This is a genomic window from Candidatus Dadabacteria bacterium, assembly GCA_026705445.1.
Classification (GTDB): domain Bacteria; phylum Desulfobacterota_D; class UBA1144; order Nemesobacterales; family Nemesobacteraceae; genus Nemesobacter.
The window spans coordinates 1-57,671 of sequence record JAPPAR010000025.1 but is presented as its reverse complement, the minus strand read 5'-3'; the positions used below and the strand labels follow the sequence as shown (position 1 = coordinate 57,671).

Sequence of the window (57,671 nt, the reverse complement as noted above, 5' to 3'; positions counted from 1 at the left end):
AGATTTTTTCAGAACTCAGGGTTTCTGAGAGTTCGGTGCTGCTTATAGAGAGGAATCAAACCACCAGGGAGTGTTTCGATGAATTTTTCTCTTTTCTGAAGGAGCTTTCCTTTTCTTACGGAGAGTTTGATTTCCGGGTTTCAGACCCCGGAGAATATCTTCTTTTTCTGGATGAGTTCATGGGAGAGAGAACGGTTCCCTATAAAACTCCCTGCGATGGCGATTCGGAAAGGGTGAGCGTTACTGATTTCTCCGTAGCCCGCGGAATAAACCCAAAGTTTCTTTTTCTGGTCGGTCTTTCGGATACTTGTTTTCCTTCGCCTCTTCCTGCGGATCCCGTGCTCAAGCCCAGGGAAAAGGCGGAAATAAACCGGGCGCTAAAAAAAAGGGTGTTTGATGAGGAAGGTCTTCATTATGAAAAGGAAAAACATCTTTTCTCCACCCTTAACACTGCCTCTTCTGAGAAGGTCTTTCTTTCCTGCTTCCGCTACGACCAGAAATCAAGGGATGTAATCCGCTCTGACTTTCTTGAGGAAATGGGGATATCTCCTCCGGCGCGGCGCTCTGAAAACTTCTCGGAACCTGGAGAGATATTCTCTAGGGAAGATGTCTTGTTTTACTGTTTTTCACCTTCGAGGATACCGGATGTCGACCCTAAGATCGCCGAGGTCATAAAAGAGCATTACGGTTCGGATCTGGTTGGTTATCTCTCGGGTGGTATTTCCGCCGAGAGAAAAAGACTTGAGCTTGAGGGGAATTATACGAATTTCGAAGGGGTCCTCCGCAACGCCCCTCCACACCCGGACACTTTTTCACCCACAAAGCTCGAAACCTACGGGACATGTCCCTTCATGTATTTTTCGAAGGAAACGCTGAAACTGGATGTGGTCGGGGATCCCGACGAACAGAAGGCCTCGCAGCTTGACCTTGGCTCACTTGCCCACGAAATCCTCAAGGAGTTCATGGAGACAGTTTTCGCCGATGGCTCCGACTGGCCAGAAGCGAGCCGTATTGCGGAGGTCTATGAGAAACTCAGAAGGAAGTACGAAACGAAGCCCGGGGTTTTCTCCCATCTCCCAAAGAATGTAGAGGAGATTGGAAAGAAAAGGTTTTTTGACTGCATTTTGCCGAACTTCATCACCGATGAGATTCAAAGAATCGGAAAGGATGAATTCATCCCCCGGGTTTTCGAACAAAAAGTGAATTTTCGCATCGGTAATGCAGAAATCAGTGGAAAAGTGGACAGGGTAGATGTCCACAGAGACGATGAGAAGAAAACCGCGGTTATCGATTACAAGATCGGAAGCGTAAAAGGGAGAAAATATTTTGATTTTGAGAATCTGCAGCTTCCCCTTTACCTAAAGGCGCTGTTTGATGAAGGGGCTGCTCCCTCCAGGGGATCTTATCTTTCAATCGGAAGACCGGGAGAAAGCGTTTCTTCCAAAGACCCTTATCTTGATGAAGCGGCTTCGCTTGCGGAGTACTACGTGGAGAACATAAAGAAAGGGTTTTTTCCTCCCTATGTGGGGAAAAAAGAGAAGAACCAGGAAGCCCACTACCTCGAGATGTCCAAGGGTCGTCCCTGTTCTTACTGTGATTACGCTGACCTTTGCAGGGTAAAAGACGGGGTGGTAAGGAGAACCGGGCATTCGCGGGGATAAGCCATGGAGAAAGTTTCCAACTTCTTAGATCTTAACGAAGAGCAGTCCCTGATACTTCGCCCGGCAAGAAAAGTGGCGGTCAGGGCGGGGGCGGGTTCGGGAAAGACAAGAGCCATAATAGCTAGGTATCTGGGGATTCTGGAGGGAGAAGAAGCGGATATTCCTCAAATTGTGGCCGTTACCTTTACGGAAAACGCCGCTGCAGAACTGAAATCCAGAATAAGTTCCGAGATTACGAAGTATATTGAGGATTACGGCCACAGAGGAAATATAGCCGAGGGGTGGCGCAGGAAGTTTTTCTCCGCTCCCATAGGAACTATCCACAGTTTCTGTTCAGGGATACTGAGAGAAAACGTCTTTGATTCGGGGCTCCCGCTTAATTTCTCCGTGATTGAAGGTTCCGAGGAGAATGCTTTTTACGAACAAAATATCGGCAAGTTTCTTCTCATGAAGATCGAGGAGGGTGACCCTGGGCTCCAGAGACTTCTCGAGATGGAATCTTATGATTATGCCCAGATTATGAAGATCATGGCGATGATACTGAAAGAAGCGGCAAGGCTCCATCTGATTCCTCCTTTTTCCTATTACGGAGAGAACCCCGGCCCCAAAAACCCCGATTCAGAAGCGCTTGAATCCATGGATGAAAATCTTCACATGAGGATTGGGGACTATATTTCCGTTCTTTCGTCCCAGTCCAAAAGGAGAAAGCAGATCCTGCAGGATTTAAGCGGGAAAATAGATATGACTCTGGGCCTTGACCGGAATATTCGCTATCTGAGGGCCGTTTATGAAGAGGCAAGAAAGGAGATGACGAAGTCCGAGGTTGAGCAGTCGAGGCTTGCGCTTGTTGACACGGTCTTTTCAGTAATGGGACATTACGATTCGGAAATCAATTCTATCTATCTTGATTTATCCGGCGACGCGCATCGTTTTCTAAGAGAGAGGAAGATCCTTGAGGAGAAAATAGAGTATGAGGACATGATACGTCTCACAATTGAACTCTTCGAGAAAAATCCTGAAATATTAGGCTATTACAGAAATTTCCTAAAGTTTATTATAGTTGACGAATTCCAGGATACTGATTCCCTTCAGCTCAGATTGATGAATCTTCTCACGGACGGTGACTCCGGAGGCAGTCTTATTGTAGTCGGTGACGTGAACCAGTCCGTTTACGGTTTCAGGGGAGCCGAGCCGGAGACGTTCGGGAAGATACTTCAGACTGGGGATTTCGAGAAAATATCCTTTGCGGCCAACTACCGCTCCAGCGGTAGTCTCATAGATTTTTTCAATGTTTTTTTCGCCGGCACCTTCCCCGAAGGATATTACGAAAAGATGACAGTTCCCGTTTCGCGGCCCGGCCCCGGTATTTCGGTGGAAATAATCGCTTGCGAAGGCGCGAAGGCCGACGAGTCGATCGAACTTGAAGCCCGCGCCGTGGCGTCAAGGATAAAAGAGATACGGAAGGAATCCTCAGAAGAAATTGCTCTTCTGTTCAGAAGGTCTTCAAACGTCTCTGTATACGAAAAAGCGCTTGCGAAGGAAGGGATAAGGTTTCAGTCCCGCATTGGGCGCGGTTTCTACGACCTTCCCGAGGTAAGGGACGTTATATGCATGCTCACATACTTTCTTGACCCTCAGGATCTATTGGCTCGGGCCTCGGTGCTCAGATCTCCTTACTTCGGAGCGTCGGATGACGAGCTTTTCTCCCATTTCCGGGTAGAGGGAAGAGAAAACGGCTCCCGAGTCGGGCAATACATTCGTTTTCTTGATGAAAAGAGAAGGGAATACGTTAACGGAGATGCCTTCAGGGCGGTCGATTTCGCTGTAAACGGGCTTGGCTATTCCTCCGCGGTCCTGGCGCTTCCGGATGGAAAGGCCAAGTATCTGAACCTGAAGAAGGTTCTCCTGATGACAGAAAACCTGGTCTCGCACAAGGGGTACGGGCTTCGCCAAGTAGTTGAGCACTTTGATTCCATGCGTCGAACTTACGAAGAAGAGCAGGTTTTTGAGGAAACAAACGACAGCGGGGTAGTGAAACTTTTGACGGTTCACGGGGCGAAAGGGCTTGAATTTCATACCGTTTTTCTCTGCAACACTAACTACAGAAGGGTGACGCCGTCTGAAAGGGTGATGGCGGATATCAAAAAAGGTTTTGTAGTCAGATACCCGGCTTCCTCTTCGGATAATTGGGAGGATCTTAAATCCCGCGTTGAGAAAAAAGAGGCCTGGGAAGAGAGAAGGGCGCTCTATGTGGCCATGACCCGGGCCGAGGAAAGACTTTTCATATGTTTCAGCGGCCGCCGTCTGGCCAAAGAGGAGCGGATGCAGGTGGAAAAAGGAAGCTTCGCCGAGCTTATTGATTCGAGGCTTTCCCTCTCTTCCCGGTGTCTTGAAATGCCGAAAGGGTTTACAGACGACACTTGGGGAATTTCTTTTCCGGGCTTCTACGAGGGGGGAACTTCAAAAGGACCCGACTCCCCGGATACTTCCTCCTTGGAAACGGAAGTTCCTCTGCAGCTTAAATACATGGAACCCACATACGGCAGGGAGGATAAGCCAAAGCGGGCGGAGATCTCCCCGCTTCCAGACCTGTTTTCTCCTACTGACCGCTTAAAGGATCCGGAGAGAGCGGGAAGCATAATGCACAGGTTCCTTGAGGTCTGGGATTTCAGGGAGGAAACGGCCGAGAAAGAGATTGAGTTCGTTCTGGGGGAATTTCTTGTTTCAAACCCGAATATGAAGGAACTGCTGCTGGAACTTTCCTCGAATTTTCTAGAGTCCGAGCTCTTTTCCTTTATAGGCGAGGCTCGGGAAATCAGAAGAGAGCTTAAATTTGTCTTTGATCCCGGTGAGGGTGCTTCGAGAAGGGGCAGAATAGACCTTCTGACGGAAGAGGATGGGGGAATGCGTCTTTTTGATTATAAGTACAGAAAATCGATGAATGAAGACGCCCGTGAGGCTTACGAAGAGCAGATGGACGGTTACTGCGAAGCCATACGCTCAAGATTCGAAAAACCACTGCTTTCGCGCCACATAGTTCTTATCCCGCAGGTTGAGCTTGTCTCCATATAAAAGTCCCATGGAAAAGACGGTTGTTATAATCCCTGCCTTAAACGAAGAGCGCTCCATAGGGCAGGTGATCGGGGATATTCCCCGGGACCTCGTTACGGAGATAGTGGTCGTTAACAATGGTTCGACCGACTCCACGGCAAGCGTTGCCTCGGGCTGCGGAGCTACGGTCATAGACGAAGAGAGAAGAGGGTACGGGCAGGCTTGCCTTGTGGGGATAGATTACATTAAGAACTCTCCGTATCCTCCTGATATTGTAGCGTTTCTGGATGGAGACTATTCTGATTATCCGGGAGAAATGAAAACCCTCATCTCACCGATAACCGAGGGCGGATATGATCTCGTCATAGGGTCAAGAACCATCGGTGAAAGACAGAGGGGGGCGCTTCTGCCTCAGGCCCTTGTGGGCAACTATGTGGCGACCAGGCTTATAAAGCTGTTTTACGGAGTGAGCTTTACCGACCTTGGTCCCTTCAGGGCCATAAGATACGACAAGCTCCTTTCTCTTGGCATGAGAGACAGGACTTTCGGATGGACGGTTGAGATGCAGGTGAAGGCCGCCAAAAAAGGGCTTCGCTGCACAGAGGTTCCGGTGAGTTACAGGAAGAGAATAGGAACTTCAAAGGTAACCGGAACAATCACGGGAAGCTTTATGGCCGGGGTGAAGATCATCTGGGTGATATTCAGGCAATTTTTTTCGTAGGGTTTTTGCTGGCGCGTCCCCGGCAGGATTCGAACCTGCGGCCTCAGGATTAGGAATCCTGCGCTCTATCCAACTGAGCTACGGGGACACAGAAGGGGAAATGAGTCTACCCGCTTGGGTTTCCGGTTCAAGGGAAAGGGGAACCGAATCTTATCTCGAAAATCTCAGACCAGTTCTTTCCGGTGATAAGAAAAGTGCGGGAGGAGGGTTTCCAGGCGATTCCGTTCAGCACTCCCGCTTTGTCCGGAAAGCTCAGCCTTTCCCTTAGTTCCCCCAAGTTTATCCGTCTCTCCACCATGCCGCTGTAGGAATCTACGACCACTATATCGTCCGACTGCCATATATTGCAGTAGATTTTTCCCTCCACGTATTCAAGCTCGTTAAGCATGGTGACTGCCGATCCATTCTCCTTTACGCTTAAGACTTTCGTTATCCCGAAGTTCCTAGGGGAAAGAAAATACAGTTTTTCGGTCCCGTCGCTCATTATGAGTTGAGTTCCGTCGTCGGTAAGTCCCCAGCCTTCGGTGAGATAGGTAAACGATTCTTTCTGCTGCAGGCTCCCTTTGTCGTATATGAAACCCTGTCTGGACCTCCAGGTGAGCTGGTATATGCTGTTGCCTATTATGGTAAGACCTTCGCCGAAAAATTCCCGGGGGAGATCTGTCTTGGCGAGCACTTTCCCCGTGGCAGGATCCGTTTTCCTAAGAGATGACTTTCCGTATAGTCCGGTACTTTCATAAAGGAAACCGTCTCTGTAGGCAAGACCCTGAGTGAAGGCGGTTGGGTCGTGCGGAAAAGAGTTAAGCACCTTGAAGGTAGTCCGGCTCGGAGGATTTTCCTTGTTTTCTGTTGTGGAACCTGCGGAGAGGGTAAGGAGGAAGAAGCAGACAAGACCTGCCACGCCCGCAAGGGGTTTTATTCTTTTATGCTGCTGCTTCCGCATGGGGCTTATTCTAAGGCATAAATACCTCTTTTTAAAACTTCGAATTTTGGAATTATATAGAATTCTACCAAGCTCTTAGGTTTTGATTTTCCTTCCTGCATTCCATAGAGTGCGTACTTGATGTTCTTTGACCTTTCCCCATGTATTTATTGCATTTCAACTTCAGCCTTGATTTAATAAGATGGCTGTTGGCCGTCATTGTTATTTAAGTTCGGTAAAAAAAATTATTGGAGAGGTAATTAGCGTGAAGATTAAAATGCACGGGATTTTGTTAAGTCTGTTTTTTGCACTTGGTGTTAGTTTCTTATTCGGCACCGAAGCGTCCGCTCATGAATACAGGGGTTATTCCCATAGTCCAGACCTCGATATAGATGTGGAAAACATCGGTGTTGGAGACGAGGCTTCCATAGAGAAAATGGCCCGTCACTTGGCAGAGCACATTGCACTGATCCAGGAGGACTCAAACCTTAGTCGCCCGGAGCAAGCCAGAGAATTAGTGATATTGGGACAACGGGCGAGGGATCTGGGAGTCTTCAATAATGGTGAAGTCTACTCCATCCTTGTAAACCCCGAGGGATATATAGTAAACCATGGATTGTATCCCGACCTGCATTTCAAAAAATATTTTCCTTCCTTTGAGTTTAGAAATGGGGACGGCATGACGACCATAACCATGGAGGCTCTGCTCGACAGCGAGGAACCGGCATGCGTAGATTACCACTATGACGGACAAGATAGAATGGTATGTGCAATGAGCGTGGACATCTTCTCCGCCGGTGGCCGTACAATCAATGTAGTGGGTTTTCATCACGCAAGGGATGACTACAATCTAATCGAGAGGGACAATCCTAACTGTAATGATCCCCTGTTCAGCCTTCCTGTTACCGCAAAGCAGGTTAACGATGAACAAGATCCGCAAGAGAAGGAAGAATCGCTTGTACAGTATGTGAAAGCAGTTGCCGAGGGATTGAAGGCACGCCAGGACAGGATAGCACTGCAGCTACTCAGAGATGAACCCGGACTCGTCTCCATTGCCACAGGGCTTGTTCCGGGCAGCACACCGGAACAGATACAGTCTGCGGAGGAAGAACTCGGAGAAAAATCTGTCCGGATAGCTCTCAGTACAACAGGCTGTCTTGCCAGAGGAGATTACAGGGAGGGTTCTATATATCCCTTCATGCTGTCTCCCGAGGACGGCACCGCAGTCATAAACGGGCTCGATTTCCATCTCTATGGACTAAGCGTCTCATTAACCGACCCTGACCCGATTCAGTGCGACGGAGCAAATATCCTGGAAGCTTTTCGCAATGCAGTGACAGATGGAAGCGGGGACCTGGCAGATTTGGCAGTGGGGAATCACGGCTTCGTCACATATCATTGGGACCATCCCGAGACTCTTGAGGACAACAACGAGGGCTATCTTGAAAAAAACGAAGTCCCGGGCTTCTCTATAAAGAAAGGCTATATTGAGGTGATAGACGTAACACCACCTTTTGCTCCTTCGGATACTCCCCCGTCTTGGCGTATCGTCGGTTCAGGAATTTATCTCGACAACGCAGAATATTGCAAAGAAGATGACGAAGGGTGCGCAATCGCCGCAACCACCCATACGCCTCAAAGTAATTTGCTTAACCTGTTTTTGATAGCATTTGTCTTGTTCTCGGCCGTTTTTCTGAGAAAGCATATTTAGATAGAGCGAGCGAAACAAAGGAACCGGGAATTTTCTCCCGGCTGAATATAACCTCTGAACTTTCCCTTGACAGCACACAGGTTTTTGCTAGAATTAAAAACAAATTTAGACAAGACTAAAATAATTTTTTGCCTGTCTGAATCTTAAGCGGCTTTTGCTTGGATAAAGAGAAAAAAGATGCTTTCGCAATCAATAGAGGATTACCTGAAGACCATTTACGAGGTTGAGACTTCCGAGGGGAAGGTTTCGACCAGTGCGCTTTCTGAAAAACTGGGCGTGTCTCCGGCTTCGGTGACGAGCATGGTGAAGAAGCTCTCGGAGAAAAAGCTCATAACCCACAAGCGCTACCAGGGAGTGAAGCTTACTCCCGCTGGCAGGAAAATAGCTCTTGAGATAATCAGACATCACCGGCTTATCGAGCTTTACCTCAAGGAGGCGCTAGGTGTTCCCTGGGACCAGGTGCACCAGGAAGCCGAGAAATGGGAACACGTGCTCTCAGAGGATCTTGAAGACAGGATCGACAAGTTTCTTGGTTATCCGGTGACCGACCCGCATGGTTCGCCGATTCCGCGCCGAGACGGCACCATGATCGTGAGGGAGTGCGATGCTCTTGTGGATGTGGAGCCTGACACCTTGGTGAGAGTGGTTGAAGTGAGCGATCATGACCCGGAACTGCTTCGTTACCTGGGCGGGATAGGTCTTTATCCCGAGACCGAGATGACAGTTGTTTCGAAGCAGCCTTTTAAGGGCCCCATAATCGTCGAACTGACCGGGAAGGAATATCCCATAGGGCGAAACGCTGCCAAGTACATACTGGTTGAGAAAGCGAACAACTGAGAGAGGAAAAAATGAGAATGATAACGGGCATAAGGTTCTTTCTGCTTTCTGGATTGCTGGTGCTCTGCGGAGCCTGCGCTGAAAGTAGCGGAAGCGTAAAAAGAGAAGGCACGATAAAAGTGGTTACTACCACCGCTATGATCGGAGACCTGGTCAAGAACATCGCCGGGGAAAAAGCGGAGGTCGTCTCGCTCATGGGAACCGGGGTTGACCCGCATCTTTACAAGGCGAGCGCCGGGGACGTGGAAAAGCTTGCCGGAGCCGACATGATTTTTTATAACGGTCTTCACCTCGAGGGAAAGATTACGGATGTTCTTGCGCAGATGAAAAAAAGCGGGATATTCACCGTGGGCGTCGCGGAGGGAATCGACAAGTCCTTGCTTCTTTCTCCCGAGGAATACGAAGGATACTACGATCCGCATATCTGGTTTGATGTCACTCTGTGGAAAAAAGCGGCCAAGGTGGTCATGGAGGCTTTCTCACTCTACGACCCGCAAAACGCCGGTATCTACAAGCAGAACGCCGAATCCTATCTCAAAGAACTGAGCCTTTTACAGTCTTACATACAGAAGAAGATAGCCTTGTTGCATCACGAAAGAAGGGTGCTTATAACGGCCCACGACGCTTTTAATTATTTCGGAAGAGGTTACGGATTTGAGGTAATGGGGCTTCAGGGAATAAGTACCGATTCTGAAGCGAGCGTTGCGGATATACAGAATCTCTCAAGGGTAGTTGCCGAGCGAAAAATTCCGGCAGTTTTCGTTGAAACTTCCATCTCTCCCAGATACATGCGTGCCCTTCGGGCCTCGGTGAAGGCAAGAGGTTTTGATGTCCGGATAGGCGGCAGTCTTTACTCGGACTCGATGGGGAGCCCGGGAACAGAAGAGGGCAGCTACATAGGGATGTTCAGAAGCAACGTGGATACTATCGTGGAATCCCTCAGCCGCAGTATCGAGGTTGCCGATTCCAAAGCCGAAGCCGCCGGAGATGGGTAATGAGCAGCGGAGAGCAGAATCCGGCCGTTCCGGCAGTCCGTGTGACGGACCTTACTGTCGCTTACGGCGACAAGACCGTTCTCTGGGATATAGACCTTGAGATTCCAGGCGGGTCGATGGTCGCCGTCGTGGGACCAAACGGCGCCGGCAAGACAACCCTGATAAAATCCATCCAGGGACTTGTTCCGCGCGTCGCGGGAGTCGTCTCCATCCACGGCAAACCTTACGAGAAACAGAGGAAGGAAGTGAGTTACGTTCCCCAGAGAGGTTCTGTGGACTGGGATTTTCCCACCTCCGTAGTGGATACGGTGAAAATGGGGAGTTACGGAGACCTGGGATGGATAAGGCGTCCCGGAAAAAAGGAGCATGAGAAGGCACTCAGCGCCCTTGAAAAAGTCGATATGCTTGAGTTTGCCCAGAGGCAGATAAGCCAGCTCTCCGGAGGGCAGCAGCAGAGAGTTTTTCTCGCAAGAGCCCTTGTTCAGAGCGCGTCGGTTTACCTTCTGGATGAACCTTTCCAGGGAGTTGACGCTACGACCGAAAAAGCGATAGTCAGGATACTGAAAGAGCTTACCGCCGGGGGAAAGACTGTGCTTGCGGTTCATCACGATCTTAACACCGTTTCCGAGTACTACGAGCGGATCGCCATTCTGAATGTGGGGCTTGTGGCCTCGGGGAGGGTGGATGAGGTCTTTAATTCCGAGAACCTCATAAAGGCTTACGGAGGCAAGACCTCCTTTTTCCCCGAAAGAAAATCGGCCAAAAGGGCAGTGTGATGCTTGAATTTGCAGTTGAGCTTTTCTCTGACTATACGGCCAGGACCATTCTCTTGGGAGCGACTTCCCTGGGCATTGTAAGCGGCGTGGTCGGCTCTTACGCGGTGCTTAGAAAGCAAAGCCTCGTAGGCGACGTCATGTCGCACGCGGCCCTTCCCGGAATAGTGCTTGCCTTCCTCATAATGGGAGTAAAGGAACAACTGCCGATCTTTATCGGGGCTGCGCTCTCAGCCGTCCTGGCGGTTTTTCTGATCAACCTGATTACCAGCAACTCGAGGATAAAAACCGACAGCGCGATGGGGATGGCGCTTTCTGTCTTTTTCGGGCTTGGCCTTGTTCTTCTTACCTACGCGCAGAAGATGCCGGATGCCAACCAGGCGGGGCTTGATAAGTTTCTTTTCGGCCAGGCGGAGGCGCTTGTCGGAAAAGACGTTCTTGTTATAGGTGTCACGGGGCTTTTCGCCCTTTTGGTTGTGGGACTTTTCTGGAAAGAGTTCAAACTTCTTTGCTTCGATCCGGATTTCGGAGGCACTATGGGTTTTTCCATGAAGTCTCTGGACCTGCTTGTTACGGCCGTCATAGTTACGGCGATAGTGATCGGGCTGCAGACAGTAGGGGTCGTGCTTATGAGCTCAATGCTCATTGCCCCCGCGGTTGCGGCCAGACAGTGGACCGGCGGTATGGGCTTGATGGTGATTCTTGCGGCCTCAATAGCGGCCGTCTCCGGCGTAACGGGTGTTGCGCTGAGTGCCGGGCTTGAGAACGTGCCGACGGGACCCGCGGTTATAGTCTGCGTGAGCGTTATCGCTTTTTTTTCGGTTCTTTTCTCGCCGAACGGGTTTTTCACCCTGAGATTCAAAGACGCCAGGAGCAGAAGGGAGATAAAGAAGGACTACGTCTTAAAAGCCCTGCACGATCTGGCTCTTGAGCATAACGACCCCGGCTACGCACATTCCGAGAAGCTGCTTGCGCTTGGAAGCGAGAAGGGGTTTAACGTGCGAAAAAGTCTTTTGCAGCTGCAGGAGGCGGGGCACGTGGAGAGAGCGGGGGAAGAGAACTGGCGGCTCACCCCAAGCGGTATTCGCGAGATCAGAAAGCTTTCACCGGTGGGGAGTAACGGATGAGCCCGCATCAGTTTGATATACAGCTGGTAGCCGTCATAGTTGCGGCTTCGTGCGCCATACCGGGGGCGTTCCTTGTTCTAAGAAGAATGTCCATGATGACCGATGCGATCAGCCATTCCATTCTACTCGGCATAATTCTCGCTTTTTTTCTCGTGAAGGACCTTTCATCGCCGATTCTCATAATAGGAGCCGCCGCAAGCGGGGTGCTTGCGATTTCGCTCATAGAGGCGGTTAACCGCGCAAGGCTGGTCAAAAAGGACGCGTCGATAGGGATAGTCTTCCCGTTTCTTTTCAGCGTGGCGGTCATACTGCTTTCCAAGTATGCGCGAAACGTGCATATTGACACCCACTCCGTGCTTCTCGGAGAGATAGCGTTCGCTCCTTTTAACCGCCTGATTCTCTCGGGTATGGACCTGGGACCCAAGTCGGTTTACGTAATGGGTTCGATTCTTCTTCTGAACCTGCTTTTCATTTCCTTTTTCTACAAGGAGCTTAAGGTGTCGACTTTTGACGAGAGCTTTGCGTCGTCAATAGGATTCCGTCCCCGACTCATCCACTACCTGCTTATGGCTGTTGTGTCGCTTACATGCGTCGGGGCGTTTGACGCCGTAGGCTCGATACTTGTTATAGCGCTTATAGTGATTCCGCCTTGCTGCGCCTACCTTCTTACGGATTCGCTTTTCAGGATGATTCTCCTGAGCGTGCTCTTTGGAATCTCGGCAGCCGTTTCGGGGTTCTGGGTCGCCAACTGGCTTGACGTTAACATAGCGGGTTCAATGGCTTTTGTGTGCGGGGTGTTTTTTCTCGTGGTTTTTCTCCTTGCTCCCCAAAGGGGATTCTTCGGCATAATGAGGGAAAAAAGAAAACAGAGGATGGACTTTGCCGAGGCTTCGCTACTTGTGAGTCTTTACAACCAGGAAAGAGGGGAGACGGTAAAGAACCACCCCGACAGCAGAGGTATGTTCCGATCGGCTGATTTCGCCTCAAAAGTGGTCGAATTTCTGAAGCGGAAAGGAGAAATAGCTGTTGCGGGCGGAAAGCTTTTTCTTACGGAGAAAGGAAGAGAGAGGGCGCGGATGACTGTGGAGGGGAGGTAGTTTGTTGCGGAATGGGCTCAAAGTATTTCAACTAAGTCTGCTTCTACGGTCTCGCCTATGCCCAGTTTCCCGTCTACCTTAACTTTGCGTCCCTCGACTATTTCTTCGCAAGGGAGATCCTCTTCGTCCCCTCTTTCAATATCAGTTCTTGATGTCAGATTGACTGTTACTTCCGTTTCGTTACCTTCAGATAATATTACTACCCTCATGGTTCCACTTGGTGTGGTGTCGTTGACACAGTTCTTCGAATCTACCTGCCCCTCGAAGCTTATATTAATGTAATCATACCTTGGGACTCTATCCTCAATTATAATATCCGCGATATCGATCGTAGCTCCCGGAAAAACGGGAATTCTTATTGTGCCAAGAGAGGAGTTTCCGTTCTCAAGAAATTCAAGTTCTGCTTTTGGATCGAGATTGTTTTCTATGCGGAAATCATCTCTTACAGATGTCGTATCTTCACAGCAAAATACTGTCTCATCTTTTACTACGCTTGCCTTTACAACAACGGTTGAATCCGTACCTATATCAGGAATTATCTCCTCGATAAATCCCGTGATTATCTCATTTTCTTCCACGTCCTCATTTTCGTTTCCGCCAAACTCGACATCCAGACCGCATCCCGAAACTGCGAATAAGGAAATAAAGAGGAAAAACAGGTAGATTTTCACGGCGCTTGCGCAGGTTTTTGTGTGCATTAAGATTCCTCGATTTCTAATTTGCCTGACATAAAAGATAACATGAAATTCATATTAGTTTATTTTTCTTCTCCGCTTTGACACTCCGGGGGATTTTACCGCAATATCAGCCGATATGAAAAAAACAAACGTGCTTTTCATCAACCACTCGGTAAGGGACGGAGGACCGGGAAGAAGCCTTCTCTACATACTGAAGTACATCGACCGGGATAAGATAAACCCTTTTGTGCTCGTGCCGAAACACGACATATTCTCTGAGAGCCTGAAATCCGAGGGCATCTTTGAAAACGTCATAGTCGACCCCAGGTTTCCCGAGAACATACAGAAATCAACAATGGTGGCGGACACCACACGGGCCCCGGGTCTTATGAGAGTTTTCTCAATAATCATAAACATAGTGAATATGCTCCGTCTGCTTTGCGGTTCCCCTAAGATAATCAGGGAAAACGGAATCGACATTGTCTACTGCAACGGAACCCTTGCAAAAATCGTGGGAACTCTGATCGGGAGGAAAAACAAAAAACCCGTTATCTGGCACGTAAGGAACATACAGCAGACGCGGTTTATGAAATCTTTAATGGAAACGCTCTCGGGGTTTCAGTGCGTGAAGAAGATAATATGCGTTTCCCGCGCCACGGCCAAGCCGTTTGAGAGGGCAAAAAACAAGGTTCACGTCGTCTATAACGGCATTGACCCCGCGGATTTCGACAGGGATTCCGTTCGGGGTTCTCTAAGAGAGGAGTTCTCCATCCCCCAAGATACAGTGCTTGTCGGAAACACCGGGAGGGTGGTTCCGAGAAAGGGCTACGTGGAATTCATCGACACTGTAAGCCGACTTGTCTCGGACGGCAATATCAGGGAGAAAACAAAGTTCGTTATAGTCGGAGATACTCCGTGGTTCTTTCCGAAAAACCATCTGCGGGAGCTTGAGGATCATGCGGAGAGGCTGGGGGTGCGGAATAGCTTTATCTTCACCGGGTACAGAAAGGACGTAAGGCCGTATCTTAAGGACTTTGACCTCTTCGTCATTCCGTCCAATTACCCGGATCCTTTCCCGAGGTCAGTGATAGAGGCGATGGCGTTCAGTCTCCCCGTCGTGGGTTTTTCAATAGGGGGAATAGCGGAGGCCATTGAGGACGGAAAGACCGGTTTTCTCTGCGCACCGGGGGATTTTCAGAAGATAGGGGAGAGCGTCTCGATTCTTGCACGGGACGCGGAGGCCCGGGGTGAGATGGGCCGAAACTCGAGGCGCAGGGTAATGGAAATGTGTTCCGCCGCCGAGCGAACCGCGGACGTACAGAAAATAATACTCGAGGCCCGGTGATCTAGACTTCCTTCCCTTCCCTGTCCCGAAACAGAAGCCTGAGGGGAGATCCCTCGAAGTCCGCGTACTCCCTTAACTTGTTCTCAAGGAACCTTCTGTAGTTCTCGGGGATACCCTTTGCCGAATTCGTGAAGATCGTGAATGTCGGCGGTGCGGTGAAAGGCTGCGAGATGTAGAAAAGCTTGATCTCCTTTCTTCTGTAGACCGGGGGAGGATGGCGTCTTGTAAGGTCTTCAAGGAACCTGTTTAGCTTTCCCGTGGAGATCTTTCTTCTGAAATTTTCCTCCACCCGCTCGACAGCGTCGAAAATTCTCCCGACTTTCTTGCCGGTAAGAGCGGAGATGGTCAGCACGGGGGCGTAGTCAAACCCGGTCAGTTTCTCCTTTGTAACCTCTTCAACTTCTTTGGGGTCCGCTATGTCCTCGGGAGCGAGGTCCCATTTGTTAAGCAGTATTATAAGGGCCCTGTTTCTGCCTTTAATCAGTTCCGCGAGGCGCGAGTCGTGGTGGGTCGGGCCTTCTTGACCGTCTATCATCAGCAGCACGATGTGGGCTCTTTCGATGGACCTTATTGCCCGGAAGACGCTGTGTTTCTCAACCGGGGCGTCTATTCTTGACTTTCTTCTTATGCCAGCGGTATCAATAAAGACGTATCTCTTCCCGTCTTTTTCATAGATGGAGTCAATGGAGTCACGTGTCGTGCCGGGTGTGGAGCTTGTTATGAGTCTCTGTTCTCCGAGTATTCTGTTCACCAGAGTGGATTTTCCCACGTTGGGTTTGCCGATAACGGCGATTCTCGTCTCTTCTGACTCTTCCGGTTCTTCCGGTTGCCCGGAGGTTTCTATGCAGGAAGCGATCTGCTCCACGAGTTCGTAGATATTTTTGTTGTGAAGCGCGGAAATCGCCATGAAGTCATCCGTGCCTGTTCCGTAGAATTCGTATGTCTTCAGCACCTGCTTTATGTTTCCATGGTCGATTTTGTTTACGGCGTAGATGACTTTTTTCTCGGTCTTTCGAAGATACCGTACTATCTCGGAATCCTGAGGCAGGACCCCGTCCCTGCCGTCAAAAAGCATCACCACGAGATCCGCTTCCGAGATAGCCACGTCTATCTGCTCTTTTATGAGTGAGTAGTCCTGGTCGTCTTCGCCGAGTGAAAGTCCTCCGGTGTCAACCAGGGTGAACTCCTTTTCCTTCCATCGGGTGTCTTCATAGACCCTGTCTCTCGTGACGCCGGGGATATCCTCTACTATCGTCTTGTTCCACCCTATTATTCTGTTAAAAAGGGTGGACTTGCCGACATTTGGTCTTCCGACTATGGCTACGACCGGCTTTTGCCCGTTCATTGCGTTTCTCCGTTATCGCTTCTGGCAAGAGTATGACCGAAGCCCTGTCTTTTAAAAATTGAAATTGTAGAAAAAATCGACTCCGGGGTTTTCTCCGCCCATCTGGCTTTCAATCGAGAATCTTCTGTTCAGTCTCCATTCGAGGTTGAGCTTGTTGTGCATCTCCGCCGTGTGGTCAAGCGAGGTCTTGGAGGGCGACCTCTCGTAGCCGACGAAGATGTCCCTTGTGACGTAGGAGCCGACTTTCAGCGTGCTGTCCTCAAACCCTCGGTCTCCTTCCTGTATGCTCAGCAGGTCAAGGCCGATCTCAGAGCTTAAAAGCTCAGAGATTCCGCCTGCGGCAACCGCGGTCGCGAATTTCCCCATAAATGCCCTTTGCTGGCTCTGGAGCCTGTTGCTCGAAGCTCCGAAGACTATATAGGAGATTATGTCGATTTCTTCGAGATCAGGAGTGCTTGAGAGAGACAGGTCCGGTTCCCTCAGGTCTCCCGTGACGTTTACGTACACGTCTACATCGCCGGCGTCGTAATAGGCCTTGACGTTGAGATCCGGGTTATTCGATGCCCCCGTAAAATTAAGCGTGGCGTCCTCTATGTCGAAAAGCTTTCCGAAGACCGCGTAATACCCCTCGGATGACACTATGTTTCCCTGCATGTTAAGGTCGCCGCCCGGTTCTTTACTAAGCCTCAGTTTTCCTCTTGTGTTAAAGTTGGCCTCCTTGGTTTTAATCCACGTGCCCGAGGAGATGTCGACTGAGATATCCATCGCGGTTTTTTCTCTGTAAAAACCGGTTTCATTCTGTGCCTCAAGTGAAAACTCGTCGGCCAAGCTTTCGGTCTTCTCTATGAAGCTGATGTCTTTTATGGTTTTTATCCTGCCCGGGTACAGGCGAATTCTTCCCGCGGTGACCTTGGTCTTTCCCGTTACTTTAAGAAATTCGCCTTTTTTCTCTATCTTGAGATCGCCGGAGAGATCCGTTTTTATCGAATGAGGATTAAAACGGACTTTCTCCATCTCAAGATCCGCGCGGTAGGTGAAATCGGAGATGTCCATTTTGCCTTTCAGGTAGGCTTTCCCCTGTTTTGAACGGATTTCGGTCCTTGGCAGGGAGAGTTTTGTCCCGCTGAACAAGAGCTTTGCGTGCTCGGTGAACAGGCTGTTTCTGAGCTGGGTAAGAGACAGTCTTACGTCATTTAGTTCAAGGTTCCCTTTTACACGCGGTCTTGAGAGGGTGCCGTTTAGAGAAAGACTGCCGGATGAAAAGTCGCCATCGATTTTCTCTATCGAACTTGAAAAAATTTTCACGAAACCAAGACCGTACCCGTCCGACTTCAATTCAAGGTCCATCGAAGTTCCCATTACCGCTTCCAGCGGGCTCTGCGCATTTCGCGGAACCAGCAGATCTCCCCGTAAGCTCAGGCTTTCCTTCTGTCCCAGTGAGGATAGCAGGTCCAGAGAAAGTCTTCCTTCTTTGCCACCGAGTCTGATTTTCATATCTCCCGATGCCGGGAATCCGTAAGAGAAGCCTTCCGATCTTATTTCGGCCTGAACTGAAGGAGCGGCAAAAGAACCGCTGGCTCGGACTTTTCCGTTGAGAGTCCCTCCTAGGTCGTGTCTGAGATTAAGAACCTTCGATATGATCAGCGGATTGAAGCTTGTTATGTCGGCCCGCAGGTCGATCGTTTTTTCTTTCCTGTCGATTTCTCCCAGAAAGTCGGAGATTTTCCCTTCTCCGTAGGTAAGTTCATCTCCCCGAATCCTTGTTCTGTCAGAAGATATGTCAAGGAGGATATCTCCTTTGTTTTTAAACAGCTTTTCGTCCAGAAGACCTTCAAGATACGTGATCCTTAATCTTTTCTCGTGTTCCATGAGATCGCTGACGCTGAATTCTGAAGAGGCGTAGGAACCGTCTTTCTTGCTCAAAAGAACTCCTGCGTCAAAGCGAGTTTCCGTTCCCCGAAGCTTTGCCTCGATCGTGTCCGAGTAATTGCCGAGAACGCGGGCCCGTTCTCCCAGCAGATATATATCAAGCGATACCTTGGGGGTGTTTTTTAAATCAATCCGGGTGCTTGACCTAACGGACATGTCCTGGGCTATGAAATCTTCTTCATAGGCGAAGTTCTCTACGCGCGAGTTCGCCTCGATAAGCGGGGTGGAAATGTCTCCGCTTATCTTTCCGCTTGAGTCTATTTTTCCTAAAACCAGAGGGATCCTTTCGTCAATCTCGGAGAGAAAGCTCAGGTCCTGCGTTTTGAATTCAAAAACGCAGTCAAGGCTCTTCTGCGTTACTTTGGTTTTTTCCGCGGACAGGGAAAATTGATCGGACAGGACGTTAAGCCTGTTTACTGTCAGGGTTCCTTTTTGAATGCTGCCGTCTATCCGGGAGCTTATGCTCGTTATTCCGTATAGTTCGTCTGTTTTAAGATCGGCGTTTACGCGCAAGTACTTGTTTTCAAAGAACTTACCTTTTTTCGGTATCGCCCCCTTAAAAGTCGCGCTTCCGTCGACATAGTTGTCAATTGCGATATCTGGGAATTCGAATTTCAGCTTGAATCCTTTTGCCTTTGAGGTCGAATCGAAATCCATACCGTCGTTTCTGAACGTCATGTAACCTTCGATCCGAAGGCTGCTCTGCTCGCTGTCTATTACGTCGAGATAATCGGGTTCGATCCGAAGGGAATAGATTTCCCTGCTCGCCCAGCTGCCGCTTACCCTGAGATTCGAGTTCAGCCTTGAGTCGTTTCCGAACTTAAGCGGGTAGGGGGTGCGGTTGAGTATCTCGGTCAGTTCATCCGTGTTCGCGCCGTTTAGCTCCGCGGTGAGATCAAACCAGTTCTTCTCTTCTCCCGCGAGCCATTTCTTAAAGTCGATGCTGCCCTTCAGGCTTGACTCCCCGAATCCTCCGCCTGCCGTGCCTTCTATAAAGGTCTTTGTCCCTTTAATGGTTACAGGACTGAGGTCCATCCGAAACGGCTTTCCGTTAAGAAAAGAATCGGGTGTCGAGATTTCCATCGTGCCGACCATGTTGTCTAAGGAATGCATCTTGACCTTCGTTTTTGCCTTGAGGTTTATTTCTCCCTTTTCAGTTATTCCGAGCGTGTCGAAAAACACGGTCATGTCGAATTCAGGGTTCCTCAGGCCTCTCGCGATCCCGCTTCCCCTGACCGGCACGCCCTCGACCTTGAATCCCGCGTCTTTGAATACGCAATCCCAGGAAGCTATATCGATTTTCCCCTTGAGGTTTCTTATCCTGATTCTGGGGGACACGTAGTCGAAATTTATGTCCTTCGCGTCAAGTTCGATCTTTTTCGTCAGTTCAATGATGTTTATCGAGAACAGAGACTCCTCAACCAGGTCAAATTCCCAGACCTTGTCTCTGGTGCGGTCAACAATCGTAATGCGGGAATCGCGGATTCTGTTATTCGCGAAAATGAGGCTTATTCTTTCCCCTTGCGGGCCCTCGGCGGTTTTGTCTTGGTTCTTCAGTTTCTTGAAATCCCATACCCCGCGTCTGTCCTTTGCAAGAAAAACTCTGAGACCCCGTATCTCCGTGTCGGACAAGTAGAGCTTCTTTCTCGAAATCATTGAGTAAAGAAGCGGGATTGAATAGTTCGTCGAGAGTTTTTCGATCTCCATGTAACTCTCTCCGGCTATTTTTACTTCAATATCGCTTATCTCCAGTGTGGAGATTATGCTTCCCTCGATACCTCCGAGGCTGATATGGAAATTGGGGATTGAGTTTAGCCTTCGCTCTATGAGGTTTTTTGCGTACTGGCGGCTTCCCTCGGTCTGGGAGAACAGAAAAAGCCCCAAGACAAGGCCGCAGACTACTGCCGTGAATATAAAAAAAATCGTTCTTCGACGCACTGTCCTTAGTGAAAACGCAGGGAACTTCTCTTCAGTTACGCTGTAAGGATCTGGATTTTCCTAACAAGCCTATTATACTTAAAAGCCGCCAAATAAAAACAGAACTCACTTGAGGTGCCCGGAAGGTTCCTTCCAAAGAAATGTTCTGTTCGCTACGGGCTTTTTCCCGTAAAACCGGATCGTGCGAGAGGCAATTTTGAGATACCCGAGGCGGTGCGGAAACAGGGTTTCTTTCAGGTTCACTTACGCTATCCGGGCTGCTCTTATGATGTTATAAGCGAAGCTGCCACGGTAATTCGAAGGAGGTTGTTTTAAATGCTAAAGGTGTCCGGAAAACAGGTTGCGGCTGTTTTTGGGGTTGTGCTTCTGATAATTGCTCTCATAAAAATCATCTCCGTTGCCGAGATGAGCCCTCCCGTCATATCCCTTGAGCGGGATGTTAAGAGTCTCGGCTTAAAGCCCCTTGAGGTGACTGTGTCTGACAAGGGCACAGGGCTTTCCAAGGTGCGCATCTCTCTGCTTGACGCTTACGGGGAATCCGTTCTTGTTGAAAAAGAATACGAGAAAGGAACTAAAAGCGATGTGATAAGCGTGAGAATCAATCCCGAGAAGCTTGGCATAAAAAGCGGCGCAGCGGAACTTCTAATAGAGGCGACTGACCGTTTCATGAATGGTCTTTTCCCCGGGAGAAAAGCCGTTTTCAGCCAGAGAGTCACCCTGGATTTCATCCCTCCCCAGATACAGGAACTCTCGCCCGCGCTGTACATAAGACACGGGGGCGCAGGAGTTGTCATCTACAAGGTTTCTGAGGACACGGTCTCAAGCGGCGTTGAAATAAAAGACCTCTTTTTTGAAGGCTACACGGGGTACTTCGAAGATCCCTCGGTATACCTTGCCTTTTTCGCCTACCCGTATAATGCGGACAGGGGTGAGAAGATAGAAATTCTTGCGGCTGACGCGGCCGGCAACGAAGCGAGGGAATCTGTCTATTACCGGCTTCTTCGGGCCTCTTACGTAAAGGATGAGATAGGCCTCTCCGAGTGGTTTCTTAAAAGCAAGGTGCTTCCGCTTTTCACCAAGGTCTACGGCTATTCCCCGGTCGGAGATGACGGGACCCCCGATTTGCGCAAGGCGTTTCTGAAGATCAACAGCGAAACGAGAAAGGAAAACGACAACAGGATATATGAGATCGGAAGACAAAGCAGGAAGGAGATTCTCTGGAAAGGGAAGTTCAACCAGCTTCGCAATTCCAAGGTGGGCGCGACATTTGCGGATCACAGGAGATACCTGATGGACGGCAACGTGATCGACAATCAGTATCACCTCGGCTACGACCTCTCGGTTACTAAAAAATACCCTGTCCCCGCTTCTAACACCGGAGTGGTGGTTTTCGCTGAGCACCTCGGCATATACGGCAATACGGTTATCATCGACCATGGAATGGGAGTTATGAGTCTTTACTCCCACCTGAGTTCGATGGATGTGAGCGTCGGGGACAGCGTGGGGAAAAAAGATATCGTGGGAAGGACGGGCACTACCGGGCTTGCTGTTGGAGACCATCTGCATTTCGGGGTTTACGTCCAGGGAGTTCCGGTGAGGCCGCTTGAGTGGTGGGACGCCAAGTGGATCAACGACAACATACTGTACAAGGTTAACTACGTTAAGAAGAGTTCCGGGGTCAAGGAGAGCCCGCGGTGATTGTCTACGGCAAGAATTCAGTCACAGAACTTCTCCGCAATTCTCCTCGGGAGATAAAGAAAATCATGGTCTCGGAGAATTTCGACGTTTCTTCTGACCCGAGGATTAACGCCTCGATCAAGAAATTCCGCATAAAACTCACCCATCTTCCGAGAAGCGCGATTACGGACATATGCAAAAGCCCGAATCACCAGGGTATAGCGGCTGAAATCTCCGATTTTACCTACAGTTCGGTTGAGGAGATCCTCGGTGTGGCGAGGGAAAGACGGGAGAAGGTTTTTCTTCTTGTTCTCGATCATATGGAAGACCCGCAGAATTTCGGCGCCATAATAAGGACCGCGGATTTTCTCGGAGTCCATGGGATCGTGATACCCGCTGACCGGGCGTGCGACGTGAATCCGACGGTGGTAAAAGTTTCCTCCGGGGCTTCGGCCAACATAAAGATCGCCCGGGAGACGAATCTCGGCAGGGTGATCGATGCTCTTAAGAAAAAAGGGGTCTGGGTCGCGGGAGCCGATGCGGGTTCCGAGGACGCGGTCTGTGACTGCGACTTCGCTTCGCTCGATATAGCAGTTGTGATAGGGAACGAGGGCAGGGGAATGCGAAGCAAGACAAGACAGAAATGCGATTTTCTGCTTTCTGTTCCAAGAGAGGGGAAAGTGGAATCTCTAAACGCTTCCGTAGCCGCGGGGATTTTTCTCTACGAGGTCTACAGACAGAGGCACGGAACTAAAGCCCTATGAGGCTTTTCAGATGTTCTTCCGTAATGATATCCGTTCCGAGCTCGCGGGCTTTTTGAAGTTTCGTGGTTCCCGGGTCCGCTCCTGAAACCAGAAAATCTGTCTTTCCAGATACCGAGTTAACGACTTTTCCGCCGAGTCTCTCTATCTCGCTTTTTATCTGCTCCCGGGGAACCGATAGAGTGCCTGTCAGGACAAACGTTTTTCCGCCGATTTTTTCATTTTCCCCTGACGGCTCTGGTTCTTCTTCTATTCTCACCTGACGCAAAAGCGCTTCTACCACGCTCTTTCTCTCGTGGTCCTCAAAGAATCCGAGTATGCTTTGGGCCAGTTCCTCGCCTACGCCTTCCACTTGGAGAAGATCTTCGCTTGTGGCTGCCATGAGGTTCTCAGGGGTCTTGAATTCACGGGCGAGCGTCTGCGCGGTTCTGGTGCCCACGTGCTTTATGCTAAGAGAGTTTAAGAATCTCTCGAGGCTTATATCCCTGCTTTTTTTTATCTCTTCTAGGAGGTTGTCGGCGGACTTTTCCGCAAACCCCTCAAGTCCGAGAAGCTGTTCCCTCCTGAGAGTGAAAATATCGGCCATGTTTCTCAGGATTCCTTCGTTTATCAGTTGCTCCACTCTTTTCCCCCCGAGTCCTTCTATGTCAAAAGCGTTTCTCGAAGCGAAAAGACTTATTCTTCCTTTGATCTGCGCGGGACAGGAAGTGTTCGGACAGAGATGAAATGAGCCTTCTCTCTCAATTGAAGCTTCGCAGTGGGGGCAGTCCTTCGGCATGGAGAAACTTTCCTTTCCTCTTTCCTTCGAGGGGACGACTTCCACCACTTCCGGTATCACGTCTCCCGCCCTTTGCACAACCACGGTGTCGCCGATTCTCACGTCTTTTTCCCTTACGGTGTCCTCTGTGTGAAGGGATGCCCTCTTTATCTCGATGCCGGATATCTTTATCGGCTCAAGCTCGGCCACCGGGGTGAGGTGTCCCGTTCTTCCGACCTGGATGATTATATCCCTTATTTTCGTGGTTACCTGCTTGGGGGAGAACTTTATGGCCACGCTCCAGCGGGGATATTTCGCCGTTGTTCCCAGGATTTCCTGCAGCCTCCTGCTTCTTACCTTCAAAACGGCCCCGTCGATCTCATAATCGATGGAATCTCTTTTCTGCTCAAGCTCCCTCGCGTACTCAATGGCCTGGTCGATGCCCAGGCAGTCTTTGGGTTCTTCAACACGGAACCCCCATTTATGGAAAGCCTCGTATATTTCAAGCTCGTCTCTTAAATCCACCCCTTCGCAGCTACCCACTCCCCAGGCGTAAAAGTGCAGGGGACGTCGCGCGGTCACGGAAGAGTCAAGCTGGCGAAGCGAACCTGAAGCCGCGTTCCTCGGGTTTTTAAACAGCGTCCTGAGAGGCTTCGGTTTTTTATCTTCTTTTAAGAGGGTTTCGTTCTTTTTTTCAAGTTCCTCATTAAGTTTTTCAAGCTCTTCATTCAGCTTTGCGAACAGGCTTTTCGGGAATACGACCTCTCCCCTTATCTCGACCAGCTTCGGCTTTCGGTCTCGCCCCGAAAGAGCCAGGGGAACGGACCTTACGGTCTTTAAGTTCGCCGTTATCTCCTCTCCCGTTTTTCCGTTGCCTCTCGTGGCACCGTGGAGCAGCTTTCCTTCAGCGTAGGTAAGCGATGCCGAGACTCCGTCGAACTTGGGCTGCAGGACGTATTCGATTTCTTCTTCGGTCTTGAGAAATCTTTTTATCCGCCTGTCAAACTCCCTGGTTTCCTGCTCATCCACTGCGTTATCGATGCTCATCATCGGAATTACGTGGGAGAACGGATTGAACTGCTCAGAAACCTCTCCCGCGACTCTCTGCGAGGGGGAATCCGGGACGGCCAGGCCGTGGTCCTGCTCAAGCTCAACAAGCCTTCTCATGAGTCTGTCATAATCGGCGTCGGGAATCTCAGGGTTGCTCTCCGCGTAGTAGAGATGGTCATGGCGCCTTATTTCCTCTCTCAGGCGGGATACTTCCGCCCGGGCCTGCTTTTTGGTGAGTCGGGCCATTTTACGAGTCGTGGCTTGCGAGCCATTTAAGGAGTTCGGAAAGACCGTAGGTGTTTACGACGTCTGTTTTCTTTACCCATCCCCGCCTTGCTGTTCCGACCCCGAAGATCATTCTTTCGAGGTGCTCGGTCCTGTGGGCGTCGGTTGACACTATGATCTTGACCCCGGCCTCAACAGCTTTTCTGGCGTGGGTATCCTTGAGGTCAAGCCGCTTGTAGGACGAGTTTATCTCCAGCGCCTTGCCATGATTCCTGGCGGTCTCGATAACGGCGTCTATATCGACCTTGTAGGGCTCTCTCTGCGCTATCAGCCTTCCGGTCGGGTGCCCGAGAGCGTCCACGTTGGGATTTTCCAGGGCGCCGCATATCCGTCTTGTCATTTCCTCTTCTTCCATCAAAAAGGAGCTGTGAACCGACGCGACGACGAAATCAAGTTCCCGAAGCACCTCATCTGGATAATCAAGAGAGCCGTCGGGCAGTATGTCGACCTCGGAACCCATGAGTACTCTTACCGCTCCGCCCTCGGAGTTTATTTTTTCCACTTCCTCTTTTTTCTGCCAAAGCCTCTTTGTGCTGAGTCCCTTTGCTATCCTTGATGAGGGCGAGTGGTCGGTCATGGCTATATATTCGTAGCCGAGAGATGCCGCCTTGTCCGCCATCTGGCGGATGGTTGACGCTCCGTCGCTCCAGGTTGAATGGGCATGGAGGTCTCCTCTTAGGTCTTCTATCTCGATCAGCGCGGGAAGCTCCCCTGCGCGCGCCGCCTCGATCTCTCCGCGGTCTTCCCGCAGCTCAGGGGCAATATAGCCCAGCTCGAGGGATTCGTAGACTTCCTCCTCGGAGACAAAGTATCCATTACCGTTGCGGATACCCATGTGGTCTGTCTCAAGACCCTTTGCCGCCGCAATTTCCCTTATTCTTGCGTTATGGGCGGGCGAGCCAGTAAGGTTCTGAAGTGCCGAGCCGTAGCAGTGGGGCTCTACGACCAGAAGATCGGTCCGTACCCCGGCCTGCGTAAGAATCCGCGTGCTGTTTTCGGTTCTGCCGAGAACTTCCTTGATGAAAGCGAGAGCCGTGAATTTCTCTATGACTCCCGCCCCGTCATCGGCCGAGGCGATTATGTCTATGTTCGCGACGGTTTCCCTCATCCTTCGGAGCGAGCCTGCCAGCTCGGCCCGCAGGACGCCGGGGATTATCTCTATTTTCTCTTTTACCTCCGTGGCGAGAGCGTGGGCCTTTACAAGCCTCATCCTCTTTTTCCCACCCTCGAAAACCTCTACCGAGCGCGATATCTGCTCGATTTTCTTTTTTCCTATGCCGTCTACCTCGAGAATGTCCGGGCTGGCGATGGTTTCCTTAAGGCTTTCGATGTCCGCTACTCCGAAGTGCTTTACGAGGGTGCGGAGAAACTTCGGTCCGACTCCTCTTATATCGAGAAGTTCTGCGAGTTCGTCGGGAACCTGTTTTTTTATCTCCTCGTAGTAGGCGATCTTCCCGGTGAGCCTGTGCTCGATTATTTTCTGGGAAAGATCCTTGCCGATTCCCGGTATCGTTGAGAGTTCCTTTTCCCCGTCGAATTCCTCAAGGGAATCCGGCATTGAGGAGATGTTGCGCGAGGCCTTTCTGTAGGCGTTTATCTTGAAGACGTTTTCATCCAGAATCTCAAGAGAATCGGCTATCCTTGAGAATATTTTCGCGATCTCGTTGTTTACGCTGTCCATAAAGCACATTGGGGCCTCAGGAGACTTTCTGGGTCTGCATTGAGTACTTCTTTATTCCCAGGACTATTCCGTCCACTATTCTATTTATGTAGGCTTCGCTCTTCAGTCTTTTTTCCTCTCTGGGATTTGTTATGAAAGAGGTCTCAATCAGCAGGCTCGGTACATCCGCTCCGATCAGCACGACAAAAGGCGCCTTTTTCACTCCCTTGTTGTTTATGTACTTGTATTTCACGGAAACGTTCTGAATTATGGATTTCTGCACGTAACCGGCGACCTGCTGGGACTCTTCTTTCTTGGCGCTGAGTATATATTGCTTGAGCGTGCTTCCAAGATCATTCAGTCCCTTGGTCGTGGTGGCGTTCTCCCTGGCCGCGAGCTGGAGTGAGGTCTGGTCGTCTGTAAAGCCCAGTATGTAGGTCTCTATTCCGTGCGCCTTTTTCCTTCTTGCCCCGTTGCAGTGTATGGATATGAAAATGTCTGCCTTTCTTTTTTTCGCTATTGCCGTGCGCTCCTCAAGAGGAATGAACCTGTCGGTGCTTCTTGTAAGGTAGACGTTTTCTATGCCGAAGCTCTTTCCCTCTTCTATAAGCCTCTCCCTAAGTCTCTTGGCTATCCTGAGGTTTACGTCCTTTTCCCTGAGGCCGCTTGGACCTACGGCGCCCGGATCATGTCCTCCGTGGCCCGGGTCGATCACTATGGTCCTTACCTTGAGTCCGAGGGCCTGCTTGAGGCTTGCTATCTCTCCTTCGGGAACCTTGGATTTAAGAGAGGGTCCCTGCTTGTCGTGTGAAGGAGCACCCTCCGCGAATATTTTCTCAGGCTGCGCTCCCGCTCCCTTTATGTCCATCACGAGCCGGAAAGAAGGGTTCTGTTCCGACTTTCTCAGGGAAAAGACCTTGTGGCCTTCAAGATCCTTTATGTAGAGCACGACGCGCGAGACTCCCGGGCGGTTGCTCGCGAAACTTATCTTCTCAAGAAGTCCTTTCGTGATGGGCTCGATGTTGACCGAATCCGAGATGACGGTTTTTTCAAGGTCAACGTAAAGGCGGGGAGGGGTTTTGAGATCGGGGTCGGCACGCAGCATTTTGGATGTGTACTTGATCTCTCTGTCGGCCTCTATTACGACCCGCGTATAGTCGTCCGTTGACCAGTGCCTTATTTTCTTTACGACGGCGTATCCCTTGGGGTATTTTTTGGGCGGCGCCTTTTTTGCCGCGGGCTCTGCTTTCTTTGAAGTTTTTGCTCCCGTGAGTGTCGCCAGCCTCTTCTTCGCTATCTCGTAGGTGTCTGCTTCCTCCATTCCGTAGACGATCCTCTGGTACGCCGTTGCGGCTTCCTTTTTCTCCCCCCTGCGCTCAAGGATCCTTCCCATCCGAAGCCACGAGTCGTCGGCCAGGCTGTCTTTCGGATATCTTTTCACGAACTCCCGCAAGTACTGAAGCGCTTTCTCGGAGTCCTCGGGCGTTTTGAACCTGAGGGACTTTCTGTCGTAGACCCTGGCGGCGGCGAAGAGACAGAGCGGGGCGTTTTTCCACTCGGGATCCTGCGAATACAGCCTGTAGAAAGTGCTTCCCACGAGATCCCATGTTTCGCTTCTCTTGGATTTTTCGGAATTTGACTCGATCTGGCGGTAAAGCTTGAAATTCTCTTCGAAGAGGGCCCTGTTTTTCTCCTTCGCCGTGGCGAAAGAAAGGGTAAGCAGGCAGATAGAAGCTATGAGAAAGGGAAAAAGTTTTATGCGGCTTCTCACTTTACACAGAAAGTATATTGGCTGTTGGGCCGTTGTAAATTTTTTTCGGAAGATTTGTATGTTATGTTCTTACAAAATTAATTCTACCATGTTTGGCGTGTTCTATGAAGGTCAGAGTGCTTGGATGTGCCACTTCAACAGGCGTTCCCGTAGTGGGCTGCCAATGTGATGTATGCACATCGGATAATATTAAGAACAAACGTACTAGAAGTTCCGTGGTTGTCGAGGTGGCCGGAAAGAAAATACTTATCGACACTTCGACCGATCTGAGGACCCAGGCTCTGAGGGAGGGCATAACCAGGATCGATCTCGTTCTCTATACCCACTCCCACGCGGACCACACCCACGGAATAGATGATCTTAAGGCGTTTAACTTCATAAATTCAATGGACATAGACTGTTACGCGAACAAGTGCGCCCTTACCAACATAAAGCGGAATTTCGCCTACATATTCGATTCCTTTCCCGCCGCGGGAGGAAAGCCCAGGCTTAACTTCAAGGAGATAAACGGGGAAATTAGGTTCGAGGGGATCAGGATAGAGCCAATCGACATCTATCATCACAACTGGCAGATACTCGGCTACAGGATCGGGTCTTTCGGTTACGTTACCGACTGCAGCGCCATTCCTGAGGAATCCTACGAAAAGCTCTCGGGGCTTGACCTTCTGATACTCGGCGCGTTGAGGTACAAACCCCACAGGGCCCACTTCAGCATAGAGCAGGCGGTAGGGGAAATAGAGAAACTGGGACCCAAAAGGGCCCTTCTTACCCACATGGGACACGAGCTTGAATACGAAAAGCTCCTCGCGGAACTCCCGGATCATGTAGAGCCGGCGTATGACGGAGCCGAAATAGAACTGAGGGATCCCTGATATTATCCCGCCCGGGTGGCGGACAAGGAAGAAAAATGCAGGATCTAGTATCAAAACTTGTTGAGAAAAACTCCTCGAAGATAGTTCTCTGCGTTCTTGACGGACTCGGGGGGCTTCCCGTTGACGGAAAGACCGAACTCGAGGCGGCACGAACCCCGAATCTTGACCGGCTTTCTTCGGCTGGGTCTATGGGGCTACACGTGCCGGTTGAGAGGGGCATAACCCCTGGAAGCGGTGCCGCGCACCTCGCGCTTTTCGGCTATGATCCCCTCAGAAACGAGATAGGAAGGGGGGTGCTCGAAGCGCTTGGCCTCGGTATTGATCTCGGCCCGTCGGATGTGGCGGTGAGGGGCAACTTCGCCACCGTGAAATACGAAGGGGATAACCCGGTCGTTACCGACAGGAGAGCGGGCAGGCTCAGCACCGAGGAGAACAGGAGGGTGATTTCCAGGATTTCGTCGGTCGTCAAGGAGGTATGCGGGGTAAAAGTAAATTTCTATCCGGGTCTTGAGCACAGGTTTGTCGTGGTTCTGTCGTTTCTGGCGCAGCTCTCGGAATCAGACGCACTTGTCTGCGACACAGACCCGCAGGCAGAAGGCAAAGCTCCTGTCAGGCCCCGCGGGGAGAACGGCAGTTCCCAGAAGACGGCTGAGATCGCGGGAGAGCTGATTGACAGGGCCTGCGAAGCGATAAGGGATGAGCCCGTTGCCAACTACATGCTTCTTAGGGGTTTTTCAGTGAGGCCTGATCTTCCGACCTTTGATGAGGCCTACGGGCTTCGAGCCGGATGCGTTGCCGCCTATCCGATGTACAGGGGAGTGTCGAAGCTGCTCGGGATGGACGTCCTTGAGGTCACAGGGGATTCCATCGGTGATGAGATCGAGACGCTTTCTCGTAATTTCGAAGATTATGACTTTTTCTACCTGCACGTGAAGAAAACGGACAGTTACGGAGAGGACGGGAATTTCGGGGCGAAGGTGGGTGTGATAGAGGAATTCGATTCGCTTCTCCCCGAAATCATGGAACTCGGGGTTAATGTTCTTGCCGTAACGGGTGATCACTCGACCCCGTCGGCAATGAAGTCGCACAGCTGGCACCCGGTGCCCCTTATGATCAGTTCTAAATACTGCAGGGGAAGGGGTGTGGCGGGTTTCTCCGAATCGTCCTGCCTGTCCGGTGACCTGGGGATCATAAAGGCGACGGAGATAATGCCGCTTCTTCTCGCTCACGCGGGACGGCTTCGCAAGTTCGGCGCTTGAAATTTGTCCCTTGCGTGATACTTTTTACAATCCGATTTTGTGCCGAAGTGGCGGAATAGGCAGACGCGCTATCTTGAGGGGGTAGTGCCCTACGGGCGTGCGGGTTCGACTCCCGCCTTCGGCACCACAATCTTGATTGACGCTGTAGATAATGCTTTCGTCCTTTCCCTAGGCCGTAGTCTGTACAAGTGTAGTTCTCCTCACATATTCCAGAGGTGACTAGGCGATACCTCAAATTTCTTCTTTTTTTCTCTTCAATTCCTAAACCGTTTTTTTCGTTCGATTAAACCAGTTTTTAAATTACAATAACGAGGACAAGCCATGAATGAGAAAAATGACGCACTTAGGTTGGGGAAAAGCTTTCCAACTATAGATAGTGACCAAATTCAAAAACTGATCCGAGTTTGTATTGAATGCCCGCAACTAAAACGCAGAAATCGTTCGTCGGCGTCTAAGGCGAAGGTGGTGATGTAAGCTATGTCATTCGCAGATTTTATCAAGAGGTGCGTCATATTAGACCTTGAGGTAATCGCCGGACAGATTCGAGATATTGGTGTGTTACGCGGAGGCGACGAGTTGCGGATTCGCGATGTGGGATTGTTAAATGACGCGATTCAAAAACTCAGTGCATTTGCATACGGTGCTGGTTTTGTGGCGGGGCATAACATAGTTGCCCACGATAGACGTTTCATAGAAGATCACCTACCGGGTGCCGAGATTCTCAACCTACCTGTTGTAGATACTCTCTACTTGGCTCCTCTCGCGAGTCCGCAGCAGCCCTATCACCACTTGGTCAAAGACTACAAGCTTGTTAATACGGCGCAGAGTGATCCCGTTGCGGACTGCCGGCTCTCGTTGCAACTGTTGGAAGACTGCTGGGTTATCTTGGAGAAACGGGAACGCGAGCATCCAGGGCTAGTGTCGATCTATCGCAGCTGCTTTGACGACTCTGATGCTCCCGGCAGTGTCTCGTCTCTTAACCTGAACGGGACCGGTATCTTTCTGGAAGCTCTTGGCGCCCGGCTACTGTCTCGAGATCTCGTGCTCCGCAGCTTCGAGCACTTCGCTCGCGACAGGGCGTGCCCGGTTGCAATCCGTCGTAAACTACCGTCTCTTCTAGACGACCCAATGACTCGACCGGCTGCTGCCTATTCCCTTGCTTGGCTCACGGTATCAGGGACTGAGTCCATTCTTCCGCGCTGGGTATACCGTACTTTCCCGGCCGCTCCCCAATTTCTGCACTCGGTCCGGAGCGTTCGGTGTGACGACCCGAGGTGCACGTATTGCTTTGTCCATCACGACCCCCGTGGCAAACTGGAGGAGTATTTCGGGTATAGAGCCTTTCACCCGACCCCAATGACGAGCGACGGAGATAGTCTGCAGGAACGGATTGTCCTGCGGGGAATCGAAAAACAGCCGATTTTGGCGATTCTGCCAACAGGCGGTGGTAAGTCGCTTTGCTTTCAACTACCCGCGATTGTCCACAACGAGCGGACCAGAGCACTTACCATTGTTATTTCTCCGCTCCAGGCGCTGATGAAAGATCAGGTTGAGAATCTCAATCGTAAGACCAAGACTGGGAACCTCGCAGCTGCTTTGAATGGCCTCCTGACCATGCCCGAGCGTCATGACGTGCTCGAAGCAGTACGGCTCGGACGGTTTGCACTCCTCTATGTCTCACCCGAACAACTGCGGAACCGTTCTTTCAAAACAGCTATACGTCAGCGTGAGATTGCCACTTGGGTGTTCGATGAGGCTCACTGCATCTCGAGATGGGGCCACGACTTCCGTCCAGACTACCTGTACGCGGCACGCTTCATCCGCGAGTTCTCGGCGAGAGAAGGGATTGACCCTGCTCCGGTAGCGTGTTTCACTGCGACCGCAAAGCTCGACGTACGTGAAGAAATCATTGCGCATTTCCGTGATGAGCTTGGCCAAGAGCTCAAGGTACTCGCAACTGATAGAGTTGACCGAGAGAACCTGAACTACTCGGTCGAAGAGGTGTCCCCTATGCAAAAAAGAGCTCGCATCCTCGAGTTGCTTGCAGAGCACATTGGAGAGCCGTCGGCCACAGTACCCCGAGGCGCAGCAATCATCTACGCGGGCAGGCGCAGACGGACGGAAGAACTTGCAACGTCACTGCGCGTCCACGGATGGAATGCTGAGCATTTCCATGCCGGCATCGATCCACCCGAGAAGAAGCGCGTCCAGGATGCGTTCATCTCTGGAAAGGTGCCAATTATCGTTGCGACCAACGCCTTCGGTATGGGGATTGATAAGGAAAACGTGCGACTTGTCGTACATGCTGACGTTCCCGGATCCCTTGAGAACTATCTGCAGGAAGCCGGGCGGGCAGGCCGAGACGGCGATTCGGCAAACTGTGTTCTGCTCTTTGCCAAAGGTGACCTCGAGGATCAGTTCGACTTGGCCTCGCGCGGTTGTCTTACCCAACGAGACATTTCTCAGATACTCAAAGCAGTCCGCAGGGCACGGCGTCGGGACGCTGAAGAAATCGTGCTTTCACCTGGTGAAATTTTGCGGATACCGGACACTGAGGTGTCGTTCGATGAGCGTGAAACATCAGCGAATACGAAGGTCAGAACCGCCATCTCATGGTTGGAACGCACGGGCTTTGTACTACGCGACGAAAACCAGACCCGCGTTTTCCAAGGTGTACCGGCAGTGCCTGATATCGATACTGCAAAAAGAAAAATGGAGGAGCTTAACCTCTCAGAACATGTACAACAGCGGTGGCTGGAAGTAATCAGTGAACTGCAAGAGGCAGATATCCGAGAAGGAATCGACACTGATCAGCTTGCCCACTTACCCTCTTTTCGATCACTCAAGTCTCATATTGGCGAAGACGCAGCAAATTGGGACCGCACTGCGTCCCGGGAAATCCTCCGCACCTTAGATGAAATGACACGCGCCGGATTGCTAGAGAGCGGACTCTACTTTACGGCCTGGGTTCGGCATAAGACGAAGAGCCGGTCGCTGGATCGGCTTGAGGAGATTGTAAGAGTTGAAAAAGCGGTGGTGGACCTCTTGCGCACTGAGTACTCTGATATAACATCCGGCACCGAAATACTGTTGTCCATCTCCCATTTGCAGGAGCGCCTTCGAACCGAGGGAATAAAAGTCACCCGCGACAGCACGCTAAAGCTACTTGTGGGTTGGGCACGCCAAGGCTTTAGTCAAAAAGCGCTCATAACGCTCGGAGGCGGCGGGCGACATGGCTTGCGTGTGAGTCTGCAAGCCGACTGGGCTGGCTTTCGGGAACAAGTGGACCTGCGCGTCCAAGTAAGCCGGACGGTGCTCAAAGTTCTCCTCTCAATTGCCGAGCGACAAGGCCTGATTGGTGAACAACTCGTGCTGTTTTCTCTGGAAGATCTCCGGTGCGGCATCAACGGGCAATCCGGATTGGTTAATCGGATCGGCGACCCATTCAACGCAATCGAGAAAACGCTCCTGTTCTTGGACGAGCACGACGTTATCAAGCTCCAGAAGGGCCTGTCGATTTTCCGCCAGGCAATGACTATACGATTTCCGGACGAGGCAAAAGGAAAACGCTATTCCGACCGCCATTACCGTCCCCTCCAAGACCACTACGATCAACGGGTGTGTCAGATTCATGCAATTGGGCGCTATGTGGAGGAAGCACAGGCAGAACTCAACAGCGGTCGCCGCTACATACAAAGCTACTTCAGTCTGCCTGCGTCTGAGTTCGTTCAGCATTATTTCGCGAACGATCCTAAGACACTCAAGCGAGCTACGTCGCGGGAGAGCTATGCGGAGATTGTTGAAAGCCTCCGCAATGATGCTCAGGAGCAAATTGTCACCGCGTCGAAGGATCACAATTTACTAGTGCTGGCAGGCCCTGGATCTGGAAAGACGCGCGTTGTGGTTCATCGATGTGCCTACCTTTTAAGGGTAGAGCGCGTACGACCCGAACGCATCCTAGTTGTCTGCTTCAACCGCTCCGCAATGTACCAGTTGCGAGTACGGCTCAGAGATCTCGTCGGTGATCTGGCACGCCAAGTTGCCGTACATACCTACCACTCTCTTGCTCTGCACCTGACCGAGCGATCGATAGCCGCCCGGGTCGAGGTGGCAGGTCAGGAGGACATCGACTTTGACAGTATCATTGACGAGGCGAACAGCCGCCTACGGGGTAAAGAGCAGGTTGTAGGAATGGAGCCGGACGAGCTTCGGGACCGAGTGCTCTCAGGTTTTGAATACGTGCTCGTGGACGAGTATCAGGACATTGATGCGCGACAGTATGAATTGATCACTCACATTGCGCGACGGGCGGGCGAAGACGAAGACCGCGACCGCTGCGCGACGATCCTCGCAGTGGGCGATGACGATCAGAGCATCTACGGGTGGCGCGACGCTAACATCCAATTTTTGCGTCAGTTTGAGAAAGAGTTCAAGGCCCAGCGACATTACCTAGTCGAGAATTATCGATCTACTCAGCGCATTATCGCCGTGTCTAACACATTGATCTGTCACAACCGGGACCGGATGAAATTGAAGCATTCGATTCGGGTAAATGTGGATCGTTTGAAAGAGCTTCCCGGCGGCGAGTGGGAATTGCTGGATAATGTTGCCCAAGGGCATGTCTCACTGCTGAAAGTGGAGGGTGGCGAGGCACAAACAGCTGCGGTGTTAGCAGAGATTGAGCGTCTGCGAAGGCTCGATCCGGAGCCGGATTGGTATAACTTCGCTGTCCTCTCGCGAACGCATGATCAATTGGCTTCTGTACGCGCGCTCCTTGAACGTGAGGGAGTGCCGGTCCGTAGGGTTCTCCGGGATGGATTGCCGCCTCTTTGGCGTATTCGAGAATTCAAACGCCTGCTCACACACTTGGAAGAAAGTAAACTGCCAGAGGTCTCTATACCAAAGTTGCGTGGGGAACTCTCTAGGGTTTGTGGTGTAGATTCATTCTGGACGGCAATGGCAAGCCGTATGCTGATGGATATTGAGGTAGAGTTTGGAGAAGAATCTTGTGCTGTGGTTGATGTGGTGGAGGCGCTATATAGGTGCTTTGCCGACCATTACCGCTCGCATGTCTTTGGCGACGGGGTGTTGGTTAGCACGGTGCATGCAGCGAAGGGATTAGAGTTTTCCCATGTCATTGTGCTCGGTGGTGAGTGGAAGAAGGGGAACATTGGCTCCTATGAGGAGGAGCGTCGCCTCTACTACGTAGCGATGACGCGAGCACGTAAGACACTTGCGTTGATAGACCGGAGAGACGATCCGCTTCCCTATGTGCGGGAGTTCGAGTCGAAGAACTTACGCATTCGTAAAGTCAGTGTCGCCAAGGGCCGATCAGACAAGCTTACCCATGTCCGCTACACGGTGCTTGGAATGCGGGATTTGTTCATAGACTTTGCGGGTGAGAAGCCTGAAGGACACGGAGTACACATCTCGCTGACCCGTATGCAAGTCGGTGATTCGATCACTTTGAAACGCGAGCAATCTGGCCAAGTCGTGGTGCTAGACTGCGAGGGCAAGCAGGTTGGATGTCTCTCAAAGAACACCGCGGAAAGTTGGCAGCAGCCAGATTTGAACCAGGTCGATGAAGTCCGGGTGCTCGGCATGGTATCGCGTGAACAGGAGGACTGTAAACCGGAGTATCGAGATCGAATTGCCGTACCCGATTGGGAGCTTCCGCTCCTCGAAGTGCGCCATCGTAGCCCGTCTACTGAATAGTCGATGTCTCGCACCTTTATCGCTTCTTGGCGTTTCAGTTTTTCCCTGCTCCTTTCCGCGATTTTGGGTTACGGGGTATCCGCCGCCGATCCGGAATCTTCTCCCCGGACGGGAAAGATAGTCGAGATCGAGATAAACGGCTCCATAAATCCCTCGACAGTGGATTACATTAAAAGCGGTCTCTCGGAGGCGCACGCCCGGGATGCCACTGCTCTGCTTGTTTTCATGGATGCTCCCGGAGGGCTTCTCAACTCCACGAAGGACACGGTTTTCTCAAAGTACTTGGTAAAGAGTCGTCTCGAAGCCGGTTTCATGCCGTCCTGCCAGACGATTCTTCCGATCCCGGCTCCTTTACTTCCATTTGTAGTCACGATATAGTCACATTTTCGGATGTGAAGTTTTAAACGGTGCAGTGAATCAGGAGGCTGCTTCATGGAATTTGCTTTGAGTCAGGCGAAAGCGCGTCTTTCCGAGCTTGTGTCCGCTGCCGAGAAGGGAGAGCGTGTCGTCATAACAAAATACGGGGAACCCGTGGTTGAGCTTGTGCGCCTGCGCGGGCGCGGAGGGATCGACCTTGAGAAGCTTGCGGAGGATTGCAAACGGGCCGGAATCCGGGAAAGCAAGGAAGGGTGGCCGAAGGAGTTTGACGATCCTGCGTTCAGCCGGAAAGTCCTTGGGCTCGGGTAGGAAATCCTGAATCGTCCTATGAGGATACTGCTCGATACGTCTTATTTCTACGCTCTGATGATGTCGCGCTAGGATTCTTCCAGAAGCGGAGAAGCTGATTTTCTCCAGCAAAGACAAAAGACCGCCAGATAACTGAACATCCGTTGGCTGTCAGCCTGGACTTCATTCAGTAAAACCGCGCACTGATCAACAATTACCTTGAAGTAGTGCAGCTTAAAGATGACTCCGGGTCCCGATCGGTTTACGGACCAGTTTCGCTTGGCGTCTCGCTACGAATTTTCTCCGCTTTCTCGGGTTCTCCGATCTTTTCGTACACAAGACTCAGCTGCCTTCTCGCCTGGACGTAATAGGGGCTTTCGCTTCTGTTCACTTCGGAGAAGTATTCTATGCTCTTGTCCCAGCTCTCAAGCTCGAAAGCGGACAGCCCGATCACTAGGTTCGCGCCGTCGCGGAAAATACCGTCTTCGGGGTCATCATCGAGGAAAAGCTCAAGATGCTTTATCGCTTCTTCGAATTTCCCAAGCTGGTAGTTGATCATCCCCATCTGGTAAAGAGCCAGAACCGACACGTCGGTTCCGGAATGCTCCTCACGTAGCGTTTGCAGCTGTGAAAGAGAGGTCTCCATTTCTCCGCTGTTGTAGCTCTTAATAGCCTCGCGGAGTTGCTCGTTTGCCAGGAGGTCTTTTTCTTCCTGTTGCGAGGAAACAAAGCAGACTGCGAGCAGGGCCACCGCTATGACGCCCATGCCGATAAGTATCTTGTTGAAGTGCTCCGAGAGGCCTTCGAGGGATTCCGCCAGGAACTCTCTGAATTTGTCGGGGCGCTTAAGTTCTTTGGTCGTATATTTTATTTTGGGCATGAATCGTAAATTCTTGCCTTGTAGAAAAGCGGCAAGCCTGTAAATTCCGTTTTATTACTGCCGGATTTATCTGCTGTGTTAGAATATTTCTTGAGTGAACATGATACGTTGTTTCTTAAGACAATGTCAAAGGCTCTCGGGGAATTATCGGGGGAATCGGTTGAGGTTTGATTCCCCGGCCCGAAAGTCCGGACGAAAAAGGGTTATGCCCCAAGCGGGCAGGGGTCCGCTTCTGCGCATTTCAGTCTTTTTCCTGCTTCTCTCCGCGATTTTGGGTTACCAGGTATCCGCCGCCGATCCGGATGCTTCTCCCCGGACGGCAGAGATAGTCGAGATCGAGATAAACGGTTCCATAAACCCCTCGACAGTGGACTACATTAAAAGTGGTCTCACAGAAGCGCGCGCCCGGAATGCCACTGCTCTGCTTATCCTCCTCGATACTCCCGGGGGGCTTCTCAATTCCACGAAGGACATAGTGAAGATCCTTCTTAATTCCGAGGTTCCGGTGATAGTTTACGTCTATCCTAGGGGAGCGACTGCCACTTCCGCGGGAGTTTTTATCACGCTTTCGGCCCACGTGGCGGCCATGTCTCCCGGAACAAGCATAGGGGCGGCCCATCCTGTGATGCTGGGGCGTGGCCAGCAGAGGGGCCCGGCCCCCGGGAAGCCGGAAGAAAAGAAAGACGACAAGTCTTCTGACGTGATGAACGAAAAGATTGAGAATTTCGCATCGTCTTTTATGGAAAGCATAGCCAAGGAAAGGGGAAGAAACGCGGAGTGGGCAATCGATTCGGTAAGAAAAAGCGCTTCGGTGACAGCGGACGAGGCGCTTAGCAAAAATGTGATTGACATTATATCCCCGGATATTCCCTCACTTCTCTCCGCAATAGACGGAAAGGAAGTAAAAGCGAGCGGCCGGAGCGTCCGTCTTGAGACAGCCGGCGCGAGCACCCAGCGCCTTGAAATGAGCCTGCGGCAGAAAGTGGTCAATATTCTAAGCACCCCGGACATAGCGTTTCTGCTTCTCTCCCTGGGCTCGCTCGGGATATTCCTTGAGTTCTATAACCCGGGACTGATTTTTCCCGGGGTCGCTGGGCTTATCGCCCTGCTAATCGGGTTTGTCTCCCTTCAGATACTTCCTTTTAACTACGCCGGCCTCATACTTCTTTTCGTCGCCATGGCGCTTTTGATATCGGAGGTGTACGTGACGAGTTACGGCCTTTTGAGCCTTGCTGCGCTTGCGTGCCTTGTGTTCGGGGGGCTTCTGCTTTTCGATACGCCGGAATCTGATCTCGGCGTGAGCAGGGGAACCATAGCGGCGGTGGCCGTAAGCATTGGATTGCTCTCGGTTTTTATTGTATATTTAGGCGTGAAATCGTTCAAAGTTCCCGTTCAGGGCGGTTTCGAGGGGATGGTGGGTCAGAAGGGGGAGGTTGTTTCCTGGTCCCACAAAAGCGGAAAGGTTTACGTCGGGGGAGAGTACTGGGAAGCGACGGGCGAGCGCGAGTTTTCACCCGGGGAAAAAATAAAGGTAATAGAGAGCACAGGAGATCTCGTCGTCAGGGTTTCAGATTATGACGGCAAACAGTGACGCACAATGTCGATAACCGCGATTGTAATTCTCGTAATTGTTTTTCTCATTGTAATATCGGGACTTAAGATCCTCTATGAATACGAAAGGGGCGTGATATTCCGTCTCGGAAGGATAGTCGGAGTCAGGGGTCCCGGATTCATAATCGTCATCCCGTTTCTTGAAAGGATGGTCAGGGTGAGTCTGCGGCTTGTAACCATGGACGTGCCTCCCCAGGACGTGATAACCAAGGACAATGTTTCGGTAAAGGTGAACGCGGTTGTCTATTTCAGGGTGATTGAGCCGAACAGGGCGATCCTTCAGGTTGAAAACTATCTCTACGCCACTTCCCAGCTTGCCCAGACAACCCTGAGGAGCATCCTCGGGCAGGTGGAGCTCGACGAGCTTCTCTCCGAGAGGGAGAAGCTTAACGTCAAGCTCCAGGAAGTCCTCGACAAGCAGACCGACGCCTGGGGAATCAAGGTTACCATGGTTGAGGTCAAGTACGTTGACCTCCCGCAGGAAATGCAGAGAGCGATGGCCAAGCAGGCGGAGGCCGAGAGGGAGAGGAGGGCGAAGGTGATAAGCGCAGAAGGTGAGTTCCAGGCATCGGCCAAGATTGCGGAAGCCTCAGAAATACTGTCGGCAAACCCTGTTTCCCTGCAGCTCAGGTTCCTTCAAACGATAAACGACGTGTCTTCCGAGAAGGCTTCAACGATCATTCTGCCTCTTCCGATTGACATGTTGTCGGCCTTTACAAAAAAAGACGAAAAGACGGATTCATAGGCTTTCTGCCGGACCGAAACTCTTTGTAAAAACTTCATGAACAAGTTTCTGCGTCTCTTTGTGTTCGCGTTGCTGGTTGCGTCCGCGGGGTTCTTTTCTGCCGGATGCTCCCGGAGCACGGACTGTCAGAATAAAAACGACAATACCTCACTTGTCGGCAATGCGGACCCGAAGGCTTTTTCCGCCGGGGGTTCGCTCATAAGGGAACTCGGCGAGGAGCCCGCGACCCTCAACCCCGTTATAGCGACTGATGTCTACGAAGGCATCGTTAACGGCGGAATCTACGAGACTCTTGTAAGGAGAAACAACGAAACCCTTGAGTTCGAGCCCGTTCTCGCAAGTTCCTGGAAAGTTTCCGGGGATGGGCTTTCCTATACTTTTCATCTCAGAAAAGACGTGAAATGGCATGACGGCACTCCGTTTACCGCCGATGACGTGGTTTTTTCCTATGAATCCATAAGGAACCCCAAGGTCGCCGCCGCCCACCTCCAAAGCTACTACCAGGACGTAAAGTCCTACACCAAGATTGACTCCCATACCGTCAGATGCGAGTACGGAAAACCCTACTTCCGCGCTTTTGAGTTCTGCGGCGGGATTCCCATAGTGCCGAAGCACCTGTTCGCGAAAGGGGATTTCAACACGAACCCCGCAGGCAGGAAACCCGTCGGGACGGGTCCTTACGTCTTTGAGCACTGGGAGACCGGAAGGGAGATCAGGGTCAGGAGAAACCCCGATTACTGGGGCGAGCCCGCCTGGCTCAGTGAAGTGGTCTACAAGGTCGTGCTTGATCCCACGGTGAAGCTTCAGCTCCTGAAAAAGCAGGAGCTTGACTATGGGGGTCTTCTTCCGCTTCAGTGGTCAAAGCAGAGTTGCGGGAAACCGTTTCGGAAAAAGTTCTACAGGGCTTCTTACACTACCCCGGGTTACAACTACATAGGATGGAATTCGAGGAAACCCTTTTTCAGCGATAAGAGGGTGAGGCGGGCGATGACCCATTTTGTCGACAGGGAAACCATCCTGAGAGAAATTCTCCTGGGTCTGGGAGAGATAGTGACCACGACCTTTTACGTGAACAGCCCCGAGTACCCAAGGGACGTAAAGCCGTACGACTATGATCCGAAGGGGGCCAGGGCGCTTCTTGACGAGGCGGGGTGGCGCGACAGCGACGGTGACGGAATAAGGGACAAGGACGGCGTTTCTTTCCGTTTCGAGTTTCTCCTGCCCGCGGGTTCTGAAACCGGTGAGAAGATAGCGACCATACTGAAGGAGGAGCTCTCCCGCTCCGGCATAGAGATGAGCATAAGAAAGATAGAGTGGGCGGTTTTCATCCAGAGCATAACCGAGCGAAAATTCGATGCCGTGACCTTGGGGTGGAGCCTCGGGGTGGAAAGCGACCCCTACCAGCTCTGGCATTCTTCCCAGGCCGAAGAGGGCTCGAATTTCGTGGGATTCAAAAACCCCCGCGCGGATGTTCTGATTGAGGAGGCGAGAGAGGAATTCTCAAGGCCTGAGCGTATAAAAAAATACGAGGAGTTCTCAAGGATTCTTCACGAAGAGCAGCCGTACACGTTTCTGTTCGCGAGGAAATCCACCGTGGTCGTGCACAGGAGGTTCCATAACGTAAGGCTATATCCGCTTGGGTTTGATACCAGGGAGTGGTTTGTTCCAGAGAGCTTGCGCAAGTATTAGAACTAAAGGTTTTGCCGAGATAAGCGGCAAGATCATCCATGTTCCCCAAATCAGTCTTCTGCAGGTCGGCAAAACAGGTTTTCTTGTCCCTGTTTTCAATCACGAAAGGCGGGTATCCGAAACGCATCAGGATCTAATTTAGGAGCAGGCGTACTCTACGTTACCGTCGTCAAACGGATGAATAAAGATGAAGTGGTGATGCAATTGCGCTAGGAAGAGTGCGATTGAAGCTAATGGAGATTTTATGTTTTTTGTAAATTATTTGATCAATTTTATTATATTGTTATATTATAATACCTAGATTTGATAAAATATTTTTTATAATATTTAATGCTGTTAACAAAACAACCAAGCGGACGGAATCAATGGCAACTAATCTCTGGGGTAGAATATATTACAAGGATATTTTCGCTGGCATTCTGTCGCAGGAAGCCGGAGGCAGATGCGTATTTACCTACGACGAAAGCTATCTGCAAAGCTCTTTGCCCGCTATTTCCTACACGCTTCCGCTTCGGGCCGAGCCTCATTTAAGCGAATATGGATTGCATCCTTTCTTTGACAATCTATGTGCGGAGGGCTGGCTTAAGAATGCGCAGGCACGTGCCCTCGGCCTGCGAAGGGACGACCGTTTTTCGCTGCTGCTTGCCTTCGGCACCGACCTTGCCGGTGCCGTGAGCGTCATTGATCCAGACCCTGCCGGAGAGATTAAAATCGATCACGGCGACCCGGAAAACATTGCGGCGCTTTCAGCAAGGGCGTCTCTTTCCGGGGTCCAGCCAAAACTGGGCGCAATAAAGGAAGGCCGCGTGTTTCGCCCTGTAAAACGGGGAGAGCGGGCAGCCTATATGGCTAAGCTCCCGTCCCCCACGCTGCCCGATATTCTCGGGCTTGAGTATGTAACTACGCAGGCGTGCGCGGCGCTCCTCAAGGAAGATACCGTTGCGGAGATGACCCTGGCACCGCTTCAGGGTGTTGCTGAGAGGTCTCTGCTCGTCAAACGGTTTGACAGGACTGAAGACGGCAAGCAAATTCACTTCGAGGAATTTAACCAGTTGCTCGGCAACCGCTCGGAGGACAAATACGAGGCCTGCTGCGAGCACATGGCCGATTTTATCATCCAAAACGGCGACATATGCCTGCGGGCAGAGTGCGATACCCTGTTTCGCCGGGTAATGGCCTGTATTCTCACAGGAAATACGGATGCGCATCTTAAAAACTTCGCCATGGAGCACACGGAAAGTGGGTTGCGCCTTGCGCCCTGCTATGATCTTGTTGCAGCCGCCTGCTACCCGGAATATCAGACACTGGCACTGGGGATTTCAGGGGCCGAGAACATGAAAATCGGCAGTATCGGTCCGAAGAACATAGTCCGGCTGGGCAAGCTGTTCGGCCTGCCCGACAAAGCAGTTATGCTGGCGGTTTCTGACTTCTCCACCCGTCTCAATAAAGCCCACGGCGCTGTTGATGGCTCGAAGAATGTCGGCCAGGACATCAAAGACAAACTGCATCAGCAAATGGAGAAAAGATGGAACGGAACATTCGACTCAATTGGAACTTACTTGTCAAAGAGGCAATAAAGCGGCGCAAGGAACGAAAAATCTCCCAACGTCGCTTAGCCACTATAGCGGAGGTGAGTCAACCGACGGTCTCGCGTTTTGAGCAGCAGAAGCAAGACATTCAGTTGTCAAGTGCTATCAAAATCTTTGATGTTCTGGGGTTGATAGAGAGATAATGCTGGCATTTGCGGATTTGAATCCGAAAAGAACTCGGAGAGCTATCCCGAGTCTTGCTAATTGACTAGAGAGTTTCCGGCCTTGGAGTGGTTTGTTCCGGAGGGTTTACGCAAATACTTAGGACTGAGGGAAGCTGACGCCGGGGCGGCTCAGGAAAAGACAACCTGAATATCCGTGTATTCCACCAGACCTTCCTCTGCGAATTCAACGCCGAAGCCCGAGCGTTTTACCCCGCCGAACGGGGCGTTGGGCTGGATCATCCCGTGCTTGTTTATCCAGACCGAACCGCATTCCATCCGGTTGGCGATCTCTCTTGCCTTTTCTATGTCCCGGCTCCAGACCGAACCCCCGAGACCGTTCGGATTGTCGTTCGCTTTTTCTATCGCTTCCTCGATATGGTGATAGCGGATGATCGGCAGAACGGGACCGAACTGTTCCTGGTCAACCAGGGGGTCTCCGTTTTCAAGATCGGCTATGATCGTGAGCGGATAAAAATATCCCTTTCCGCCTATTTCTTCCCGTATCTCTCCGGGGTCTCCGCCCAGGAGCACGCGTCCCTTGGACTCCGCGCTTCTAACCAAGTCGGCCACGATATCGTACTGCTTGCGGTTCTGGATCGGACCCAGAACGACATCCTCGTTCATACCCTCGCCAACCTTCATCTTTCGGGCGAGTTCAACCAGCTCGTCGCAGACCTCGTCGTACACGTCATCATGAACGTAGAGCCGTTTTAACGCCGCGCAGGTCTGGCCGCTATTGATGAACGCGCCCCAGAAAAGCCCTTCGGCGATCTGCTTCGGGTCGACGTCCGGAAGAACGATTCCGGCATCGTTTCCACCGAGTTCAAGAGTAAGCCGCTTCATGGTTTCCGCCGAGTTCGCCATGATTTTCTGGCCGGTCGCGCAGGAACCGGTGAAAACGATCTTGCCGATCCCTTCATGCACCGTCATTGCGGCGCCCAGCCTGTCTTTGCCGGCAACGCAGTTGACCACGCCTTCTGGCAGCACCTCGTTCATGAGTTCAACTAGGCGCAGCGTTGACAGGGGCGTAAAGGGGGAGGGCTTGGACACTACCGTGTTGCCCGAGAGAACAGCGGGAACGATATGCCAGATCGCGATCAGAACCGGAAAGTTCCAGGGAGTAATCGAGCCCACGACACCGATCGGCTTGCGGTGAAGCTCGACCCTTCCCTCATCGTTGTTCTGGAGGACCTTAACCGGCAGGGAAAGGCTGGCCGTGTAGCGGGTCCAGGCTGCCGCGGCGCCGATTTCCCAGCGAGAGCCGAGGCCGTTTAGGGGCTTGCCCTGCTCAGTGGTCAGAATGCGGGCGAGTTCCTCTGTGTTTTCCTCGATTTTGGAGGCGATTTCCAGACATGCTGCCTGCCGTTGGGATTCGGGCACTTCGCGCCATTTTTCAAACGCCGTCTGGGCGGCTCGCACTGCATCATCCAGATCTTTCTTTCTTGCAAGCGACGCAAGCCCGGCCACTTCTTCGTTGGCGGGATTAAGCACCTCAAAGCATCGCCCGGTAGGAACCTTCTTGCCGTTGATGATAAGGTGGAATGGTTTCGTTGTTGGGCTCATTCAGTTTCTCCTTTAATCACCGCAGTAAGTGCCGAGATATCAATCACGATATCTGATACTACCACATTCCTGCCTGTTGGTAATGTTTAGACTGAATGTAAAGGGGTTTCGACTTTTTCCAAAGATTGTATAATTACCGTTACTCCCGACAATATTTCCTCTGCGTTAAACAGGTTTGGATTGCTCCTTCTTGTTTAACCGGCGCGGGTTAAAAAAGGGAGAAAATCAATAAAAATTTCAGCAGAAATGGGTTCCACTGTAGAAAGCAGAAGCGGATCAGCACTTTTTATGTTTGCGTCCGCATTGTTTGTTTTCTTATCCGGCGCACTTCACCTTTGTGCCCGTGAGGACATGCGATGAGCAAAGCAAAAGACGGTGATGGTGGGGTCAAAAGCGATCTCAGTATGTCACCGGAACAGATGCTGGAACTTGCACGCCAAACGGCAGAGTTGGTGGTGTCGCGCATTGAGAACTTGCCCGGAGAAGGTGCCTGGGAGGGAGAGTTCCGCCGAGAACTTGAGGATCGGCTGCTCAAGCCTCCACCCGAGGAGAGCCGTTCGGCTTCACAAGTGATCGAGGAGGTCGCACACGAGATCCTTCCGATCGCACTGCGCTTGGACCACCCGCGTTGTTTTGGATTTATCCCCTCGCAGCCCACTTGGCCCGGAGTGCTGGCCGATTTTATGATTGCCGGATTTAATGTCAACCAGTGCTCCTGGCTGACTTCGAGCGGTCCGAGTCAGCTTGAGCTTGTCGTGATCGACTGGTTTCGGCGCTGGATTGGCTATCCGGAGAGTGCGGGCGGACTGTTGACGAGCGGGGGCTCGGCGGCGAACCTTGATGCCCTTGTCGCGGCGCGGGAGGCCGCAAACCACCTGGAACGTGCCAGCTTGTACATGAGCGACCAGAGCCACAGTGCGCTCGTCAAAGCGGCCAGGGTTATAGGTATTCGTCCAGAATGCATTCGTATGATTCCAGCCGATGGACGTTTCCGTATGGATATGGATGCGCTTGTCGAGACTGTGGCCGAGGACCGAGCCGCCGGACTCAGTCCCATTGCGGTGTGTGCGAATGCTGGAACGTCCAGCAGCGGAGCTGTCGACCCGCTGGAAGCGATGGCGGACTATTGCGAGGCCCAGGGTATATGGCTTCACGTTGACGCTGCGCATGGAGGCTTTGCTATCGTGACCGAGGAAGGAAAGAATATCTTGAGTGGAATCGAACGCGCCGATTCGGTTGTGCTGGACGCACACAAGTGGTTCTTTCAGCCTTATGAGATAGGGGGCCTGATGGTAAAGGATGTACGCACGCTCGAGCGGGTGTTTGCCACCAAGCACGATATTCTCCAGGACACGATTTGGGGTGCTAACCATCCGAATTTTTCGGACAGGGGCCTGCAACTCAGCCGCTCCGTCCGGGCGCTTAAGATCTGGATGTCCGTTCAGGCTTTCGGAATGGCCGCGTTCCGGCGAGCCGTATCGCATGGGATGGCGCTTGCGCACCGGATTGGTGAGTACGTCGAGGACAGTCCCACCCTGGAGATGTTAACTCCTGCGACATTGGGGATCGCATGCTTCCGCGTAAACCCCGCAAACACCGACCTTGGCGAAGACGTACTGGAAGAAATCAACAGGACCGTACTCGCCCGTGTTTTCTGGGAAGACCGCGCGTTCATATCATCGACGCTTCTTCACGGGACGTTTGCGCTCAGGATGTGCGTAATCAACCACTCGACGACCTGGAACGACGTACGCGAGACATTGGAAGTCATCTCGAAATTCGGGACGGAGAGTTTGACTCGAACTGATTGATTCCGGTTAATCGTGCTGGACTCTTCATATCTTCTCCATATACGGCGTGCACTCGAGAGGGTATGAAGATTTCCCTTTTTCGAGAGAATCCTACCTGCGCCTCCCTCGCGTCGTTTTCCCGCTACCAGAAGGAGAGCCTTCTTGAAGTGCTCCGGAGGACTGCACAAGGACCGCAAGAGCAAAGGGGCTTTCAGAGGTGAAAGCGTTTTCCTCGGTTGAGGAATTTAGAGAAATAGATAAAATAAATACTTATCTATTGATAGATATATAAACATTTTCAGGAAACTGTTTTTATATTTTCTTAAAAATATAGTATAATAGTATTTATATTCTAAATAATAAATAAAAACTTTAATCAAAGGCAGGCCGAGAACATTGATATGAGCTACGTAGAAACACAGTATGAAACGCCACGGGGAACCAGAATCAATCGCGTGCTTGCCCAGAATCCCCCGGGTGTTCCCATGACCAGCGGGTGGCTAGCCTTGCAACGGGTTTCCCCCCAGCTGCTGCAGGGCTACAAGAGCAGCGGGTGGCTGAGTCCTATTGGCAGAGGGGCATGGATGAGGGCTGGAACGGAACCTACCTTGTCAGGATCCATCTACGCTTTGCAACGGCAGCGTTCCGTAACCGTTTACCCCGCGGCGTGTACGGCGCTTGGGTATCAGGGGCGACTGCATTACCTGCCGCTTGGAGCAAGCCCCGTTCTACAGCTAGCCGTCGGGTCCGAAAGGAAACTGCCCCAGTGGTTTACGCGTCAACCGTTTGCCGCAAACCTGCGCATTCTTAACGCCGATGCGCTGTTTGACCCGGTTTCAGCGGGCGTGACCAACTGGCGTGCCGGGGAGTTCTCGCTCGAAATAAGCTCTCCCGAACGGGCCATGCTTGAGTACTGCTACCTGCTGCCGAACCACGCGGATTTCGAGGAAGCCAGGCAGCTTATGGAAGGCCTAGCGACATTGCGCCCTGAGATGGTGCAAAGCATCCTGCTTGCGTGCAGGTCGGTAAAGGCAAAGCGGCTGTTTCTTGCCTTGGCGGAGATTGTCAGTCACGAATGGTACCGTGAACTGAACCTGGGGTCCGTTAATCTCGGTTCAGGGAGCCGACATGTTGTAAGCGGCGGACTCTGGAACTCGAGATTCAAGATAACGGTTCCCGAAATCTGGATGGATTCATGACGGAAGCGTATCGAAGGCAATCGGACTTGCTGCTTGAGACGTTGCGGATTGCCGCCGGACAGGAGGTGTTCGCTCTCAAGGGAGGCACGGCCATCAATTTCTTCTTCCGGAATTGCCCGAGGCTTTCCGTGGACATCGATCTCTGCTACCTGCCGCTTAACGGCCGCGACGAAGCGTTTCGCGATATCCGTGAGAACATGGAAGCGATCAGGTCTGAGATCAGAAAATTCTTGTCCGGGGCGGAAGTGGACATCCAGGAGAATTTTAAGGCCTTGGTAAGAAAAGACGGCATGCTGGTTAAGATCGAAGTTAACGAAGTGGTGCGAGGAACCTTGCTGCCGCCGGTCAGGATGCCCTTGTGTCCGTTGCTTGAAAAAGAGTTCGGCGGGAGCATGAAGATAAACTGCCTCTCGGAGGCGGAGCTTTACGCGGGCAAATTCTGCGCGGCCCTGCAGAGACAGCATCCGCGGGACATATTCGATGTTTGGTTGTTTTTTAAAAGAGGCGCAGCGCTTACTCGTGAGATACTTGACGCTTTTGTCGTTTATCTGGTCAGCCATCGCAAGCCGACTCATGAGGTGCTTGATCCCAGAATTCAGGACATAAGGAACCTTTATCATCATCGTTTTGCGGGGATGGCGAGAATCGATGTGAGCCTTGAGAACCTGCTCGAAACCCAGCTTGCGCTGCCGGGGAGAATTCTAATTGCCCTCACGGAGCGCCACAGGGCTTTTCTCGTCGGGTTTAATGAAGGGGAGCCGGACTGGAACCTGCTTCCTTTTCCCGATGCGAGGAACTTGCCCGCGATTCTCTGGAAGCGGATCAATCTTGACAGAATGAGTCGTGGTAAACGAGGCGAAGCCGTAAGGAAACTGGTACGGGTACTCAGGGACAATCCATATATCCACGATACCATCTGAGTTCCTGACCGACCCTAAGAGCTTGTTTTTGGAAGCATATGAAGTAAATTTCGGCATGGCGAGTATACTTTCCGTTCGGTTTATAATAAAAAATCCAACTCTTGAAGGATATTCTTTTTTTCCCCAATGAAGGACTATATCCTGAAAAGACTTCTGCTGATGATTCCCACGCTGTTCGGGATCACCCTTATCACTTTCCTGGTGATACAGCTTGCCCCGGGGAGCCCCGTTGAGAGCAGGATGTCGCTTGATCAGGGAATAAAAAGCGATCAGGTGACCAAGGAGATAGTCGAGCAGACCAAAAAACTCTACGGTCTCGATAAGCCCGTTCACGAGAGGTATTTCATCTGGCTCGGCCAGATCGTGACGCTTGATTTCGGAAATTCCTACAAGGACCACCGCCCGGTAATAGACAAGATAGCGGAAAGACTCCCGATCACCCTCATACTGAACGCTCTTTCGATCTTCCTCGTGTACCTGTTAGCCATACCGATCGGGGCCTGGTCAGCCGTTAGGCAGTGGAGTTTTGCGGAGCGCGCAACGACTTTCGTTCTTTTTCTCCTCTACTCGATTCCGAGCTTCTGGATGGCCGTGGTGCTTATCTATTTCTTCGGCGGCGGGGGAGCTTTTGATATCTTCCCAATATACGGAGTGCACTCGAGGGGATACGAGGACCTTCCTTTTCTCGAGAGAACCCTCGATTTCCTGTGGCATCTTGTTCTCCCCGTGTTCTGCCTTACCTACGCCTCCCTCGCATCGCTTTCGCGCTACCAGAAGGGAAGCCTGCTTGAAGTGCTCCGGGAGGATTACATAAGGACAGCCAGGGCCAAGGGACTTGCGCCAAACAGGGTGCTTTTCAAGCACGCTCTCAGGAATTCGCTTATTCCCATAGTTACGATAATCGCCTCGATTCTTCCCGCCATGATAGGGGGAAGCGTTATCATAGAGACCATCTTTTCGATCCCCGGGATAGGAAGGCTGGGATTTGAGTCCGTGCTTTCAAGGGACTACCCAGTAATAATGGCCGTCGCCACCATCTCCGCTTTCCTTACCCTGATCGGCATTCTCATATCGGATTTAACCTACGCCGTGGTTGACCCCAGGATCGGCTTTGAGAGGAAGTCATGAAGCAGGGCTCAGGCGTCGGGTACTGGGACAGGGTATGGATCGAGTTCAAGAAGGACTCCCTCGCGTATGTCTCGTTTTTTTTCATAATCCTCCTCGCGGTGACGGCGCTTTTTGAAAGTTTCCTCGCGGGCAACAGGCCCATAGTGCTCGTTGAGGAGGGCAAGTACTATTTCCCCGTGGTTATCGATTATCCCGAGTTTCGCGGAGAGGACCTTCGGGGCATGTATCTTGACGATCCGGATTCGTTCGCGATTTTCCCCCCCGTAAAGTACAGTCCCACGGAAAGCGATTTCTTCTCCGTTCTCTCGGCTCCCGACGGGAACCATTTTCTCGGCACGGACGACAGGGGAAGGGACGTTCTCAGCAGGATGATTCACGGAGCGAGGATATCGCTCTCGATAGGAGTGGTCGCAGTCGGGATAGCCATGGTGATAGGAATAATACTGGGAGCGGTCGCGGGTTATTACGGCGGCTGGATTGATTTTGCGATTTCAAGGCTGATAGAGGTGATGATCACTTTCCCCGTTTTCTTCCTGATTCTCACCATCCTCGCCTTTACTGAGCCCAGCATTTATAACATCATGATAGTGATAGGCATAACGGGCTGGACGGGCGTGGCGAGGCTCGTTCGCGGGGAGTTCCTTAAGCTTCGCCAGACGAACTACGTCGAGGCTGCGTGGGCGCTTGGAAGCGGCGACCGCAGGATTATACTAAAACACATGCTTCCAAACGCTCTCGCGCCCGTTCTGGTGAGCGCCACCTTCGGAGTGGCGGGAGCGATACTGGTTGAATCGAGTCTCAGCTTTCTCGGGTTCGGGGTGACGCCCCCGGAACCCAGCTGGGGAGAGATAATCTCGCAGTCCCAGAAGTACGTGGATTTCGCGTGGTGGCTTGTTCTTTTCCCCGGGCTTGCGATTTTCGTGACGGTTACGGCTCTTAATCTGGTGGGGGAAGGATTCAGAAACGCGATAGACCCCAAGCTAAAGGAAAGATAATATTACGCAATGGCGAATTCAGAGCTGCTTGAGATAAAAAACCTTAACGTGTCCTTTCCCTCAGAGGGCGGGGAGCTTGAAGTCCTGGGAGACGTGAGCCTCAGTATAGGAGAGGGGAGGATAGTCGGGGTCGTAGGGGAAAGCGGCTGCGGAAAAACCCTCACAGCTCTTTCTGTCATGGGGCTTTTGCCCGTGCCGCCTGCCAGGGTGAACTCGGGGGAGGTTATATACAAGGGAGAAAACCTACTTTCGCTCACCGAGCGGGAACTCAGGCATTACCGCGGAAACAGGATCTCCATGATATTCCAGGAACCGATGAGTTCCCTTAATCCCGTTTACACCGTGGGAGACCAGATAGGCGAGGTCATAAGGGTTCATGAGAACGTCTCGAGGAAAGAGGAGAAGAAAAGAGTGGTTGATCTGCTAGACACAGTCGGCATTCCCTCTCCCGCCGAGAGATACTCGAGCTACCCGCACGAAATGAGCGGGGGAATGTGCCAGAGGGTGATGATCGCTATGGCCCTTGCCTGCAGCCCCGAGCTGCTGATAGCCGATGAGCCTACGACCGCCCTTGACGTGACCATCCAGGCGGGAATTCTGTCTCTTATAAAAAGCCTTCGGGACAGGATGGGGATGGCGGTCATGCTTATATCCCATGACCTCGGGGTTATCTCCAACGTTGCTGATGATGTCTATGTTATTTACGCGGGGAAGGTGGTCGAGCAGGGAAGCGTCAAGCAGCTTTTCTCCGCCCCTGCCCATCCCTACACGATAGGGCTTATAAACTCGATTCCCGGACAGTCGGCGGGCGAGGAGCTTCACTCGATCAGAGGTACGATTCCGTCTCCCGGGGAGTTCCCCGAGGGATGCAGGTTCAACAACCGCTGCGAGTACGCGGAGGGGAAATGTTTTGAGGCGCAGCCGGACCTTTACAGCGTTTCTGATTCTCACGGTTCAGCCTGTTTCCGCTACGAGATGTTTTTGGAAAACGGGGTGGAATAATGCGTTGGAAAGATATACTCATCCGAACTCCTATTTCACTTCTCTTTTCTTCCAACTCCAAATTTCCGTGCCTGATTTCGCTTTAGGTAATCCCATTCCTTCTTAGGCTTATTCATCATAATAGCCTTGGCTACGTTCTCTGGTGTGTCAGGTATAGGCGGGATAATTTCCGTCCGCCCGTCAGATTTCTCTTGGTCTTCGCTCACTATAATTCTCCCTCGTATACTACGGATGCCGGAATTCCTATGAGAAGTAGCGGGCATGGATTTCCAACACCTCTTTCAATACGGTCCTGCAGCTTGTCCCAGTGTGTCGTAGCCCTTCCAAATTTATCCCGTACGAAAACAGGCGCCCAATCTTTTATGAAATCATCACCTGTGGTTTTCACCATGTCACGTTGTCGTTTTGTCGGACTTACTCCGAATACGGATAAGTCCTCAAATCCTCTGATGTTGTGGCGTGAAGCGCAGTCAGCCACAATTTTGACCAAGCTATCTTGAAGTGATCTGCCGCGAGTCACTATCACGCCTGCGCTAATCACCCCATCTTTATGTATGCGCTGGAAATTCTCGAGGTCGCGATCAAAGAACGGGTCTTTATTATTCCACTCTATTTCAAGAGCGATTGTCCCATTCTCAGTTCTTCTGACATGGTCAATTTCGTGCGTTACTGAAAACTTTTCCAGCTCGTCCACTGTCTTTCTGATAGTGATCCTGCGCTTCTCCCAGTTTTTATCAGTCAGATCTCTGCGCAGTCTCTGAGTGGAACTTGCTTCGCCCCCTCCACCCTGTATCAGTTCCACATCCGCAATCCTTATGCCCGTTAACACTTCACATAATTCTTCAAATGGTACAGGAAAATCCCTGGCAAGAACTGCTAAGGCGTGGTTTTTGTGGGTAATATCAAATCCCGCATCCGTCAGTAAAGATAAGCTCACTCGGCACCCGTCGAATTGTATTTGTATGTAGGCCAGTCAGGTTGATAGTCTCCATTAGCCTGATTGCCCCACACTACCCATTTCTCTCTGGTGCCACGTCCAAACAATTCAAGATACGGTCCCCGGCTACAGCTCTCTATAAGATCATATTGCTCATCAGGTTTACGTGAATGCTCTCTTTTGCGGCTGGCTATCAAATTAACCTGGCTTCTGCCCGGGGCAAGGGTTCTGGCGTTTTTCCCCCTAACGCCGAATAACAGGATTTCTGTCACATTTCGGAAGTAAAATCCTACGCCTCTTCCATCCGACCCGCCGTCTTTACGTATTTTGTGCCAGATCAGATTTGTTTTGTATTCAAAGCCCCAAGCGTCCAATATGTCTAAACCATAAGGGAGCAACGCATTCGGTATCCATAGATAACAATGAGAAATGTCGGCAACATGGTCCTTTACAGGGAGTGCCGCTATCTCCTCGAATGTCATGGTGTCATATCTCGACAATCTGCGGTGTTCCGGGGCAACCTTGCCGGTTCTGTTATGAAATCTCCAAGGAGGGTCGGCTAGTACAGTTCCGAATTTCCTGCCATTAAGATACCGTGATAATTCTTCATTCATGAGATCAGTCCTTGACAGGGAAGGCCTTTACCACCCGTAAGGGTCTCATCAAATTCTAAAGGCCCAGGGAACATGTCTTTATTTTCCTTCCAAGTCTCTCTTATGCGGTGAGCCAAGTGCCATGCGCTCTTTTGAGTGATATCCAGACCTCTATGGAGTTTGATGCTGGAAACACCTTTGAGGTTGGTAACAAGAAGATATATGGCTATCGCCCAAACCTGAAGTCCAAGCCTAGAATGATGCATCAGCGTCCCTGTTTTGACGGAGAAATCCTTGCGACAATCACGGCAACGGTAAGGTTGAGGCTTACGGGTTTTTCTTTCCTGGATATTTTTCGCTCCGCAGCACGGGCAGTGTATCCCGTCTGGCCAGCGGTTTTCAACAAACCATTTTTCAGCCGTAGCGTTATCAGGGAACGTCCTCATTATCTCTGTTAGCGATGTTCCCTCAGGAAGTGACTCGACGACCCCGTTTTTCTTGCTCGGTATTATCTTTTCTTCCATTAAACTTCGGGAAGCAATTTACCCAAAAATTAAGGAGATGTCGAGGGTTCCTACGATCTTTTTTGCTAATCCGTTTAGCTCTCGTATGTTCATAAGGCTGATCAAATCTATATATGCATGTTTGCCTCCTTCCTGATTCTTCTCGCCTTCTGATCCGTGGGAGTTGACTAATCAATATGCAACCGAAATGTTTTCTGTATTCTTCCGAAAGGGCGACCTGAATGATCTTCATTCTCTGGGTGCATATTCCAATTCTGATACTGGATTCGCAGAACCGGATCTGGTATTTTCCCATCTCGTATCTGGTTTCTATGCCGCAAAACCGGAGGAGGTTGTCGATGCAGATTAAATCTAGTCATTCACACTTAAACGGCGAGGAATGTATGCTGGTTCGCTACGGGGAGCTATGGACGGACATACGGACTGTGATAGAGAGCGTTGACGCCGAGGCTTGCCGAGTCAGGGTCTTTACGGAAAAAGATGGGCAGCAGGAAAACCTGCTGGTTTCCCCTGAAGAAATCAGCAAACGGTTCAAAGATGGCTTTGAAAGCAGAGGGTGGCAACAGCGAAGGGCGGCATTCTGGGTAATGCGCAACGGAAATCTTCTTCGCAATGTACGCGGGATGTCTGGAGATGAGAAAGGATGTGGAATCAAAAGATCCGAACATGAAGCGATAAGATATTATAACCGGCCCTGTTTTGCAAAAGGTCGGGTGGCGGTGGAATTGCAGTTTGACGATTACGCTTTTACCTCCCGTGAACTGTTTGCCGAGCATCTCAGTTCCTATGTTTCTGACATGATTGACGTGGGGATTGAGATACTTCCTGTGAAGGATCTGGAGCGGAAAATGTCCTCTGGCGTTCCTTGCTATGAACGAGGAGTGCTGAATCTGCTTAAGCAAGGGCGAGGAGTGCCGCCAGTTCCCCTAGTACTGATCGGCATAGGTTCCTGAGTAATGAGGACCAATCTCCTGGCTTTATTTGTGAGGACGCTGTAAAGATGGAATTATACAACCGTTTTCCCGTATACTGTTCTGGTTGAACCTATTATCGACCCTGCTGTTTGGGGCTAAACAAGGGAGAGCAGAGAATGAACCCTGTAAACGGAATGAGGCCGGTGCATCCGGGTGAGATACTTAGCCAGGAACTTGACGCGCTGGGGCTGTCAATCGACGAGTTATCAAAAAAATTAAGGGTGCCGAAAGACCGGATCACGAAGATTCTTAACAGCCATTGTGACGTGAGAGAGGACATGGCACTACGCTTGTCCGGTTATTTTTGTACGACTCCGAGGCTCTGGCTTAACCTGCAGAGGTCATGGGAACTTAGACGGGCACGGATCAGGTCGGGTTGCGAAACTGCTCAAAGCCTTGGACCTGAAAAGAATGCGGCGTAACGCGGAACTGATTTATGTCTGTTCAGTTATGAAAATGAATGAATCAATATTAAATGTAAGAGAACTTAAAAAGTACTTTCCGATCCGAAAGGGTATTTTATCAAGAATTTCAAGCTATGTACGTGCCGTTGATGAAGTAGAACTTGAAATTGAAAGGGGCAGTACAGTGGGTCTTGTGGGAGAGAGCGGCAGCGGCAAGACGACGCTTGGAAAAACGGTGCTGAGACTTCTTGCTCCCACCGCCGGGAAGATATTCTTTGAGGGAGAGGACATCACCGAACTTGACCCGGCTCGGCTTCGCTCCCTGAGAAGGGAAATGCAGATGATATTCCAGAACCCCTACGGTTCCCTTAACCCCAGGATGAACGTGGGCTCGCTTGTCTCTGAGGGAATAAGCATTCACAACACGGTAAAAAAGGAAGAACGCCACGAGTTCGTGGTCCGGCTTCTCGGCGAGGTAGGTCTTGGAACCGACGTCATGGGTCGCTATCCTCACGAGTTCAGCGGGGGACAGCGCCAGAGGATAGCAATAGCGCGCGCGATCTCTCTTCGCCCGAAATTTGTTGTCTGCGATGAGCCCGTCTCGGCGCTTGACGTGTCAGTGCAGGCGCAGATAATAAACCTGCTTAAGGATCTTCAGAAAAAACACGGTCTTTCCTACCTTTTCATATCCCATGACCTCCGCGTCGTAAAGCACGTAAGCGACCTTGTGGCCGTAATGTACCTTGGGAAAATAGTCGAGATTGCCTCAAGCGACGATATCTACTCAAACCCCGCGCATCCCTACACCAGGATGCTTATCTCCGCAATCCCCGAGATAAGGACAACCGGGAGCGAAAACGGCAGCGAAGCGTCCGTATCGGGAGAAATAAGGAATCTCGCGGATATTCCCTCGGGCTGCAGTTTTCATCCGAGATGTCCTCTGGCTACGGAGGTATGCTCAAGGGAGACTCCGCGGCTGGAAAAAAAAGGAGCCGACGGACGCAGCGTCGCCTGTCATAACGTCTGAGCCGTCCGTTTCCCCGTCCCCAGTGCGGGATGTTCCTTGAAAGCGGACCGGAGTTTTGATTTTCGGGGCATGGACGGTTATGTTCCGGGCGTATCAATCGGGACTTTGATTATGGGATCGAACCTCACCGACATCTTCAAAAGCGGAAAATCAGGCGATGTCGCCACGCGCATCGAGGGTTTCAAAAGTCACCCTAGCGGCGCGGGGCACGAAGGTACGGGCGAGAGCAAGACGGATTCCCGGAATCCCGTAATAACCTGGTACGACCTCGCCACCGACTTTATCGAGTACGGCTGGGGGCAGTCCATCCATTTCGCTTCGCGGGCGGCTAATGAAAGCTTTGCCGCGTCGATTGCCCGGCACGAACACTATATCGCCCTCAGGCTCGGCCTCAGGCCCGGAATGATGGCTATAGATCTGGGCTGCGGAGTCGGCGGCCCGTTGATCGAGATTGCGCGTTTCTCCGGCGCCCGTATCCTGGGCGTCAACATCAATGCGCTGCAGCTCGAACGGGCCGAGAAGCGCTGCGAGGCGGCGGGTCTTGGCCATCTGGCCGACTGGTTGCATTGCGATTTCATGGAAATCGACGCACCGGACGCATCCTTCGACGCCGCTTATTCCATTGAGGGGACCTGTCACGCACCGGACAGGACTGGGGTTTACGCCGAAATTTTCCGCCTGCTAAAGCCCGGCGGATCTCTGGCGGTCTACGAATGTTGCATGACTGACCTGTTTAACCCTGATGACCCGGATCACCGACGGCTCAAGACCGATATGGAGTATGCCAGCGCTCTTCCGGATATCCCCATGACGCACGAGGTGGACGACATCCTGCGGAAAGTCGGATTCGAACTCGTGGAGGCCCGCGATATAGCGGCCGACGCCCCGCCGGGCATTCCATGGTATCAGCCCATGGTCGGATCGGGCCTTTCATTTGCAAATTTTCGCAGTTCCGCGGTGGGGCGCCGACTGACCCACGGTCTGCTCTGGCTGCTTGAACGGCTGAGAATCGTGCCGCGCGGAACAACCGAGGTTTCCAACCTTCTGAGCTTTACTGCGGCAACCTTCGCCGAAGCGGGGCGCCTCGGGATATTCACCCCGATGTATTTCTTCCACGCCCGCAAGCCGGAATAGGAGGATTCGGACCTGCAATGGGCGGCAATTCTGGCAGGGCGCATTCCCCGTCTTCGGAACAAACCAGAAAGCTTGGAACGAAGACAGCGAAAAAGTCTGATGATTGCGCAATATTGACTACTGGCTACTACCGTAGTATGTTCTAGCCCGCATTTCTCACCGCATAGGGATATGGAAGGGTTTTTAGGGTCAGCAGCCATG

At 51.5% G+C, this 57,671-nt stretch carries 44 protein-coding genes and 2 tRNA genes (1 of these 46 running past the window's edge); 32 read left to right on the top strand and 14 right to left on the bottom strand.

Annotation, left to right across the window (positions count from 1 at the left end; all coding sequences use genetic code 11):
• The 3 genes in view from OXG75_06235 to OXG75_06225 are tightly spaced (at most 7 nt apart) and all read left to right on the top strand, a layout consistent with a single transcriptional unit that may run on beyond the window.
• A protein-coding gene (locus tag OXG75_06235; protein MCY3625568.1) for a PD-(D/E)XK nuclease family protein crosses the window boundary here: on the top strand, positions 1-1,661 show its 3' portion. 1,354 nt of this gene lie to the left of the window's left edge; only the last 1,661 of its 3,015 coding nucleotides appear in the window; its start codon lies off the left edge, out of view; its stop codon occupies positions 1,659-1,661.
• Positions 1,662-1,664: 3 nt separating this feature from the next.
• On the top strand, positions 1,665-4,733 hold the full coding sequence (locus OXG75_06230) for a UvrD-helicase domain-containing protein (protein ID MCY3625567.1): 3,069 nt from the start codon (positions 1,665-1,667) through the stop codon (positions 4,731-4,733).
• A 7-nt stretch (positions 4,734-4,740) separates the two neighbouring features.
• Positions 4,741-5,433: a glycosyltransferase family 2 protein gene (locus OXG75_06225; GenBank protein MCY3625566.1), complete on the top strand. Its 693-nt coding sequence runs from the start codon at positions 4,741-4,743 to the stop codon at positions 5,431-5,433.
• A 14-nt stretch (positions 5,434-5,447) separates the two neighbouring features.
• Here the strand turns inward: OXG75_06225 and OXG75_06220 are convergent.
• Together OXG75_06220 and OXG75_06215 are read right to left on the bottom strand one after the other, a co-directional pair.
• Positions 5,448-5,521: transfer RNA gene (locus OXG75_06220), tRNA-Arg, on the bottom strand.
• Between the two features lie 39 nt (positions 5,522-5,560).
• Positions 5,561-6,376 carry a glutaminyl-peptide cyclotransferase gene (locus OXG75_06215; protein MCY3625565.1) on the bottom strand — a complete coding sequence of 272 codons (816 nt, stop codon included), beginning with the start codon at positions 6,374-6,376 and terminating at the stop codon, positions 5,561-5,563.
• 181 nt (positions 6,377-6,557) lie between these two features.
• Between OXG75_06215 and OXG75_06210 the strand changes: the two genes are divergently transcribed.
• The 6 genes from OXG75_06210 (at position 6,558) to OXG75_06185 (ending at position 12,895) form a co-directional block, all read left to right on the top strand.
• Positions 6,558-8,066, top strand: a complete 1,509-nt coding sequence (locus tag OXG75_06210; GenBank protein ID MCY3625564.1) for a hypothetical protein — start codon at positions 6,558-6,560, stop codon at positions 8,064-8,066.
• Between the two features lie 177 nt (positions 8,067-8,243).
• Positions 8,244-8,903: a metal-dependent transcriptional regulator gene (locus OXG75_06205; GenBank protein MCY3625563.1), complete on the top strand. Its 660-nt coding sequence runs from the start codon at positions 8,244-8,246 to the stop codon at positions 8,901-8,903.
• Positions 8,904-8,914: 11 nt separating this feature from the next.
• Positions 8,915-9,898 (top strand): zinc ABC transporter substrate-binding protein, encoded by a 984-nt coding sequence (locus OXG75_06200; protein ID MCY3625562.1) that lies wholly within the window; start codon positions 8,915-8,917, stop codon positions 9,896-9,898.
• Positions 9,898-10,674 (top strand): metal ABC transporter ATP-binding protein, encoded by a 777-nt coding sequence (locus OXG75_06195; protein MCY3625561.1) that lies wholly within the window; start codon positions 9,898-9,900, stop codon positions 10,672-10,674. The genes OXG75_06200 and OXG75_06195 overlap by 1 nt, the downstream gene beginning before the upstream one ends.
• The gene (locus tag OXG75_06190; protein ID MCY3625560.1) at positions 10,674-11,798 is read left to right on the top strand and encodes a metal ABC transporter permease; all 1,125 of its coding nucleotides are present in this window, start codon (positions 10,674-10,676) and stop codon (positions 11,796-11,798) included. The genes OXG75_06195 and OXG75_06190 overlap by 1 nt, the downstream gene beginning before the upstream one ends.
• On the top strand, positions 11,795-12,895 hold the full coding sequence (locus OXG75_06185; GenBank protein MCY3625559.1) for a metal ABC transporter permease: 1,101 nt from the start codon (positions 11,795-11,797) through the stop codon (positions 12,893-12,895). The genes OXG75_06190 and OXG75_06185 overlap by 4 nt, the downstream gene beginning before the upstream one ends.
• Positions 12,896-12,912: 17 nt before the next feature.
• On the opposite strand, the gene OXG75_06180 is transcribed toward OXG75_06185, so the two are convergent.
• On the bottom strand, positions 12,913-13,593 hold the full coding sequence (locus OXG75_06180; protein MCY3625558.1) for a hypothetical protein: 681 nt from the start codon (positions 13,591-13,593) through the stop codon (positions 12,913-12,915).
• A 115-nt stretch (positions 13,594-13,708) separates the two neighbouring features.
• On the opposite strand from OXG75_06180, the gene OXG75_06175 reads away from it, so the two are divergent.
• On the top strand, positions 13,709-14,917 hold the full coding sequence (locus OXG75_06175) for a glycosyltransferase family 4 protein (protein MCY3625557.1): 1,209 nt from the start codon (positions 13,709-13,711) through the stop codon (positions 14,915-14,917).
• A gap of 1 nt (position 14,918) precedes the next feature.
• On the opposite strand, the gene der is transcribed toward OXG75_06175, so the two are convergent.
• Positions 14,919-16,262 carry a ribosome biogenesis GTPase Der gene (gene der, locus OXG75_06170; GenBank protein ID MCY3625556.1) on the bottom strand — a complete coding sequence of 448 codons (1,344 nt, stop codon included), beginning with the start codon at positions 16,260-16,262 and terminating at the stop codon, positions 14,919-14,921.
• Positions 16,263-16,313: 51 nt separating this feature from the next.
• Positions 16,314-20,129: a translocation/assembly module TamB gene (locus OXG75_06165; protein MCY3625555.1), complete on the bottom strand. Its 3,816-nt coding sequence runs from the start codon at positions 20,127-20,129 to the stop codon at positions 16,314-16,316.
• A 315-nt stretch (positions 20,130-20,444) separates the two neighbouring features.
• Between OXG75_06165 and OXG75_06160 the strand changes: the two genes are divergently transcribed.
• Together OXG75_06160 and rlmB are read left to right on the top strand one after the other, a co-directional pair.
• Positions 20,445-21,827, top strand: a complete 1,383-nt coding sequence (locus OXG75_06160) for a M23 family metallopeptidase (GenBank protein ID MCY3625554.1) — start codon at positions 20,445-20,447, stop codon at positions 21,825-21,827.
• On the top strand, positions 21,824-22,570 hold the full coding sequence (rlmB, locus tag OXG75_06155; GenBank protein MCY3625553.1) for a 23S rRNA (guanosine(2251)-2'-O)-methyltransferase RlmB: 747 nt from the start codon (positions 21,824-21,826) through the stop codon (positions 22,568-22,570). The genes OXG75_06160 and rlmB overlap by 4 nt, the downstream gene beginning before the upstream one ends.
• Here rlmB and ligA read toward each other — a convergent pair.
• The 3 genes from ligA to OXG75_06140 are packed head-to-tail and all read right to left on the bottom strand — an operon-like array spanning position 22,557 to position 28,090.
• Positions 22,557-24,620, bottom strand: a complete 2,064-nt coding sequence (gene ligA, locus OXG75_06150; GenBank protein ID MCY3625552.1) for an NAD-dependent DNA ligase LigA — start codon at positions 24,618-24,620, stop codon at positions 22,557-22,559. The two genes, rlmB and ligA, sit on opposite strands and share 14 nt — an antisense overlap.
• A 1-nt stretch (position 24,621) precedes the next feature.
• Positions 24,622-26,340 (bottom strand): DNA polymerase/3'-5' exonuclease PolX, encoded by a 1,719-nt coding sequence (gene polX, locus OXG75_06145; protein MCY3625551.1) that lies wholly within the window; start codon positions 26,338-26,340, stop codon positions 24,622-24,624.
• A 16-nt stretch (positions 26,341-26,356) separates the two neighbouring features.
• On the bottom strand, positions 26,357-28,090 hold the full coding sequence (locus tag OXG75_06140; protein ID MCY3625550.1) for an N-acetylmuramoyl-L-alanine amidase: 1,734 nt from the start codon (positions 28,088-28,090) through the stop codon (positions 26,357-26,359).
• A 104-nt stretch (positions 28,091-28,194) separates the two neighbouring features.
• On the opposite strand from OXG75_06140, the gene OXG75_06135 reads away from it, so the two are divergent.
• From OXG75_06135 to OXG75_06110, 6 genes are all read left to right on the top strand, one after another.
• Positions 28,195-28,962: an MBL fold metallo-hydrolase gene (locus tag OXG75_06135; GenBank protein MCY3625549.1), complete on the top strand. Its 768-nt coding sequence runs from the start codon at positions 28,195-28,197 to the stop codon at positions 28,960-28,962.
• A 35-nt stretch (positions 28,963-28,997) separates the two neighbouring features.
• Complete coding sequence (locus OXG75_06130) at positions 28,998-30,221, top strand: 2,3-bisphosphoglycerate-independent phosphoglycerate mutase (GenBank protein ID MCY3625548.1); 1,224 nt, start codon at positions 28,998-29,000, stop codon at positions 30,219-30,221.
• Positions 30,222-30,262: 41 nt separating this feature from the next.
• Positions 30,263-30,348 (top strand) — tRNA-Leu (locus OXG75_06125).
• Positions 30,349-31,349: 1,001 nt separating this feature from the next.
• Positions 31,350-35,936, top strand: a complete 4,587-nt coding sequence (locus OXG75_06120; GenBank protein ID MCY3625547.1) for a RecQ family ATP-dependent DNA helicase — start codon at positions 31,350-31,352, stop codon at positions 35,934-35,936.
• A 3-nt stretch (positions 35,937-35,939) separates the two neighbouring features.
• On the top strand, positions 35,940-36,314 hold the full coding sequence (locus OXG75_06115; protein ID MCY3625546.1) for a hypothetical protein: 375 nt from the start codon (positions 35,940-35,942) through the stop codon (positions 36,312-36,314).
• 54 nt (positions 36,315-36,368) lie between these two features.
• Positions 36,369-36,623 (top strand): type II toxin-antitoxin system prevent-host-death family antitoxin, encoded by a 255-nt coding sequence (locus tag OXG75_06110; GenBank protein MCY3625545.1) that lies wholly within the window; start codon positions 36,369-36,371, stop codon positions 36,621-36,623.
• 241 nt (positions 36,624-36,864) lie between these two features.
• On the opposite strand, the gene OXG75_06105 is transcribed toward OXG75_06110, so the two are convergent.
• Positions 36,865-37,482: a tetratricopeptide repeat protein gene (locus tag OXG75_06105; protein MCY3625544.1), complete on the bottom strand. Its 618-nt coding sequence runs from the start codon at positions 37,480-37,482 to the stop codon at positions 36,865-36,867.
• A 205-nt stretch (positions 37,483-37,687) separates the two neighbouring features.
• On the opposite strand from OXG75_06105, the gene OXG75_06100 reads away from it, so the two are divergent.
• The 4 genes from OXG75_06100 to OXG75_06085 all read left to right on the top strand — a co-directional run bounded on the left by OXG75_06100 (position 37,688) and on the right by OXG75_06085 (position 43,104).
• Positions 37,688-39,073 carry a nodulation protein NfeD gene (locus tag OXG75_06100; protein ID MCY3625543.1) on the top strand — a complete coding sequence of 462 codons (1,386 nt, stop codon included), beginning with the start codon at positions 37,688-37,690 and terminating at the stop codon, positions 39,071-39,073.
• Positions 39,074-39,079: 6 nt separating this feature from the next.
• Complete coding sequence (locus tag OXG75_06095) at positions 39,080-39,838, top strand: slipin family protein (GenBank protein ID MCY3625542.1); 759 nt, start codon at positions 39,080-39,082, stop codon at positions 39,836-39,838.
• 36 nt (positions 39,839-39,874) lie between these two features.
• Complete coding sequence (locus tag OXG75_06090) at positions 39,875-41,527, top strand: peptide-binding protein (protein ID MCY3625541.1); 1,653 nt, start codon at positions 39,875-39,877, stop codon at positions 41,525-41,527.
• Positions 41,528-41,892: 365 nt separating this feature from the next.
• Positions 41,893-43,104, top strand: a complete 1,212-nt coding sequence (locus tag OXG75_06085) for a HipA domain-containing protein (protein MCY3625540.1) — start codon at positions 41,893-41,895, stop codon at positions 43,102-43,104.
• 305 nt (positions 43,105-43,409) lie between these two features.
• Here the strand turns inward: OXG75_06085 and OXG75_06080 are convergent, their stop codons facing one another.
• On the bottom strand, positions 43,410-44,843 hold the full coding sequence (locus tag OXG75_06080) for an aldehyde dehydrogenase family protein (GenBank protein ID MCY3625539.1): 1,434 nt from the start codon (positions 44,841-44,843) through the stop codon (positions 43,410-43,412).
• A gap of 419 nt (positions 44,844-45,262) precedes the next feature.
• Between OXG75_06080 and OXG75_06075 the strand changes: the two genes are divergently transcribed.
• From OXG75_06075 to OXG75_06050, 6 genes are all read left to right on the top strand, one after another.
• Positions 45,263-46,654, top strand: a complete 1,392-nt coding sequence (locus tag OXG75_06075) for an aminotransferase class I/II-fold pyridoxal phosphate-dependent enzyme (GenBank protein ID MCY3625538.1) — start codon at positions 45,263-45,265, stop codon at positions 46,652-46,654.
• 380 nt (positions 46,655-47,034) lie between these two features.
• Positions 47,035-47,832, top strand: coding sequence for a type IV toxin-antitoxin system AbiEi family antitoxin domain-containing protein (locus OXG75_06070; GenBank protein MCY3625537.1), 798 nt, complete (start codon positions 47,035-47,037; stop codon positions 47,830-47,832).
• Positions 47,829-48,752 carry a nucleotidyl transferase AbiEii/AbiGii toxin family protein gene (locus tag OXG75_06065; GenBank protein MCY3625536.1) on the top strand — a complete coding sequence of 308 codons (924 nt, stop codon included), beginning with the start codon at positions 47,829-47,831 and terminating at the stop codon, positions 48,750-48,752. Before OXG75_06070 ends, OXG75_06065 begins: the two co-directional genes overlap by 4 nt.
• A 126-nt stretch (positions 48,753-48,878) precedes the next feature.
• A complete protein-coding gene (locus tag OXG75_06060; GenBank protein ID MCY3625535.1) occupies positions 48,879-49,880 on the top strand; it encodes an ABC transporter permease in 1,002 nt (333 codons plus the stop codon).
• The gene (locus OXG75_06055; GenBank protein ID MCY3625534.1) at positions 49,877-50,875 is read left to right on the top strand and encodes an ABC transporter permease; all 999 of its coding nucleotides are present in this window, start codon (positions 49,877-49,879) and stop codon (positions 50,873-50,875) included. The genes OXG75_06060 and OXG75_06055 overlap by 4 nt, the downstream gene beginning before the upstream one ends.
• Positions 50,876-50,884: 9 nt before the next feature.
• Positions 50,885-51,877 carry an ABC transporter ATP-binding protein gene (locus OXG75_06050; protein MCY3625533.1) on the top strand — a complete coding sequence of 331 codons (993 nt, stop codon included), beginning with the start codon at positions 50,885-50,887 and terminating at the stop codon, positions 51,875-51,877.
• 35 nt (positions 51,878-51,912) lie between these two features.
• On the opposite strand, the gene OXG75_06045 is transcribed toward OXG75_06050, so the two are convergent.
• From OXG75_06045 to OXG75_06030, 4 genes are read right to left on the bottom strand one after another with little or no spacing between them, the layout of a single operon-like run.
• Positions 51,913-52,083 (bottom strand): hypothetical protein, encoded by a 171-nt coding sequence (locus OXG75_06045; GenBank protein ID MCY3625532.1) that lies wholly within the window; start codon positions 52,081-52,083, stop codon positions 51,913-51,915.
• Positions 52,083-52,814: a BglII/BstYI family type II restriction endonuclease gene (locus OXG75_06040; protein ID MCY3625531.1), complete on the bottom strand. Its 732-nt coding sequence runs from the start codon at positions 52,812-52,814 to the stop codon at positions 52,083-52,085. Before OXG75_06040 ends, OXG75_06045 begins: the two co-directional genes overlap by 1 nt.
• A complete protein-coding gene (locus OXG75_06035; protein MCY3625530.1) occupies positions 52,811-53,428 on the bottom strand; it encodes an MT-A70 family methyltransferase in 618 nt (205 codons plus the stop codon). Before OXG75_06035 ends, OXG75_06040 begins: the two co-directional genes overlap by 4 nt.
• Positions 53,425-53,931 (bottom strand): IS1595 family transposase, encoded by a 507-nt coding sequence (locus tag OXG75_06030; GenBank protein MCY3625529.1) that lies wholly within the window; start codon positions 53,929-53,931, stop codon positions 53,425-53,427. Before OXG75_06030 ends, OXG75_06035 begins: the two co-directional genes overlap by 4 nt.
• A gap of 338 nt (positions 53,932-54,269) precedes the next feature.
• On the opposite strand from OXG75_06030, the gene OXG75_06025 reads away from it, so the two are divergent.
• The 4 genes from OXG75_06025 (at position 54,270) to OXG75_06010 (ending at position 57,470) form a co-directional block, all read left to right on the top strand.
• A complete protein-coding gene (locus OXG75_06025) occupies positions 54,270-54,884 on the top strand; it encodes a BglII/BstYI family type II restriction endonuclease (GenBank protein MCY3625528.1) in 615 nt (204 codons plus the stop codon).
• Positions 54,885-55,021: 137 nt separating this feature from the next.
• On the top strand, positions 55,022-55,327 hold the full coding sequence (locus tag OXG75_06020) for a HigA family addiction module antitoxin (GenBank protein ID MCY3625527.1): 306 nt from the start codon (positions 55,022-55,024) through the stop codon (positions 55,325-55,327).
• Between the two features lie 34 nt (positions 55,328-55,361).
• Complete coding sequence (locus OXG75_06015; GenBank protein MCY3625526.1) at positions 55,362-56,336, top strand: ATP-binding cassette domain-containing protein; 975 nt, start codon at positions 55,362-55,364, stop codon at positions 56,334-56,336.
• A 36-nt stretch (positions 56,337-56,372) separates the two neighbouring features.
• Positions 56,373-57,470 (top strand): methyltransferase domain-containing protein, encoded by a 1,098-nt coding sequence (locus OXG75_06010; GenBank protein ID MCY3625525.1) that lies wholly within the window; start codon positions 56,373-56,375, stop codon positions 57,468-57,470.
• Positions 57,471-57,671: the final 201 nt, after the last annotated feature.

What these genes read in the sequence shown, in the direction of transcription:
- OXG75_06230 (MCY3625567.1), top strand. Translation starts at nt 1,665, where the DNA reads ATGGAGAAAGTTTCCAACTTCTTAGATCTTAACGAAGAGCAGTCCCTG.
- OXG75_06225 (MCY3625566.1), top strand. Translation starts at nt 4,741, where the DNA reads ATGGAAAAGACGGTTGTTATAATCCCTGCCTTAAACGAAGAGCGCTCC.
- OXG75_06215 (MCY3625565.1), bottom strand. Translation starts at nt 6,376, where the DNA reads ATGCGGAAGCAGCAGCATAAAAGAATAAAACCCCTTGCGGGCGTGGCA.
- OXG75_06210 (MCY3625564.1), top strand. Translation starts at nt 6,558, where the DNA reads ATGGCTGTTGGCCGTCATTGTTATTTAAGTTCGGTAAAAAAAATTATT.
- OXG75_06205 (MCY3625563.1), top strand. Translation starts at nt 8,244, where the DNA reads ATGCTTTCGCAATCAATAGAGGATTACCTGAAGACCATTTACGAGGTT.
- OXG75_06200 (MCY3625562.1), top strand. Translation starts at nt 8,915, where the DNA reads ATGAGAATGATAACGGGCATAAGGTTCTTTCTGCTTTCTGGATTGCTG.
- OXG75_06195 (MCY3625561.1), top strand. Translation starts at nt 9,898, where the DNA reads ATGAGCAGCGGAGAGCAGAATCCGGCCGTTCCGGCAGTCCGTGTGACG.
- OXG75_06190 (MCY3625560.1), top strand. Translation starts at nt 10,674, where the DNA reads ATGCTTGAATTTGCAGTTGAGCTTTTCTCTGACTATACGGCCAGGACC.
- OXG75_06185 (MCY3625559.1), top strand. Translation starts at nt 11,795, where the DNA reads ATGAGCCCGCATCAGTTTGATATACAGCTGGTAGCCGTCATAGTTGCG.
- OXG75_06180 (MCY3625558.1), bottom strand. Translation starts at nt 13,593, where the DNA reads ATGCACACAAAAACCTGCGCAAGCGCCGTGAAAATCTACCTGTTTTTC.
- OXG75_06175 (MCY3625557.1), top strand. Translation starts at nt 13,709, where the DNA reads ATGAAAAAAACAAACGTGCTTTTCATCAACCACTCGGTAAGGGACGGA.
- der (MCY3625556.1), bottom strand. Translation starts at nt 16,262, where the DNA reads ATGAACGGGCAAAAGCCGGTCGTAGCCATAGTCGGAAGACCAAATGTC.
- OXG75_06160 (MCY3625554.1), top strand. Translation starts at nt 20,445, where the DNA reads ATGCTAAAGGTGTCCGGAAAACAGGTTGCGGCTGTTTTTGGGGTTGTG.
- ligA (MCY3625552.1), bottom strand. Translation starts at nt 24,620, where the DNA reads ATGGCCCGACTCACCAAAAAGCAGGCCCGGGCGGAAGTATCCCGCCTG.
- polX (MCY3625551.1), bottom strand. Translation starts at nt 26,340, where the DNA reads ATGGACAGCGTAAACAACGAGATCGCGAAAATATTCTCAAGGATAGCC.
- OXG75_06135 (MCY3625549.1), top strand. Translation starts at nt 28,195, where the DNA reads ATGAAGGTCAGAGTGCTTGGATGTGCCACTTCAACAGGCGTTCCCGTA.
- OXG75_06130 (MCY3625548.1), top strand. Translation starts at nt 28,998, where the DNA reads ATGCAGGATCTAGTATCAAAACTTGTTGAGAAAAACTCCTCGAAGATA.
- OXG75_06120 (MCY3625547.1), top strand. Translation starts at nt 31,350, where the DNA reads ATGACTCGACCGGCTGCTGCCTATTCCCTTGCTTGGCTCACGGTATCA.
- OXG75_06115 (MCY3625546.1), top strand. Translation starts at nt 35,940, where the DNA reads ATGTCTCGCACCTTTATCGCTTCTTGGCGTTTCAGTTTTTCCCTGCTC.
- OXG75_06110 (MCY3625545.1), top strand. Translation starts at nt 36,369, where the DNA reads ATGGAATTTGCTTTGAGTCAGGCGAAAGCGCGTCTTTCCGAGCTTGTG.
- OXG75_06105 (MCY3625544.1), bottom strand. Translation starts at nt 37,482, where the DNA reads ATGCCCAAAATAAAATATACGACCAAAGAACTTAAGCGCCCCGACAAA.
- OXG75_06100 (MCY3625543.1), top strand. Translation starts at nt 37,688, where the DNA reads ATGCCCCAAGCGGGCAGGGGTCCGCTTCTGCGCATTTCAGTCTTTTTC.
- OXG75_06095 (MCY3625542.1), top strand. Translation starts at nt 39,080, where the DNA reads ATGTCGATAACCGCGATTGTAATTCTCGTAATTGTTTTTCTCATTGTA.
- OXG75_06090 (MCY3625541.1), top strand. Translation starts at nt 39,875, where the DNA reads ATGAACAAGTTTCTGCGTCTCTTTGTGTTCGCGTTGCTGGTTGCGTCC.
- OXG75_06085 (MCY3625540.1), top strand. Translation starts at nt 41,893, where the DNA reads ATGGCAACTAATCTCTGGGGTAGAATATATTACAAGGATATTTTCGCT.
- OXG75_06080 (MCY3625539.1), bottom strand. Translation starts at nt 44,843, where the DNA reads ATGAGCCCAACAACGAAACCATTCCACCTTATCATCAACGGCAAGAAG.
- OXG75_06075 (MCY3625538.1), top strand. Translation starts at nt 45,263, where the DNA reads ATGCTGGAACTTGCACGCCAAACGGCAGAGTTGGTGGTGTCGCGCATT.
- OXG75_06070 (MCY3625537.1), top strand. Translation starts at nt 47,035, where the DNA reads ATGAGCTACGTAGAAACACAGTATGAAACGCCACGGGGAACCAGAATC.
- OXG75_06065 (MCY3625536.1), top strand. Translation starts at nt 47,829, where the DNA reads ATGACGGAAGCGTATCGAAGGCAATCGGACTTGCTGCTTGAGACGTTG.
- OXG75_06060 (MCY3625535.1), top strand. Translation starts at nt 48,879, where the DNA reads ATGAAGGACTATATCCTGAAAAGACTTCTGCTGATGATTCCCACGCTG.
- OXG75_06055 (MCY3625534.1), top strand. Translation starts at nt 49,877, where the DNA reads ATGAAGCAGGGCTCAGGCGTCGGGTACTGGGACAGGGTATGGATCGAG.
- OXG75_06050 (MCY3625533.1), top strand. Translation starts at nt 50,885, where the DNA reads ATGGCGAATTCAGAGCTGCTTGAGATAAAAAACCTTAACGTGTCCTTT.
- OXG75_06035 (MCY3625530.1), bottom strand. Translation starts at nt 53,428, where the DNA reads ATGAATGAAGAATTATCACGGTATCTTAATGGCAGGAAATTCGGAACT.
- OXG75_06030 (MCY3625529.1), bottom strand. Translation starts at nt 53,931, where the DNA reads ATGGAAGAAAAGATAATACCGAGCAAGAAAAACGGGGTCGTCGAGTCA.
- OXG75_06025 (MCY3625528.1), top strand. Translation starts at nt 54,270, where the DNA reads ATGCAGATTAAATCTAGTCATTCACACTTAAACGGCGAGGAATGTATG.
- OXG75_06020 (MCY3625527.1), top strand. Translation starts at nt 55,022, where the DNA reads ATGAACCCTGTAAACGGAATGAGGCCGGTGCATCCGGGTGAGATACTT.
- OXG75_06015 (MCY3625526.1), top strand. Translation starts at nt 55,362, where the DNA reads ATGAATGAATCAATATTAAATGTAAGAGAACTTAAAAAGTACTTTCCG.